43 protein-coding genes, 3 pseudogenes and 1 riboswitch (1 of these 47 running past the window's edge) are annotated in these 57,671 nt (G+C 65.5%); of the genes and pseudogenes, 24 read left to right on the top strand and 22 right to left on the bottom strand.

Translation table 11 applies throughout. The features are described from left to right. Positions 1-895 (top strand): annotated as a pseudogene (locus WCE05_RS04890) (diguanylate cyclase) (its annotated part extends 461 nt beyond the left edge of the window); the annotation flags it as partial. Between the two features lies 1 nt (position 896). Here WCE05_RS04890 and WCE05_RS04885 read toward each other — a convergent pair. The 8 genes from WCE05_RS04885 to WCE05_RS04850 all read right to left on the bottom strand — a co-directional run bounded on the left by WCE05_RS04885 (position 897) and on the right by WCE05_RS04850 (position 10,339). Beyond that, on the bottom strand, positions 897-1,916 hold the full coding sequence (locus tag WCE05_RS04885; RefSeq protein WP_368815524.1) for a carbohydrate kinase: 1,020 nt from the start codon (positions 1,914-1,916) through the stop codon (positions 897-899). A 41-nt stretch (positions 1,917-1,957) separates the two neighbouring features. Then, positions 1,958-3,445 carry a xylulokinase gene (xylB, locus tag WCE05_RS04880; RefSeq protein WP_225788881.1) on the bottom strand — a complete coding sequence of 496 codons (1,488 nt, stop codon included), beginning with the start codon at positions 3,443-3,445 and terminating at the stop codon, positions 1,958-1,960. Positions 3,446-3,462: 17 nt separating this feature from the next. Next, complete coding sequence (locus WCE05_RS04875; RefSeq protein ID WP_225788882.1) at positions 3,463-4,938, bottom strand: mannitol dehydrogenase family protein; 1,476 nt, start codon at positions 4,936-4,938, stop codon at positions 3,463-3,465. A gap of 24 nt (positions 4,939-4,962) precedes the next feature. Continuing rightward, positions 4,963-6,075: an ABC transporter ATP-binding protein gene (locus WCE05_RS04870; protein WP_253168197.1), complete on the bottom strand. Its 1,113-nt coding sequence runs from the start codon at positions 6,073-6,075 to the stop codon at positions 4,963-4,965. Positions 6,076-6,123: 48 nt separating this feature from the next. Beyond that, positions 6,124-6,957, bottom strand: a complete 834-nt coding sequence (locus WCE05_RS04865) for a carbohydrate ABC transporter permease (RefSeq protein WP_225788884.1) — start codon at positions 6,955-6,957, stop codon at positions 6,124-6,126. A 10-nt stretch (positions 6,958-6,967) separates the two neighbouring features. After that, complete coding sequence (locus tag WCE05_RS04860; RefSeq protein ID WP_225788885.1) at positions 6,968-7,891, bottom strand: carbohydrate ABC transporter permease; 924 nt, start codon at positions 7,889-7,891, stop codon at positions 6,968-6,970. Positions 7,892-7,969: 78 nt separating this feature from the next. Then, positions 7,970-9,280 carry a sugar ABC transporter substrate-binding protein gene (locus tag WCE05_RS04855; RefSeq protein WP_225788886.1) on the bottom strand — a complete coding sequence of 437 codons (1,311 nt, stop codon included), beginning with the start codon at positions 9,278-9,280 and terminating at the stop codon, positions 7,970-7,972. A 153-nt stretch (positions 9,281-9,433) separates the two neighbouring features. Beyond that, the gene (locus WCE05_RS04850) at positions 9,434-10,339 is read right to left on the bottom strand and encodes a helix-turn-helix domain-containing protein (protein ID WP_368815523.1); all 906 of its coding nucleotides are present in this window, start codon (positions 10,337-10,339) and stop codon (positions 9,434-9,436) included. A 107-nt stretch (positions 10,340-10,446) separates the two neighbouring features. Between WCE05_RS04850 and WCE05_RS04845 the strand changes: the two genes are divergently transcribed. The 5 genes and pseudogenes from WCE05_RS04845 to WCE05_RS04825 all read left to right on the top strand — a co-directional run bounded on the left by WCE05_RS04845 (position 10,447) and on the right by WCE05_RS04825 (position 13,600). Continuing rightward, complete coding sequence (locus tag WCE05_RS04845; protein WP_253102774.1) at positions 10,447-10,947, top strand: M48 family metallopeptidase; 501 nt, start codon at positions 10,447-10,449, stop codon at positions 10,945-10,947. A gap of 12 nt (positions 10,948-10,959) precedes the next feature. After that, positions 10,960-11,256: a helix-turn-helix domain-containing protein gene (locus tag WCE05_RS04840; RefSeq protein ID WP_225788889.1), complete on the top strand. Its 297-nt coding sequence runs from the start codon at positions 10,960-10,962 to the stop codon at positions 11,254-11,256. Positions 11,257-11,328: 72 nt separating this feature from the next. After that, positions 11,329-11,487 (top strand): annotated as a pseudogene (locus tag WCE05_RS04835) (PAS domain-containing protein); the annotation flags it as partial. An 8-nt stretch (positions 11,488-11,495) separates the two neighbouring features. Further along, positions 11,496-12,473 carry a threonine/serine dehydratase gene (locus tag WCE05_RS04830; protein ID WP_225788890.1) on the top strand — a complete coding sequence of 326 codons (978 nt, stop codon included), beginning with the start codon at positions 11,496-11,498 and terminating at the stop codon, positions 12,471-12,473. A gap of 389 nt (positions 12,474-12,862) precedes the next feature. Beyond that, the gene (locus WCE05_RS04825; RefSeq protein ID WP_368815522.1) at positions 12,863-13,600 is read left to right on the top strand and encodes a substrate-binding periplasmic protein; all 738 of its coding nucleotides are present in this window, start codon (positions 12,863-12,865) and stop codon (positions 13,598-13,600) included. Positions 13,601-13,615: 15 nt separating this feature from the next. Here the strand turns inward: WCE05_RS04825 and yccS are convergent, their stop codons facing one another. From yccS to WCE05_RS04790, 7 genes are all read right to left on the bottom strand, one after another. Further along, complete coding sequence (yccS, locus tag WCE05_RS04820) at positions 13,616-15,799, bottom strand: YccS family putative transporter (protein ID WP_368815521.1); 2,184 nt, start codon at positions 15,797-15,799, stop codon at positions 13,616-13,618. 211 nt (positions 15,800-16,010) lie between these two features. Then, a complete protein-coding gene (locus WCE05_RS04815; protein WP_225788893.1) occupies positions 16,011-17,192 on the bottom strand; it encodes an NAD(P)/FAD-dependent oxidoreductase in 1,182 nt (393 codons plus the stop codon). A gap of 49 nt (positions 17,193-17,241) precedes the next feature. Then, entirely contained in the window at positions 17,242-18,579 is a 1,338-nt protein-coding gene (gene dbpA, locus WCE05_RS04810) for an ATP-dependent RNA helicase DbpA (protein ID WP_253080931.1), read from the bottom strand. Between the two features lie 112 nt (positions 18,580-18,691). Continuing rightward, the gene (gene mdtD / locus WCE05_RS04805; RefSeq protein ID WP_225788895.1) at positions 18,692-20,119 is read right to left on the bottom strand and encodes a multidrug transporter subunit MdtD; all 1,428 of its coding nucleotides are present in this window, start codon (positions 20,117-20,119) and stop codon (positions 18,692-18,694) included. Positions 20,120-20,239: 120 nt separating this feature from the next. Further along, positions 20,240-21,571 carry a TldD/PmbA family protein gene (locus tag WCE05_RS04800; RefSeq protein ID WP_225788896.1) on the bottom strand — a complete coding sequence of 444 codons (1,332 nt, stop codon included), beginning with the start codon at positions 21,569-21,571 and terminating at the stop codon, positions 20,240-20,242. Further along, the gene (locus tag WCE05_RS04795; protein ID WP_225788897.1) at positions 21,571-23,013 is read right to left on the bottom strand and encodes a TldD/PmbA family protein; all 1,443 of its coding nucleotides are present in this window, start codon (positions 23,011-23,013) and stop codon (positions 21,571-21,573) included. The genes WCE05_RS04800 and WCE05_RS04795 overlap by 1 nt, the downstream gene beginning before the upstream one ends. 34 nt (positions 23,014-23,047) lie before the next feature. After that, a complete protein-coding gene (locus WCE05_RS04790; protein WP_368815520.1) occupies positions 23,048-24,850 on the bottom strand; it encodes an acyl-CoA dehydrogenase in 1,803 nt (600 codons plus the stop codon). Positions 24,851-25,087: 237 nt separating this feature from the next. Between WCE05_RS04790 and WCE05_RS04785 the strand changes: the two genes are divergently transcribed. From WCE05_RS04785 to WCE05_RS04775, 3 genes and pseudogenes are all read left to right on the top strand, one after another. Further along, positions 25,088-25,774, top strand: a complete 687-nt coding sequence (locus WCE05_RS04785) for a hypothetical protein (protein ID WP_368815519.1) — start codon at positions 25,088-25,090, stop codon at positions 25,772-25,774. Between the two features lie 537 nt (positions 25,775-26,311). After that, positions 26,312-26,932: a hypothetical protein gene (locus WCE05_RS04780; protein ID WP_225788899.1), complete on the top strand. Its 621-nt coding sequence runs from the start codon at positions 26,312-26,314 to the stop codon at positions 26,930-26,932. Between the two features lie 33 nt (positions 26,933-26,965). Further along, positions 26,966-27,130, top strand: a pseudogene (locus tag WCE05_RS04775) (IS5/IS1182 family transposase); the annotation flags it as partial. Positions 27,131-27,375: 245 nt separating this feature from the next. Here WCE05_RS04775 and putA read toward each other — a convergent pair. Continuing rightward, complete coding sequence (gene putA, locus WCE05_RS04770; protein WP_253167880.1) at positions 27,376-31,329, bottom strand: trifunctional transcriptional regulator/proline dehydrogenase/L-glutamate gamma-semialdehyde dehydrogenase; 3,954 nt, start codon at positions 31,327-31,329, stop codon at positions 27,376-27,378. A gap of 360 nt (positions 31,330-31,689) precedes the next feature. Between putA and putP the strand changes: the two genes are divergently transcribed. The 9 genes from putP (at position 31,690) to WCE05_RS04725 (ending at position 42,458) form a co-directional block, all read left to right on the top strand. Further along, positions 31,690-33,168, top strand: a complete 1,479-nt coding sequence (putP, locus tag WCE05_RS04765; protein WP_225788901.1) for a sodium/proline symporter PutP — start codon at positions 31,690-31,692, stop codon at positions 33,166-33,168. A 126-nt stretch (positions 33,169-33,294) separates the two neighbouring features. Further along, on the top strand, positions 33,295-34,131 hold the full coding sequence (locus tag WCE05_RS04760) for a 23S rRNA (adenine(2030)-N(6))-methyltransferase RlmJ (RefSeq protein WP_253103072.1): 837 nt from the start codon (positions 33,295-33,297) through the stop codon (positions 34,129-34,131). Between the two features lie 175 nt (positions 34,132-34,306). Then, positions 34,307-36,064 carry a carbamoyltransferase gene (locus WCE05_RS04755; RefSeq protein WP_225788903.1) on the top strand — a complete coding sequence of 586 codons (1,758 nt, stop codon included), beginning with the start codon at positions 34,307-34,309 and terminating at the stop codon, positions 36,062-36,064. Then, a complete protein-coding gene (locus tag WCE05_RS04750; protein WP_253167881.1) occupies positions 36,048-37,178 on the top strand; it encodes a glycosyltransferase in 1,131 nt (376 codons plus the stop codon). Before WCE05_RS04755 ends, WCE05_RS04750 begins: the two co-directional genes overlap by 17 nt. Further along, positions 37,178-38,074 (top strand): antimicrobial resistance protein Mig-14, encoded by an 897-nt coding sequence (locus tag WCE05_RS04745; RefSeq protein WP_225788905.1) that lies wholly within the window; start codon positions 37,178-37,180, stop codon positions 38,072-38,074. Before WCE05_RS04750 ends, WCE05_RS04745 begins: the two co-directional genes overlap by 1 nt. Next, positions 38,071-39,474: a PIG-L deacetylase family protein gene (locus WCE05_RS04740; protein ID WP_253081688.1), complete on the top strand. Its 1,404-nt coding sequence runs from the start codon at positions 38,071-38,073 to the stop codon at positions 39,472-39,474. The genes WCE05_RS04745 and WCE05_RS04740 overlap by 4 nt, the downstream gene beginning before the upstream one ends. A gap of 47 nt (positions 39,475-39,521) precedes the next feature. Continuing rightward, positions 39,522-40,478 (top strand): glycosyltransferase, encoded by a 957-nt coding sequence (locus tag WCE05_RS04735; RefSeq protein ID WP_253081689.1) that lies wholly within the window; start codon positions 39,522-39,524, stop codon positions 40,476-40,478. A gap of 66 nt (positions 40,479-40,544) precedes the next feature. After that, positions 40,545-41,318: a glycosyltransferase family 2 protein gene (locus tag WCE05_RS04730; RefSeq protein WP_225788908.1), complete on the top strand. Its 774-nt coding sequence runs from the start codon at positions 40,545-40,547 to the stop codon at positions 41,316-41,318. 48 nt (positions 41,319-41,366) lie between these two features. Further along, positions 41,367-42,458 (top strand): glycosyltransferase, encoded by a 1,092-nt coding sequence (locus WCE05_RS04725; protein ID WP_225788909.1) that lies wholly within the window; start codon positions 41,367-41,369, stop codon positions 42,456-42,458. 3 nt (positions 42,459-42,461) lie between these two features. Here the strand turns inward: WCE05_RS04725 and WCE05_RS04720 are convergent, their stop codons facing one another. After that, positions 42,462-43,067, bottom strand: coding sequence for a toluene tolerance protein (locus WCE05_RS04720; RefSeq protein WP_225788910.1), 606 nt, complete (start codon positions 43,065-43,067; stop codon positions 42,462-42,464). Positions 43,068-43,170: 103 nt separating this feature from the next. Here WCE05_RS04720 and WCE05_RS04715 point away from each other — a divergent pair, with 103 nt between their 5' ends. The 3 genes from WCE05_RS04715 to hldE all read left to right on the top strand — a co-directional run bounded on the left by WCE05_RS04715 (position 43,171) and on the right by hldE (position 47,721). Continuing rightward, entirely contained in the window at positions 43,171-44,346 is a 1,176-nt protein-coding gene (locus WCE05_RS04715) for an O-antigen ligase family protein (RefSeq protein ID WP_368815518.1), read from the top strand. A 15-nt stretch (positions 44,347-44,361) separates the two neighbouring features. Then, positions 44,362-46,170, top strand: coding sequence for a lipid A export permease/ATP-binding protein MsbA (gene msbA / locus WCE05_RS04710; protein ID WP_225788912.1), 1,809 nt, complete (start codon positions 44,362-44,364; stop codon positions 46,168-46,170). 129 nt (positions 46,171-46,299) lie between these two features. Then, entirely contained in the window at positions 46,300-47,721 is a 1,422-nt protein-coding gene (gene hldE, locus WCE05_RS04705; RefSeq protein WP_225788913.1) for a bifunctional D-glycero-beta-D-manno-heptose-7-phosphate kinase/D-glycero-beta-D-manno-heptose 1-phosphate adenylyltransferase HldE, read from the top strand. 174 nt (positions 47,722-47,895) lie between these two features. Here the strand turns inward: hldE and WCE05_RS04700 are convergent, their stop codons facing one another. From WCE05_RS04700 to WCE05_RS04685, 4 genes are all read right to left on the bottom strand, one after another. Continuing rightward, positions 47,896-48,864, bottom strand: a complete 969-nt coding sequence (locus WCE05_RS04700; protein WP_225788914.1) for a metal ABC transporter ATPase — start codon at positions 48,862-48,864, stop codon at positions 47,896-47,898. A gap of 37 nt (positions 48,865-48,901) precedes the next feature. Next, positions 48,902-49,714, bottom strand: a complete 813-nt coding sequence (locus WCE05_RS04695; RefSeq protein ID WP_225788915.1) for an aldo/keto reductase — start codon at positions 49,712-49,714, stop codon at positions 48,902-48,904. Beyond that, complete coding sequence (locus WCE05_RS04690; RefSeq protein ID WP_368815517.1) at positions 49,711-50,886, bottom strand: NAD(P)/FAD-dependent oxidoreductase; 1,176 nt, start codon at positions 50,884-50,886, stop codon at positions 49,711-49,713. The genes WCE05_RS04695 and WCE05_RS04690 overlap by 4 nt, the downstream gene beginning before the upstream one ends. A 120-nt stretch (positions 50,887-51,006) precedes the next feature. Next, the gene (locus tag WCE05_RS04685; RefSeq protein ID WP_225788917.1) at positions 51,007-51,339 is read right to left on the bottom strand and encodes a multidrug efflux SMR transporter; all 333 of its coding nucleotides are present in this window, start codon (positions 51,337-51,339) and stop codon (positions 51,007-51,009) included. Between the two features lie 88 nt (positions 51,340-51,427). Between WCE05_RS04685 and WCE05_RS04680 the strand changes: the two genes are divergently transcribed. Together WCE05_RS04680 and waaA are read left to right on the top strand one after the other, a co-directional pair. Continuing rightward, positions 51,428-52,318, top strand: coding sequence for a LysR family transcriptional regulator (locus WCE05_RS04680; protein ID WP_225788918.1), 891 nt, complete (start codon positions 51,428-51,430; stop codon positions 52,316-52,318). 182 nt (positions 52,319-52,500) lie between these two features. After that, the gene (waaA, locus tag WCE05_RS04675) at positions 52,501-53,772 is read left to right on the top strand and encodes a lipid IV(A) 3-deoxy-D-manno-octulosonic acid transferase (RefSeq protein WP_225788919.1); all 1,272 of its coding nucleotides are present in this window, start codon (positions 52,501-52,503) and stop codon (positions 53,770-53,772) included. 31 nt (positions 53,773-53,803) lie between these two features. Here the strand turns inward: waaA and WCE05_RS04670 are convergent, their stop codons facing one another. Next, positions 53,804-55,240, bottom strand: coding sequence for a TolC family outer membrane protein (locus WCE05_RS04670; protein ID WP_253090951.1), 1,437 nt, complete (start codon positions 55,238-55,240; stop codon positions 53,804-53,806). A gap of 162 nt (positions 55,241-55,402) precedes the next feature. Further along, positions 55,403-55,509, top strand: a riboswitch (TPP riboswitch). A 152-nt stretch (positions 55,510-55,661) separates the two neighbouring features. On the opposite strand from WCE05_RS04670, the gene thiC reads away from it, so the two are divergent. Next, positions 55,662-57,548 carry a phosphomethylpyrimidine synthase ThiC gene (thiC, locus tag WCE05_RS04665; protein WP_225788921.1) on the top strand — a complete coding sequence of 629 codons (1,887 nt, stop codon included), beginning with the start codon at positions 55,662-55,664 and terminating at the stop codon, positions 57,546-57,548. The last annotated feature ends 123 nt before the right edge of the window (positions 57,549-57,671 follow it).

Here is a 57,671-nt window from a genome sequence, read left to right as displayed (position 1 = left end):
CGCCTCGATCCTGGACAACGCCGCCGAGGGCATCCTGGTGGTGGACGAGGCGGGCATCATCGCCTTTGCCAACCCGGCCCTCTCACGGCTGCTGGCCGCCCCGCAGGGAAAGCTGCAAGGCGTTCCCGTGCTGGAACTGGTCCAGCTGCCAGGCGCCAGCCACTGGTGCGATTCGGACTTCCACCACGCCTACCTGGAGCGGCGGATCATGCGCCTGCACGATGCCTGCCTGCGTACCCTCGATGGCCAGTCGATCCCCGTCGCTCTTTCCTGTGCGCCGTTGCCTGCAGAGCAGCGGGCCATGGTGATCACGGTGCTGGACATGTCGGTGGTGCGTACCCTGCACCAGCAACTGGAGTACCAAGCGGTCACCGATCCGCTCACCGGCCTGCTCAACCGCCGTGGTTTCTACCAGGCTGCCGAAGGGGCACTGTTGCGCAACGAGTGCCAGGGCAAGGTTCAGGCCCTGATGTACATGGACCTGGACGGCTTCAAGCGGATCAACGACTCGCTCGGTCACGAGGCTGGCGACCAGGTGCTGCGTTGGGTCGCCGAACAGCTCGAGGATTGCCTGGGCGGCCACGCCATGCTGGCGCGCATGGGCGGCGATGAGTTCATTGCCTTGTTCGGGGACTTGCCCGACCCGGCGTTGGCCGGGCGCTTTGCCGAGCGGCTGCTCGAACGCATGGCCAGCCACCCGCAACTGGACGGGTTTGGCATGAGCCTTGGCGTCAGTATCGGCATCGCCACCTCTGCGGACTGCGGCGTCACTGTCGAAGGGTTGCTGCGTGCTGCCGATGCCGCGATGTACGCGGCCAAGCGCGACGGGCGCCAGCAGTACCGGTTCCATGACCCGCAACTCACTGGTCGGCCCCATTCGCAGTTGATGCTCGACCTCAAGCTCGACCGCCACCTGAGGGGGCGGCCGATGCCTGCCAACGAAGCAGGGGCTGCTCCGGCGCGCTGTCCATGGCGGGGGCGCTAGCCAGCTCATGGGCGAAGGGCAGTTGCGGGCCGGTTCGCGAACAGGTGATGGCGGCCGCGCGGATGGCGAAGGTGAGTATCCCGTCGATCGTTTCCCGTTCCAGGGCCGCCAGCCCCTCGGCGCTGTCCGCACCGAGGCGGGCGAGGTAGGCGAGCACCGCGGCCTGGAAGGTATCGCCCGCACCGACTGTGTCACGCACCTCCCGCGAAGTGTCGGCGGGCCGTGCCCAGGAGCCATGCGCACAATGCACGCTGGCACCGTTGCCCCCGTGGGTGATGAACACCAGCCGGCAGCGCTCGTTGAGCCAGCCACGCGCCACCTCTGCGGGAGAACGGGTCGGGTAGAGCAGGGCCAGGTCTTCCTCGCTGACCTTGATGAGGTGGGCATGGCGGGCGAAGGCTTCGACCTGGTGCCGCCAACGCTGTACATCCGGTTGCGGGTTGAGGCGTACGTTGGGGTCGAGGCTGATGAAGCGTCGGTGGCTTTCGCGTTGCACCAGCGCCAGCAGCGTTTCGGCCACCGGCGTCACCACCAGGGTGTAGGAGCCCACATGCAGGCCGCGCACCCGCTTGTCCAGCGTCGGTAGATGCTCGAGGCGAACCTGCCGGTCGGCACAACCTTCGCCGCGGAACTGGTACTGCACCGCTCCCTTTGCATCCAGGCCCACCATGGCCAGGGTAGTGGGCGCGTCGCTGGAGACCAGGAAGCGGCAGTCCACGTGCTCCTCTTCCAGCACGCGGCGCAGGCGCTCACCCAGGTAGTCACTGGACAACCCACCGAACAGCGCCGCCTCTGCGCCCAGCCGACGCAGGCCGACGGCGACGTTGAACGGCGAGCCGCCAGCGATCGCGGTGAAGCCCAGTTCGCCGCTGCGAGGGGCATTTTCCAGGCTGAAGACATCGAACAAGGCTTCGCCACAGACCAGGTACATGAAGTGCTCTCCGACACGAAAGAGGGGAAAGGGGCCTGCGATCAGCGTCCAGGTAGATGCTCCCGGTAACGTTGGTAGGCCATTTCATAAGCGGCCTGCTGAGCGGGCCGTGGCACCGTGCGGGTGCGCTCGTCGAGGCTCACGCAGCGCTGGCACAAGGCATCCAGGCTGTCGCCATCGCCCTGCTGGCGGCCCAGGCTCCAGGCAGCCTGGATCGCCGCGCCAAGGGTAGCGGCTTCGGTCTGCCGGGGACAGACCACCGGCAGGCCGAGCAGGTCGGCGAGCACCTGGCGCCACAGCGGGCTTTTCGCCGCGCCGCCGACCAGGCGGATCTCTTCGCCTGGCAGGCCGCTGGCGCGCAGCAGGTCCAGGCCAAGGCGCAGGCTGAAGCAGGTGCCCTCCAGCACTGCCCGGCAGAGATTGGCGCGGGTCAGGTTGTTGCTGGTCATGCCGTGCAGGCTGGCGCTGGCGTCGGGCAACGCGGGCACCCGTTCGCCGTCGAAGAACGGCAGCATGAGCAAGCCTTCGGCGCCGATCGGCGCCTGCCCGGCGAGCTGGGCGAAGTGCTCCCGATCCAGTTGCAGCAGCGCCTGCACCAGGCCACAGGCGCTGGTCAGGTTCATCGTGCAGATCAGCGGCAGCCAGCCACCGCTCGAGGCACAGAACGTCGCTACCTCGCCCTGTGTGACCAGCGGATGATCGGCGTGGGCCGCCAGGGTGCCAGAGGTGCCCAGGCTGAGGGTGATCATGCCGGGGTGGATATTGCCGGTGCCGATGGCCCCGAGCATGTTGTCGCCACCACCACTGGCCACCCAGGCCTGGGGGCTGAGGCCGAGCAGCTCGGCGGCCTGCGTGCGCAGCGTGCCGATGCAGTCACCGGGCTCGACCAGTTCGGGCAGCGCTGCCAGCAAGCGCTCGCCCGGTTCGATCAGTTGCAGCACATCGGCTGCCCAGGCCCGGCGGCGCACATCGTAGTAGCCGGTGCCCGACGCATCGCCGGGTTCGCTGCAGGCGCGGCCGGTCAGCCAGTGATTGAGGTAGTCGTGGGGCAGCAGGATATGGGCGGCGCGTTCGAACAGTTCGGGGAAGCGGCGTTTGCTCCACAGCAGCTTGGACACCGTGTAGCCCGGCGCGATCACCAGCCCCAGTCGCTCCAGCGAACCCGGGGCGCCGCCGAGGGCCTCGAGCAGTTCGAGGTTTTCCGGCGTGCTCTGGGTATCGCACCACAGCTTGGCCGGACGCAGCACCTGGCCCTGGGCGTCGAGCAGCACCAGCCCGTGCTGCTGGCCGGACACCGCCAGCCCACGGATTGCCTTGCCGCTCACGCCCGCTTCACGCAAGGCACCGCCCACGGCGGTACGCAGGGCGGCCAGCCAGTCGCCGGGGTCCTGTTCCCGGCGTCCGCCAGTGCCCTGCGGTGGCTGATGCGCGGCGCTGCCCAGGCCGAGCACGTGGCCGCTGCCGGCGTCCAGCACCAAAGCCTTGGTGCCTTGGGTGCCGCAATCGATGCCGAGGAACAGTCCGTCCATGTCGTCGTGCTCCGGGTTCAGTCGCCGAGTACTCGGCGCAGGGTTTCGCTCACGCCGAATTCGCGCAAGCTGTCGTACATCCGCTCGAACGCCGCGACGAAGGCCTTGGAGGCCGGTATCAGCGTGCCGAAGATCGCTTCGTCGCCCAGCACCCTGGCGGCCAGCCCATCGCGTTGCACGGCGCGGGCCTGGCAGTCCGAGGCGCGCGGGTCGGGAATCGCATAGGTCGTGCCGTTCTCGTCCACCCCGCGCAGGTACAGCGCCCAGGCCGCCACCACCAGGGCCACGCGCTCCAGCGGCTGGCCGTCGGCGATCAGGCGATTGGCGGTGGGCACGATGAACTTGGGAAACTTCGACGAGCCGTCCGAGCACACCCGCTCCAGTTGGTCGGCGATGGCGCGGTTGGCGAAGCGCTCGGCCAGGCTGTCCTTGTAGCATTCCAGGTCGATACCAGGCACTGGCGCGAGCTGCGGGGTCACGTCCCGGTCCATGAAGGTGCGCACGTAGCGGCGCAGCAGCGGGTCGGCCAGGGTTTCGTGGACGAAGCGGTAGCCCTGCAGGAAGCCCAGGTAGGTCAGGGCCAGGTGGCTGCCGTTGAGCAGCTTGATCTTCATCTGTTCGTAGGGCGTGACATCGTCGGTGAACTGTACGCCAACCTGTTCCCAGGCCGGGCGCCCGGCGACGAACTTGTCTTCCAGCACCCACTGCACGAAGGGTTCGCAGACCACCGGCCAGGCATCCTCGATGCCATGCCGTTCGGCCAGCGCCACGCGGTGGGCGCTGCTGGTCATCGGCGTGATGCGGTCGACCATGGCGTTGGGGAAACTCACGTTGCCGTCGATCCACTGGGCCAGGTCGGGGTCGAGGTGATGGGCGAAGGCCAGCAGCGCCTTGCGTGTCACCTCGCCGTTGTGCGGGAGGTTGTCGCACGACATCACCGTGAATGCCCCCACCCCGGCTGCACGGCGGCGGCGCAGCGCTTCGCAGAGAAAGCCGAAGACACTGCGCGGTGCCTGCGGATTGGCCAGGTCGTGCTGGATCTGCGGCAGGTCGGCGCGAAACTCGCCGGTGCTGTCGTCCATGCAGTAGCCGCCCTCGGTGATGGTCAGCGAGACGATGCGGATGGCAGGCTCGGCCAGCTTGGCCAGCAGCGCCTCGGCGCCATCTTCGGCCAGCAGCATGCCGTTGATGGCGGCGATCACGCGCACGTCGGTGTCGGCCTGGTCGCCCAGCTCGAACAAGGTGTAGAGGTGGTCCTGCGCGGCCAGGGCATCACGCATGGCGCGATCCTCGCTGCGCAGGCCAACGCCGCAGATGGCCCAGTCGAGGCCCTCGCCACGGTTCATCAGGGCGTCGGTGTAGGCGGCCTGGTGGGCACGGTGGAAGCCGCCGACGCCGATGTGCACGATGCCCTGACGCAAGTGCGCCGGATCATAGGAAGGACAGGCGACCGTGGTCGCCAGCAGGCCGAGGTTGTGCTGGTTGAGTTTCATCTTGAACATCCTTGGAAGGCGGCTTCAGGCCACCTGTTGCAGGCGTTTGTCGAGGGCCTGGCCGTGGCTGTCGAACAGGTGGCAGTGCCCCGGGTCGAAGTTCAGTTCCAGTTGCTCGCCGAAGGCTGGCGCGAAGTCGCCGCGCACGCGCACGGTGAGCATCTCGGCGCAGGCGGTACGCACATGGCAGTAGCTGTCGCTGCCCAGGCGTTCGCTGACATCGGCGGTGACCTGCAGCGAACCCAGGGCGCCGTGCCCGCTGCGGGTGATGTTCAGGTGTTCGGGGCGGATGCCCAGTGTCACCTGGCTGCCGGTCGGCAGCTCGCCCACGCACAAGGGCAGGGCGACGCGTGTGCCGCACTCGAGGGCGACCTCGCATTGGTTGCCTTGGTTGCGGCTCAGGTGCCCGCGCAAGAAGCCCATCTTCGGCGTGCCGAGGAAGCCTGCGACGAACAGGTTGGCCGGGTGGTGGTAGAGCTCCAGGGGCGAGCCGACCTGCTCGATGCGCCCGCCGTTGAGCACCACCACCTTGTCGGCCAGGGTCATCGCCTCGACCTGGTCGTGGGTCACGTAGATCATGGTCGCGGCCAGTTCCTGGTGCAGGCGCGCCAGCTCCAGGCGCATCTGCACCCGCAGCGCCGCGTCGAGGTTCGACAGCGGCTCGTCGAACAGGAAGATCTTCGGGTTACGCACAATCGCCCGGCCGATCGCCACCCGCTGGCGCTGGCCACCGGAGAGCTGGCGTGGCTTGCGTTCGAGCAGTGGCTGCAGCTCGAGGATGCGCGCGGCGTTGTCCACCTTGGCGGCCACGTCGCGCTTGTCCACGCCCGCCAGGTCCAGGGCGAACGACAGGTTCTTGCGCACGGTCATGTGCGGGTAGAGCGCGTAGGTCTGAAACACCATGGCCAGGTCGCGCTTGGCCGGGGCGGTGTCGGTGATGTCGAGGCCATCGAGGGTGATGCTGCCGCTGCTGACCTCCTCAAGGCCGGCGATCAGCCGCAGCAGGGTCGACTTGCCGCAGCCGGACGGGCCGACGAACACGACGAACTCGCGGTCGCGCACGTCCAGGTCGATGCCCTTGATGATGGCGTGCCCATCGAAGCCTTTTTGCAGGTTGCGGATCTTCAGGTCAGCCATGTCGAGTTACCTCCGCGTTGGCCGGGAACATAGGGGAGAACGGGCGATTCATTTCACGGCGCCGAAGGACAGGCCGCGGACCAGTTGCTTCTGGCTGATCCAGCCGAAGATCAGGATCGGTGCGCAGGCCAGGGTGGAAACGGCCGAGAGCTTGGCCCAGAACAGGCCTTCGGGGCTTGAATAGGAGGCGACCAGCGCGGTCAGCGGGGCGGCGGCCGAGGAGGTCAGGTTGAGCGACCAGAAGGCCTCGTTCCAGCACAGGATCAGCGACAGCAGCAGGGTCGAGGCCAGGCCGCCACGGGCGATCGGCAGCAGCACGCGGATGATTTCCTGCCAGGTACCGGCGCCGTCCAGGCGTGCCGCTTCGAGGATGTCGACGGGGATGTCCTTGAAGTAGGTGTACACCATCCAGACCACGATCGGCAGGTTGATCAGGGTGTAGACGATGACCAGCGCCAGGCGCGAGTCGAGCAGGCCGAACTGCTTGGCCAGCAGGTAGATCGGCATCAGCACCCCGACCGGCGGCAGCATCTTGGTCGACAGCATCCAGAGCAGCGTGCGCTTGGTGTGGCGCGTCTCGAAGAAGGCCATGGAGTAGGCGGCGGGCACCGCGATCAGCATGCACAGCAAGGTGGCGGAGAAGGAAATCAGCACCGAGTTCCAGGCATAGGCGAAGTAGTCGCTGCGCTCGTTGATGTGCAGGTAGTTCTCCAGGGTCGGCTGGAAGAGGAACTGCGGCGGCGTGGCGAATGCGTCGAGCTCGGTCTTGAAGCTGGTCAGCAGCATCCAGAAGATCGGGAAGAAGATCACCAGGGCGATGCCCCAGCACAACAGGCCGATCGATGCATCGCGCAGGCGACGGGTTTGCTTGAGTGTCAGCATGGCGGGCTCCTCAGCTGCGCTCGGTGAGGTTCTTGCCGATCATCCGCACCAGCACGATGGCGGCGATGTTGGCGATCAGCACGGCGATCAGGCCACCGGCCGATGCCATACCGACATCGAACTGCAGCAGTGCCTGGTTGTAGATCAGGTAGGCGAGGTTGGTGGACTCGTAGCCGGGGCCGCCGCTGGTGGTGGTGAAGATCTCGGCGAACACCGAGAGCAGGAAGATCGTCTCGATCATCACCACCACGGCGATGGGCCGCGCCAGGTGCGGCAGGGTCAGGTGCCAGAAAATGGCCAGCGGGCCGGCGCCGTCCAGGCGCGCGGCTTCCTTCTGCTCCTGATCGAGGGATTGCATGGCGGTCATCAGGATCAGGATGGCGAACGGCAGCCACTGCCAGGAGACGATCAGGATGATCGACAGCAGTGGATAATGCGCCAGCCAGTCCACCGGCTGGGCGCCGAACAGGCGCCACACGGCGGCGAGAATGCCCGACACCGGATGGAAGATCAGGTTCTTCCACAGCAGCGCGCTGACCGTGGGCATGATGAAGAACGGCGAGATCAGCAGCACCCGCACCACGCCCCGGCCCCAGAATTCACCCGCCTCCAGCAACGCGGCGATGAGCACGCCGAACACCACGCTGATCGCCAGCACGCTCCCGACCAGCGTCAAGGTGTTCAGGGCGCCGGGCAAGAAGCCGGCGTCGGTGACGAAGAAGCTGAAGTTCTCCAGGCCGACGAATGCGTTCTCGCCAGGGTACAGCAGGTTGTAGCGGATCAACGAAAAATACAGGGTCATGCCCAGGGGGACGATCATCCACAACAGCAGCAGCGCCACCGAGGGGCTGACCAGGAACCAGCCAGGGCCGACACGGCGTTTGCCGGGGCGCGTGGCGGCGAGGGTCGGGGTATCGAGGGCCGAAGTGTTCATGGCGACTCCGTGTGCATCGAAAGAGGGCGAGCGGCCAGCCACCGCGCCGGTAGCGGCGCGGCAACGGTCAGGGGCGGGTTACTTGGGATAACCGGCGCGTTTCATCTCGCGGGCGGTGGATTGCTGGGCGGCGGCGAGCACCTGGTCGACCTTCATCTGCCCGGTCAGGGCGGCGGAGAACAGCTTGCCGACCTGCGTGCCGATGGCCTGGAACTCGGGAATGGTCACGAGCTGGATACCGACATAAGGCACCGGCTTGAGGGTGGGGTGGTTCGGGTCGACCCGTTTGAGCGACTCCAGCGTCACCTGGGCGAAGGGCGCGGCCGCCAGATAGGCATCGCTGTAGGTCGAGGCGCGGGTGCCTGGCGGCACGTTGGCCACGCCTTCCCTGTCGGCCACCAGCTTGCCGTATGCCTCGGAGGTGGCCCAGGTGCTGAAGGTCTTCGCCGCCTCCTTGGCCTTGGAACTGCTGGGAATCGCCAGCGCCCACGCATACAGCCAGGAGGCACCCTTGTCGGTCACTTCCTTCGGCGCGAAGGTGAAGCCGACCTGGTCGGCGACCTTGCTCTGGCGCTTGTCGGTGACGAACGAGCCGGCAACGCTGGCATCGACCCAGATCGCGCACTTGCCGCTGTTGAACAGCGCCAGGTTTTCGTTGAAGCCGTTGCTGGAGGCGCCGGGCGGGCCGTACTGCTTCAGGGTGTCGACGTAGAAGTTCAGGGCGTTCTTCCACTGCGCGCCGCTGAACTGCGGTTGCCACTGCTCGTCGAACCAGCGCGCGCCGAAGGCGTTGGCCACGGTGCCGACCAGGGCCATGTTCTCGCCCCAGCCGGCCTTGCCGCGCAGGCAGATGCCGTACTGGTCCTGGTCGGGGGCGTTCAGCTTGGCGGCGAACCCGGCGAGCTGGGTCCAGGTCGGCTGCTCGGGCATGTCCAGCCCGGCCTGCTGGAACAGGTCCTTGCGGTAGTAGGTGATCGAGGCTTCGGCGTAGAAGGGCAGCGCGTACAAGGTGCCTTGCACCGACAGGCCGTCGCGCACCGAGGGGAACACGTCGTCCAAGTCGTAGTCGGCGGGCAGGTTCGTCATCGGCTCCAGCCAGCCCTTGGCACCCCACAGCGCGGCTTCGTACATGCCGATGGTCAGCACGTCGAACTGCCCACCCTGGGTGGCGATATCGGTGGTCAAGCGCTGGCGCAACACGTTCTCTTCGAGCACCACCCACTTGAGCCTGATGTCTGGATGCTGCTCCTCGAACACCTTGGACAGCCGCTGCATGCGGATCATGTCGTTGTTGTTGACCGTGGCGATGGTCAGGGTTTCGGCGGCCTGGGCGAACAGCGGCAGGCTCAGGCAGGCGGCGGCCACACAGGCCTTGATCGAGTCGTTCATCTGTGAACTCCCCTCCCGGACCGGGGGCGGTGCGGGAGACATTATTGTTTTTGTGTCGCTCGCCGCCGATTACACCGCCATGCAGCGGAGCCGACAAAGCCTCGACTGCACTTTGGCTGATACTTTTTTGCACTGGGCGGCACGGGGATTCGTTCAGAGCCGGTTCTGCTCGGTCAGCCGCTGGGTCACCAGGCTGCGGTAGTCGGAAGGGGTCATGCCTTTGAGCTGCTGGAAGCGCCGGTTGAAGTTCGACAGGTTGCTAAAGCCCGACTCGAAGCACACTTCGGTCACCGGCAGGTCGCTCTTGGCCAGCAGTTCGCAGGACTTGCTGACCCGCAGGCGGTTGACGAACTCGACGAAGCCGCGCCCTGCGGCCTGCTTGAAGAAGCGCGAGAAGTAGGTGGGCGTCATTCCCAGGTGTTCGGCGACCTCGCTCTGGGTGAGGTCCTGGGCGTAGTGCTGGAAGATGTAGTCCACGGCCCGGTTGATGCGCTCGACGTGGTGTTCGTCGGCCAGCTGCGAGGAGGTGACGGTGGACAGCAGTTGGTAGTCTTTGCAGGCCGCGAGCTGTTCCATGAGGATAAAAAAGTATCCCAGGCGCGTCATGCCACGGTTGTCGGCGATGCGTTGCAGCAACTGCCGGCTTTCGGCGATCAGCGCAGGGTCGCGGAACTCGATGCCGTAGCGCGCCCTGGCCAGCAGTGGCGTGAGCTGGTTCAGCTCGGAGAACACGCTGCTGCCGTCCTCGAGCACCTCGTCGGTGAAATTGACCAGCATGTCGCGCTTGCTCACCACTTCGTCGGGGGCGACCTGGCTGATCCAGTTATGCGGCAGGTTCGGGCCTGTGAGGAACAGCGTGTCGGGGGCGAAGTTGCCGATATAGTCGCCGATGAATACCTTGCCGGAGCTGGCGACGATCAGGTGCAGCTCGTATTCCTTGTGGAAGTGCCAGCGCACCAGCGGGCTGGGAAAACCGTGCTGACGGTAGATCAGCGAGTGGCCTTCGTGGTCGTCCATCAGTTCGTAGGACGGGTCGGTGACTTTGCTGACTTTTGGCATGGCGGTGGCGTCGACCGGGGGCGAGTGAACATCCTAGCCAAAAAATGCCGGTCAGTGCGGGCTGCATATTCGCTAGAATCCCTCATCGCCCCAGCAGACACGACGCCATGACCGCCCTACGCTACCTGCAAGCCTATCCCCCGCATCTGCAGGAACAGGTACGCCAGATGATCGCCAGCGACCGCCTGGGCGACTATCTGCAGCAGCGTTATCCCGACCGTCATGACGTGCAGAGCGACAAGGCGCTGTACGCCTATGCCCAGGACCTGCGCCAGGAGTACCTGCGCACCGCACCGGGCCTGGACAAGGTACTCTATGACAACCGCCTGGACCTGACCCACCGTGCCCTGGGCCTGAACACCGCGGTGTCGCGGGTCCAGGGTGGCAAGCTCAAGGCCAAGAAGGAAATCCGCATCGCCTCGTTGTTCAAGGAGGCGGCGCCGCAGTTCCTGCGCATGATCGTGGTGCATGAGCTGGCGCACCTGAAGGAGCGGGATCACAACAAGGCGTTCTACCAGCTCTGCCAGTACATGGAACCGGATTACCATCAACTGGAGTTCGACCTGCGCGTCTACCTGACCTACCGGGAGCTGCCGGGCATTACCTGAGGAACGAGCAGCATGGATGTAAGCAAGACCAAGAGCAGTTTCTACCGCCGCCTGTACGTGGCCTGGCTGATCGACAGCCAGACCGCCACCAGCGTGCCGGCGCTGATGGAGGCCACCGGCATGCCCAGGCGCACCGCCCAGGACACCATCGCTGCCCTGGCCGACCTGGACATCATCTGCGAGTTCGAGCAGCAGGTGGGGGCGCGCAATCATGCCGGGCACTACCGCATCCTCGACTGGGGGGCGATCGACAAGCAGTGGATCATCCAGCACCTGCGCAGCATCCGTGAGGTGCTGGGGTACCCCTGAGCAGCAGCGCCGCTTTCCACGGCTTTTCCCGGTGGATTAGCATTGGCAACCCTTCGCTCCAGGAAACCCCAGATGCCAGCACGACGGCAGGCCACCCGCTTCAGCAACTACGCCGCCATGGCCGACGGCATCGCCACCTTGCTGTTCCCCCATGCCGAGGTGGTGGTCCACGACCTCTCGACGCAGACGGTGGTGCACATCGCCAACAACCTCTCCAAGCGCAAGCTGGGGGCATTGCAATGACCGTCGACGACGCCTACCTCGATGCGCTGTACCAGGCGATCACCGAGGCGCACCGTGAAGTGCGCCCACAAGTGGCCGTGACGCCGCTCGAGCACAGCGCCCGACTTTCGGCCATGAGCGGGTGCGAGGTCTTCCTCAAGTGCGAACACCTGCAGCACACCGGCTCCTTCAAGTTTCGCGGCGCCAGCAACAAGCTGCGGCTGCTGGACGCCTCGCAGCGGCGCCTGGGCGTGATCACCGCGTCATCGGGCAACCATGGGCAGGGGCTTGCCCTGGCGGGTCGCACGCTGGGCGTGCCGGTGACGGTCTACACCACCCGCGACGCCTCCCCCTACAAGCTCGAGGCCATGCGTGCGCTGGGCGCGCAGGTGGTGAGCCTGGACATGGACCCGCTGGGCGTGGAGCTGGAGGCGGGCAGGCAAGCACGCTTGCAGGGCAAGCCCTTCGTCTCGCCCTACAACGACCGCGACATCATCGCTGGGCAGGGCACCATCGGCATGGAACTGTTCGAGCAGGCGCCTGACCTTGCGGCGGTCTTCGTCGCGGTCGGGGGTGGCGGCATGATCTGCGGCATTGGCGCCGCCCTGCGGCGTCTTGCACCGTCGGTGGAAGTGATCGGCTGCTGGCCGGCCAACGCCCCGACCCTCCAGCGCTCGCTGGAGCAAGGGCGGATCATCGAGATGGAGGAGGCGCCGACGATCTCCGACGGTACCGCCGGCGGCGTCGAGCCCGACAGCATCACCTTCCCCCTCTGCCAGCAACTGCTGGACCGCACCGTGCTGGTCAGCGAACAGCAGATCAGGGCGGCCATGCGTGACGTTGCCGCCAGCGAACGCTGGATCATCGAGGGCGCGGCAGGTGTCGCCCTGGCGGGCATGCAGCATTTGGCGCAGGCCTATCGGGGCAGGAAGGTGGCGGTGGTGTTGTGTGGGCGCAACATCGTGCTGGACAAGTACCTTGAGGCGATCGCATGAAGGCCTGGTCAGGCCGGTAATGCTGTGCGCTTAAGCAATGGGGCCGCCTTGCGGCCCTTCGCGGGCAAGCCCGCTCCCACAAGTACGCTGCAAACCTCAAGGAATGCACGATCCTGTGGGAGCGGGCTTGCCCGCGAAGGGCTGCAAGGCAGCCCCAATCGATGTCACATCAGACTTAAGTGAACAGCATTATGGTCAGGCCGGCGGTTTTTCCTCGTGTGCCTGAGCATCGCGGCAAGCCGGTATTTTCCCTGAAATCGGCTAAATTAGAGGCTAATTGACATTATTGTCGGCTGCCGATGGCGTCCACCGTTGTGTAATCTGCAAAACCTGTAGTCGTGAGGATCGCCTTCAAAGGCGTGGGTCTTCAACTGCGAAAGGACTTGAGCATGCGGCCACTGCTTCACGTTCTGGGTTTGCTGGGCATGCTGTTGGCGACCTGCGCCTCGGGTTACGAGAGGCTGCGCCTGGTGGCCGACAACTGGCCGCCTTTCACGGACAGTACGATGCCCGGTGGTGGCCTGGCCACCCATATCGTCACCACGGCGCTGACCCGTGCCGGCTATGCCTGCGACGTCGAGGAGGTACCCTGGGCCAGGGCCCTGCTGGGTATCGGCGAGGGCCGCTACGATGTGCTGGTCAATGCCTGGTACAACGACTCGCGGACCCTTGTCGGCCAGTTCTCCCAGCCCTACCTGAGCAACCGCATCCGCCTGCTCAGGCAGCAGGATGCGGCCTTCAGCTACAAGCAGCTGTCCGACCTCTACCCCTACGCCATTGCCGTGGTGCGCGACTATGCCTACTCGCCTGAGTTCGACAGCGATAGCCGTCTGCGCAAGGTGCCGGTGCGCGACTTCTCGTCCGCGGTGCGCATGCTGGCGGCAGGGCGGGTCGACCTGGCGGTGGAGGACGAGTACGTGGCGCGCTACCACCTGCAGCGTGAGGCACCGGCGGTGCATGATGCGGTTGCGTTCGTCGAGCCTGCGTTGGGCGAGAACAGCCTGCATATCCTGGTCAGCCTCAAGTATCCCGGGCATGCGCAGGTCGTCGAACGCTTCGAGCGGGCCATCGCAGCGATGAAAGCTGACGGCAGTTACGCCCGGTTATTGCACGAGCATGGTTTCTGATCAGGCGTGACGGCTTCAGGCCGGCGCGCTTTCCTTGATCAGGTATGCCGCCAGGGTCCGCAGCGGGCCGAGCTGGCGGCAGATCAGGGCCAATTGGGTCTGCACCAGGCGTTGGTGTTCATCCAGGTCTTCGGGCATCTGCTCCAGGGTCGCGGCCAGGGCTTCCTCGGCATCGCTGTGGATGGCGACCGGCAAACGTGCGGCGAGGCCATTGGCGATCTCGTCGAGGCTGTTGGCCAGGCCCTGGCCGGCACCGTCGATCAACTGCTCCTGGACGTCCGCCGGCAGTGCCGTGTCGCGGTGCGCGCCAAGCCCGGAGAGGTAGCTGAGCAGGGTGTGCGACAGCACCAGGAAGCGAAAGCCAACGTCCGCTTCCTTGCGAAAGTGCCCCGGCTCCATGAGCATGTTGGCCAGGGTGGTGGACAGTGCTGCATCGGCGTTGTGGGCATTGCGCCGGGCCAGGCGGTAGGCCAGGTCGTCACGCTTGCCATGGGCGTACTGCTGCATGATCTGGCGCAGGTAGACGCTGGCGCAGGCCAGGGTATTGGCCAGCACCTTGTTCAAGCGCCGGCCCTGCCAGTCGGGCAAGAACAGGAACACCGCGAGGATGGCGATCAGGCTGCCGACCAGGGTATCGAACAGGCGCGGCAGGAACAGGCCGTAGCCGTCGCCGATCTGGTTGAAGCAGAACAGCACCATCAGGGTGATCGCCGCGGTGGCCAGGGTGTAGCGGGTGGTGCGGTTGACGAAGAACACCACCCCGGCGACCACGGCGAACATCGACTGGATGACCGGGTTGGGGAACAGGTCGAACAGCGCCCAGCCGACGGTCAGGCCGATCGCCGTGCCGAAGATCCGCTGCACCAACTTGCGCCGTGTCGCGCCATAACTGGGCTGGCAGACGAACAGGGTGGTGAGGATGATCCAGTAGCCCTGGGTCGGGTGGATCAGGTGCACCATGCCGTAGCCGACCGACAGCGCCAGAGGCAGACGCAGGGCATGGCGGAACAGCAGCGAGGTCGGGGTCAGCTGGGTACGCAGGCGGCTCCAGACATCCTTGAGGCTGCGTGGCGAACGGTCGAGCAGACTGCTGTCGCTGGCGTCGGCCAGGCTGTCCGGGTTGCTGGCGGCGCCGAGCAGGCGGTCTAGGGTGGCCAGGTTCGCCGCCAGTGCCCGCAGCGAGCGCAGCAGGCCACGCCAGGCCGGGTTGCTCTGGATGCGCAGGTGCTCCAGGGAGGCGTCGAGGTCCTCCAGGGCTTCGGTGAAACCGGTGTCGTAGACGAACGGCTGGCGCAGGCGGATCGACTGGGCCAGCTGCTGGCAGGCCGAGCCCTGCTGGCGCAGCAGGCGCTGGCAGCGGAACATCACGTCGCTGTGGAAGAACGCCTCGGCCAGGGCGTTGTAGGGGTAGTGCGAGGCGCTGACCCGCTCATGGATATCCTGGGCCAGGAAGTACAGCTTCAGGTAACGGCTGACCTTGGCGTTCGGCTGGCTGTTGCCGACCCGGTGCAGGATGATTTCCTTGGCCGCGTTCAGGGCTGCGACGACCTTGCCGTTCTGCTGGGCCAACTCCAGGCGCCGAGCTTCCACGTCGAGGTTGCGGATCGGTTCGAACAGGTTGGCCTTGAGCTTGAGGTAGCGGCCCAGTTCGAGGAACAGCTTGGCCAGGCTCTGCTGCACCGGTTGGTTGGAGAACAGCGCCTGCCACAGCACCGAAAGCAGGCCATACCAGGCCGCGCCGGCCACCAGCAGCATCGGCTCGTGCCAGAAGTCGCTGACCTGGCCGCCGCGCTGGTCCACGCCGATCATGGTGTACACCGAGAGGATCAGTGTCGCCGAGGCGATGGTGCCATAGCGCTCGCCCAGGGCGCCGAGCATGGTCAGGGCGAAGGCCGCCAGGGCCAGGGCGCCGGCGAATATCCAGGGGTAGGGGAACAGCAGCTCGACCGACAGCGCGGCGATGGCGAAGCACACCAGGGTGACGGCCAGGGCGCTGAGGCGGCCTTGCCAGCTGTCGTCGGTCTCGGCCAGGGCGCTGGCGATGATGCCGAGGAACAGCGGGATCAGCAGGCCCATCTCGTTCTGGTACCAGCACAGGGCCAGGCTGCCGGTGAGGGCGACCGTCACCCGGATGCTGTAGCTGAACTTGTCTTGGCCCCACAGGCGACGCAATGAATGGCGGAACGAGCTCGATGACATGATGGCCTTGGCGGTGATCGATGAAGTCGCTTTCGAGGCCGTGCAGCTGGGGCCGCCCATCGCCGGCAAACCGGCGCCCACAGGTTGTGCAACACCGCGGACCTTGTGGGAGCCGGCTTGCCGGCGATGGGCTGCGAAGCAGCCCCATGCAATGCCGGCTCTGCCGCACGGACCAGCAAGAAGCGTTCCGTGCTGCTGAATGGATTCTACTCTACACGAACTGCGCCGCAGCGTTGGCCGATGCCCAGGCCCACTGGAAATTGAAACCGCCCAGGTGGCCGGTGACATCGAGCACCTCGCCGATGAAGTACAGCCCCGGGCTCTTGAGCGACTCCATGGTCTTGGAGGACACCTCGCGGGTATCCACCCCACCGAGGGTGACCTCGGCGGTGCGGTAGCCCTCGGTCCCTGCCGGAACCACTTGCCAGGCCGCCAGCTTCTCGGCGATCTGTGCCAGTTCCGCCGGGGTGTACTGCTTCATCGGCCTGGACTCGAACCACTGCTCGGCCAGCAGGTTGGCCAGCTTGCGGGTGAACACCTCGCCCAGCACGGTCTTGAGCTCGGCATTGGCGCGCTCGGCTTGCTGCTGTTGCAGCCACTGCAGGGCGTCGCGGTCCGGCAGCAGGTTGATCTGCACCGTATCGCCGGCTTCCCAGAACGACGAGACCTGCAGGATGGCCGGGCCGCTCAGGCCACGGTGGGTGAACAGCAGGTTTTCGCGGAAGCTGGCGCCATTGCAACTGGCGGTGCAGTCCAGCGAGGTGCCCGACAGTTCCGTGCACAGTGCCTTGAGCTGGGGCTCGGTGATGGTGAACGGCACCAGGCCGGCGCGGGTCGGCAGGGTGTGGTGACCGAACTGGCGGGCGACCTGGTAGCCGAAGCCGGTGGCGCCGAGGGTGGGAATCGACAGGCCGCCGGTGGCGATCACCAGGGACTGGCAGGCGAACGGGCCGGCGCTGGTGTCCAGGAGGTAGCCCTCGTCGGTCTTCTCGATCCGCTCGATGCTCGTGTGCATGCGCAGCTCGGCGCCGGCCTCGTCGCACTCGGCCAGGAGCATGTCGAGGATGTCGCTGGCCTTGTTGTCGCAGAACAGCTGGCCAAGCTTTTTCTCGTGGTAGGGCACGCGGTACTTGGCCACCAGCTCGAGAAAATCCCACTGGGTGTAGCGAGCCAGGGCCGACTTGCAGAAGTGCGGGTTCTGCGAGAGGAAGTTGGCCGGCTCGGTGTACAGGTTGGTGAAGTTGCAGCGCCCGCCGCCGGACATGAGGATCTTCTTGCCCGGTTTGTTGGCGTGGTCGAGCAGCAGCACCCGCCGGCCGCGACGGGCGGCGAGCTGGGCGCACATCAGGCCGGCGGCGCCGGCGCCGATGATGATCACGTCGGTGGTGTGCACGGTGTTACCTCTTCAAGAACCAGGGCCCCACGGCAGCCCAGGAAGAATCTCAGACGATGCGGACCTTCAGGGAGCGCCCCTTGATCTTGCCGCTGTTGAGCCGCTGCATGGCTTGCCTGGCCACGTCGCGCTCCACCGCCACGAAGGCCTGGAAATCGAAGATGGCGATCTTGCCCACCTGCTTGCCAGGGATGCCGGCGTCACCGGTCAGTGCGCCGAGAATGTCGCCCGGGCGCAGCTTGTCCTTGCGCCCCGCAGCGATGCACAGGGTGCTCATGGGGGGCAGCAGCGGCTCGCCGCCCTTGTTCTTCAGGCTGTCCAGCTGGTCCCAGCGCAGCGGGGCCTTCTGCAGCGTTTCGATGGCCTGGGCACGATGGCCTTCGGCCGGGGCCACCAGGCTGATCGCGATGCCCTTCTCGCCCGCACGGCCGGTACGGCCGACGCGGTGCACGTGGATTTCTGCATCACGGGCCAGCTCGACGTTGATCACCATGTCCAGGCCGTCGATATCCAGGCCACGGGCGGCCACGTCAGTGGCCACCAGCACCGAGCTGCTGCGGTTGGCGAACATCGTCAGGACCTGGTCGCGGTCGCGTTGCTCCAGGTCACCGTGCAGGGCCTGGGCGGCGATGCCCTTGGCCTTGAGGTGGGCGACCAGGTCTTCGCACTGCTGCTTGGTGAAGCAGAAGGCGACGCAGGACTGTGGCCGGTAGTGGCCGAGCACGCGGGTCACCGCCTCCAGGCGCTGCTGCGGGTCGATCTCGATGAAGCGCTGCTCGATCTGGTTGTCGGCGTGCAGGCTCTGGACCTTGACCTGTTGTGGCTGGCGCATGAAGTCGGCGGCCAGTTGCTCGATGCCAGCCGGGTAGGTGGCGGAGAACAGCAGGGTCTGGCGCCGTGCCGGGGTGCGGCCGATGATGCTGGCGATGGCGTCGAAGAAGCCCATGTCGAGCATGCGGTCGGCCTCGTCGAGGACCAGGGTGTTGAGCCCGTCGAGCACCAGGGTGCCTTTGTCCAGGTGCTGCTGCACGCGCCCTGGCGTGCCGACGATGATGTGCGCACCGTGTTCCAGGGAGGCGATCTGCGGGCCCAGGGACACGCCGCCGCAGAGGGTGAGGACCTTGATGTTGTCCTCGGCGCGGGCCAGCCGGCGTAGCTCCTTGGCCACCTGGTCGGCCAGCTCGCGGGTCGGGCACAGGACCAGCGCCTGGCAACCGAAGTAGCGCGGGTTGATCGGGTTGAGCAGGCCGATGCCGAAGGCGGCGGTCTTGCCGCTGCCGGTCTTGGCCTGGGCGATCAGGTCCTGGCCCTTGAGGATGACCGGCAGGCCCTGGGCCTGGATCGGGGTCATCGAGGTGTAGCCGAGGGCGTCCAGGTTGGCCAGCATGGCGGCGGACAGCGGCAAGGTGGCAAAGGCGGTGGAGTCGGTGGTCACGAGGCGGGCCTGCGGTGCGAAGCGAAAAATGCCGCACAGTCTACCAGCCTCGTGGCCATTCGCCCTACGGTTCCCTCTGCGCTTCCAGACGACGGGCACGCCTCCCGTCCGTCGGCGACAGCTGCAGGAAGATCGCCGCCGCCAGCATGGCCATCAGGCCGATGGTCAGGAAGGTCAGTTGGAAGGCGCCCAGGGTGCTTTCCACGCCCTCGGTGCTGCCAGCCGCGCTGAAACCGCCGAGCAAGGCGCCGGCACAGGCCACGCCCAGGCTCAGCGACAGCTGCGCGACCACCGACAGCAGGCTGTTGCCGCTGCTGGCGTGGGCGTCGTCCAGGTCGATCAGGGTGACGGTGTTCATGGCGGTGAACTGCATGGAGTTCACCGCGCCGAGCAGGGCCAGTTGCACCAGCAGCAGGGCGTAGGGCGTCTGTTCGTCCACCAGCCCGAGGCTGGCCAGCAGCACGCCGAGCAGCAGGGTATTGCCGGTGAGGATGATGCGATAGCCGAAGCGCTCGATCAGCGGCCGGGCGATGGACTTGGCGACCATCGCCGCGGCGGCCAGGGGGATCATGCTCATGCCGGCCTGGGCGGGCGAATAACCCAGGGCCACCTGCAGCAGCAACGGCACCAGGAAGGGCAGGGCGCCGCTGCCCAGGCGGGCGAACAGGTTGCCGAGGATGCCGATGGCGAAGGTGCGCACGCGGAACAGGCTGGGCGAGAACAGCGGCTCCGGGTCGCGCCCGGCGCGCAGCCAGTAGGCGGCCAGGCAGGCCATGCCAGCGAACAGCAGAAGCATCACCCGCAGGTGCGGCAGGTGCAGTTCGCCCAGGCCTTCCATGGCGATGGTGATCAGCACCATCGCCGCGCCGAACAGCAGGAAGCCGGGGCCGTCGAAGCGGGTGCGCTCGGCACCGCGCAGGTCGGGAATGAACTTCCACACCGCATAGCAGCCCAGGGCCCCGACCGGCAGGTTGAGCAGGAAGATCCAGTGCCAACTGAGGATTTCCACCAGCCAGCCGCCCAGGGTCGGCCCGAGCAGTGGGCCGAGCAGGCCCGGGATGGTGATGAAGCTCATGATCCGCACCAGTTCCGAGCGCGGATAGGCGCGCAGCACTACCAACCGCCCGACCGGCAGCATCAGGGCACCGCCCAGCCCCTGGACGACCCGGGCGGCGATGAGAAAGGCTAGGCTGTTGGCCATGGCGCAGAGCAATGAGCCGAAGCTGAACAGCACGATGGCGCTGAAGAAGATACGCCGGGTGCCGAAACGGTCGGCGATCCAGCCCGAGGCGGGGATCAGCAGGGCCACGGTGAGCATGTAGGCGATGATCACCCCCTGCATGCGTAGCGGGTCCTCGGCCAGGTCGCGGGCCATGGCGGGCAGCGCAGTGTTGAGGATGGTGCCGTCCAGCGACTGCATGAAGAAGGCGATGGCCACCACCCAGGGGATCCAACGGGCGGTGACGGGGTCCAGCGGGGGGCGTTCGGGCATGGGAACCTCAATGTTCAGCATTGCCTGCACCGCCCCGATCGCCGGCAAGCCCCCGCAAGGTTCGTGGCGCTGCAAAACCTGTGGGAGCCGGCTTGCCGGCGATAGGGGCGGTTCGATCAATCACAAGGTCAGGGTCAGGGCTTTGACCAGCGCCCCCGGCAAATGACTCGATCCGGTACTGCGCTGCCCATAGGTACTGGTCGACAAGATGAGCTCGCGTTCGCAGGTCAGGTCTTCCAGCTGGCTACCCAGCAGGCTGTACAGGCTGTCGTCGAAACGCATGGTGCTGACCGGGCCCTGGATCTCGCCGTTCTCCACCCAGAAGGTGGCGAAGCGGGTCAGGCCGGTCATGCGCGCGGCTGGCAGGTCCGAGTAGTTCAGGTACCAGAGGTTGCTGATGTACAGGCCGGTGCCCAGGCGTTCGAGGATCTGGTCATTGGCCAGGTTGCCTGGTGCCAGGCTGAGCGCGCAGGGTGACTCGTAGCTGTCGGCACCATTGGCGGCCAGCGCGAACTCGGCGGCACTGCGCGCGCTGACCAGTCGCTGCAGCGCCCGGCCTTGGTGGATCAGCGGCACGTCCAGGCGCGGCGAGCCTTCATCGGAAAACGCCGGGCTCAACGAGCCGCTGACCTGCTCGTCGAAGCTGACCAGCGGGCTCAGGCTCGCATCGCCGTTGTACAGGCGCTGCAAGGCGCTGTTGCCGGTGGCCAGGGCCTGTGCGCAGAAGCCGCCCCAGCACAGCATGCCGGTGATTTCGTCCATGGCGGCAGGCGCCAGGTAGGCGCGGTAGCCGCCTGGCGCGAGGGTGATGGCCGGGCGACCGAGCAAGCCCAGTTGTTCCCGCGCTTGGCGCAGGCGCGCGGTGAACGCCTCGGGGTTCCACGCTTGGCCGGCATAGTTGGCCTTCACCGCCTGGCCATTGTCATGGAACAGGCTCCAGTCGAAATTGAAGCTGTTGGCCTGGTGCCAGCCGAAGGCCCCGAAGGAGCTGGCAAAGCCCCGGCAGATCGGGCCGGCGGCATAGATGCCGACCAGGTCCAGGTCGCCGGCTTCACGGTCGAGCAGCGTCAGCACCTCGTCCAGGGCGGGCAACGCTCGGTCCTGCAGGCTGTGGCTGTGCCAGGCGTTCTCGTCCAGGCTCAGGTAAGGGTCGATGGCCAGCAGCGGCAGGGTCTGGCGCAGTTGCTCGAGAGCATCGTCCAGGCGCTGGCGATCCAGCTGTGCATCGCCGCTCAAGGTGACCTGCTGTTCTGCCTGGCGCCCATCGCGGATCAGCCGCAGTTGCGCGCTGGCCTGGCTGACCTCGCCGGCCTGGCGCACCTTGGCATGGTTGAAACGCACGAATTGCGACTGTTCGGCGCTGTAGCCGAGGGTGAATTGCTCTTCGGGGCGCAGCGCATCGCGCACGGCGCTGACCAGCGCTTCGAAGCGTTGTTGGGGCGTGGCGCTCATCAGGCGTCTCCTCCGAATACGTCGATCTGGCGGAACACGCAAGCCGGCGAGGCGTGGCCGACCCGTACCACCTGGTTGGGTTCGCCCTTCCCGCAATTGGGCGTGCCCAGGACCTGGAAGGTGCTGCGGTCGCCGACCGCCGCGAGGTTGCGCCAGAACTGCGCGGAAATGCCACGGTAGTTGGGGTTCTTGACGATGTCCTTGAGTTCGCCGTGCTCGATCAACTGGCCCCACTCGCAACCGAACTGGAACTTGTTGCGCGCATCGTCGATGGACCAGGAGCGGTTGGTGCGCATGAGGATGCCATGCTCGATACCGGCGACCAGCTGCTGCAGCGACTGGTCGCCGGGCTCGATGTTGAGGTTGGCCATGCGGTCGATCGGCGCACGGTTCCAGCCGCAGGCGCGGCTGTTGGCCACGCCGTCGAGGCCAGAGCGGAACTGCGAGAGGGCGCCACCCAGCGGGCGTAGCAACAGGCCGTTGCGGATCAGGAACTGCTTGCTGGCCTGGCTGCCGTCATCGTCGTAGCTGTAGCTGGCCAACTCTTCGCCGATGGTCGGGTCGAAGGTCACGTTGAGCAGCGGCGAGCCGTACTGCAGGTGGCCGAAGTCGCTGGCCTTGACGAAGCTGGTGCCGGCGTAGTTGCGCTCGTCGCCGAGGATGCGGTCCATCTCCAGCGGGTGGCCGATGGACTCGTGGATCTGCAGCATCATCTGGTCGGGCATCAGCAGCAGGTCGCGCGGGCCACTGGGGGTGTTGGGCGCCAGCAGCAGTTGCAGCGCCTCGTCGGCGACACGGCGGCCGGCGCCGACCAGGCCGCAGCGTTCGATGATCTCGAAGCCGCCCTGCTGGCCGAAGTTGTCGCGGCCCAGGCTGCGGCACTGGCTGTCCTGGCCGTCGCTGGCGGTGACGCTCAGGCCCGGGAACAGGAAACGCTGGGCGTGCCGCAACTCGGCGCCGGCCGAGTTGAGGTAGGTCTGCTCGACCAGGCTCATGCCGAGGCTGGCCTGCCAGTCCACCAGGCGGCTGTCCTTGGGCACGCTGGCCGATTCGGCGGCGAGCAGGCCGAGGCAATCGGCAAGGGTGGGAACGGGTTGGTCGAGGTTGGGTGAGAGATGATCGTGACGCGCGCAGGTCACCGGTTGCTCGCGCAGGTCGAGCAGGCTATGCGCGGCGATCTGCCGGGCCAGTGCCTCGGCGTGTTCCAAGGCGCGCTGCAGGCCCGCCTGGGACAGGTCGGCGGTGGCGGCATAGGCTTCCACACCCTTGACCCGTACGGTGAGCATGGCGCCCTCGTCCTGGCTGAAGAACGGCGGCTCGGCGACATTGCGCCGTACCGACAGGGCCTGGTGCGATTGCTTCACGTGGCGCAGGGAAAACATCTCGGCCGTGCTGCGCAGTGCGCTGAAGCGCTGGCGCAGCAGGGCGCTGGAATCGAACATGCGGAAAAACCTCCGTGTGCGCGGTGGCTCCCCCTCAGAACCACCCCTCTTGCATGCCCTGGCAGGTGTCGTCGCGGGCCTCGAGCAATGCCAGCTCATTATGGCAGCCTGGTACCTCCCAGGTCAGGAAATAACGTGCGGCCTGCAGCTTGCCGAGGTAGAAGTCGCGGTCCGCGGCATTGCCCTGGAGCAGGCCGAGTTCGGCGTGGATCGCCTGTTCCAGCCAGCGCCAGCCGATCACGCAGTGGCCGAACGCCTTGAGGTACAGGGCGGAATTGGCCAGGGCGGTGGTGACCTTGCCCTGGGCCAGGTCGCCGAGCAGGGCCAGCGTCACGCCTTGCAGGCGGTTGACCAGGTGCTCCAGCGGCTGGCGCATGGCGTCCAGGCTTGGATGGTGGCTGGCACGCTCGGCGGTGCTGGCGATCAGGCGGATCAGTCGCTTGAGGCCGGCACCGTTGTCCTGTGCCAGTTTGCGGCCCAGCAGGTCGAGCGACTGGATACCCTCGGTGCCTTCGTGGATCGGGTTCAGGCGGTTGTCGCGGTAATACTGCTCGACGGGGTATTCGCGGGTATAGCCGTGACCACCAAGGACCTGGATGGCCAGTTCGTTGGCCTTGAGGCAGAAGGCCGAGGGCCAGGACTTGACGATCGGCGTCAGCAGGTCGAGCAGAGCCTGTGCCTGCTGGCGGGCGCTTTCGTCGCTGGCCGTCTGGGTGTCGTCGAACAGGCGCGCGGCGTACAGGCCCAGGTCGAAGGCGCCTTCCACGTAGGCCTTCTGTGCCAGCAGCATGCGTTTCACGTCACTGTGGCCAATGATCGGCACGGCAGGGCTGCGCGGGTCCTTGTTGTCCGGCAGCCGGCCCTGTGGTCGCTGGCGGGCGTACTCCAGGGAATAGAGGTAGCCAGCGTAGCCCAGCATCACCGCGCCCATGCCGACGCCGATGCGCGCCTCGTTCATCATCTGGAACATGCACGCCAGGCCCTGGTGCGGCTGGCCGACCAGGTAGCCGACGCACTGGCCGTCGTCGCCGAAGTTCAACGCCGTGGAGGTGGTGCCGCGCCAGCCCATCTTGTGGAACAACCCGGCCAGCGACACATCGTTGCGCTGGCCACGGCTGCCGTCCGGGTTGACCAGGTACTTGGGCACGATGAACAACGAAATGCCCTTCACGCCGGGAGGTGCATCCGGCAGCTTGGCCAGGACCATGTGCACGATGTTTTCCGACAATTCGTGGTCGCCACCGGAGATGAAGATCTTGTTGCCCTTGATCCGGTAGGTGCCGTCGCCGGCGGCTTCGGCACGGGTACGGATATCGGCCAGCGACGAGCCTGCGTGCGGCTCGGTCAGGGCCATGGTGCCGAAGTAGCGGCCCTCGATCATGGGCTGTAGGAACAGGCGTTTCTGCTCGTCGCTGCCGAAGCTCTCGATCAGGTTGGCCGCGCCCATGGTCAGGAACGGGTAGGCCGTGGTACCGGCGTTGGCCGCCTGGAAGTGGGCGAAGCAGGCTTGCGAAACCAGGCTGGGCAACTGCATGCCGCCGACCTCGAAGTCGCGATTGGCGTTGAGAAAACCCGCTGCGAGGAAGGCATCGACGGCAGGCTTCACCTCGGGGATCAGCTCGGCCCGGCCATCCACGTAGCGCGGCTCGTTCTCATCGGCCTTGCGATTGTGCGGGGCGAAGTACTTCTCGGCGATGGTGCGGGCGGTGGCGAGCGCCGCGTCGAAGGTCTCGCGGCTGTGCTCGGCGAAGCGCGTGCGTTGGGTCAGGGCTTCGGCGTCGAGGACTTCGTAGAGTTCGAAAGCGAGGTTGCGGGAACTGAGCAGGGTCTCGGGCATATGGGGAGGTCCTGAGGCGGGATACTGCGAGTCTAGGTGGAGGATGGGATGGAGGACAGGTTAATAGGTTTGAGTGATATGGGATTAGAAGGTAAGGATGCGCTGTCGCGTGTTTGCATAGGTTGCAAGTTGAGTTGTTAGAAAAAGGAAATTTCCCACAAGATTTTAGGATGCGCTGTTGAGACACCACTGAGCTGATTAGGGTAGATGTTGGGCTTTTGATCAGGAGGTTGGGTGATGGAAAGGCTTTCTCATTGGGGTGAAGTTTGGAAGGAGGATTTGTGTAGCGTCGAAGATCCTTTTCTGGCGGTTATAAATGTTCGCAGGAATTTACGAAGCAGGGGATATGTGCGGGAAATAGAAGGGGTGACAGGGCTTTTGAGGTCCTGCGGTCTTTATACTTCTCGAAGTCTGACCGGGGATGAAGTTGAAATGGCGCTTCGGCCAGTTGGGACGGGTGAATGGATGCTGTTGAAGAAAGAGCCATTTCTCTCCATTGATCCTGATAGGTATTGGTTTGCAAGGATGTGTAGGTCAAAGTCTGAGCGTGAGCGTCTTGTATCTGCTGGTTTTGTTGATAGTGGTCCCGGCAAGTGGAAAATAGTGGGCATTAGAATAAACAAGGGGGCATCGAGTGCGGCCTTTATTGCAAATTTTCTGGCGTCGCGAGGAGATGAGGGGCGAGTGTTCTTATCCTCGGGGAAGGACTACGCTAACACAACGAGAACTGTAACTCAGAAGTGGGTGGCTTTGGACAGCCAGGAGCGCGATTTTGCTCCGTCATCTGCAATTCATAGATACGGAGTGCTGCGGAAAACTATACAAGTTTATGTGGAGGCTGATGACCACTGGGATATTTCAGGGGCTTCGTGGCACTGGCGTCCGGTCATTGCAAATGAAGTTTATGAATTTAAAGGCGAGTGAGATGAAACGTGCCGATGATCAAGCTAAGGCGGTTGGTGCAATTGTTTTGGAGTTGTATGGACGCTTTTTATGTATGTTTCGTGGTGGTTGCTAGTCTCAGGCGAGGTGTAATACCATTTTTGAGTGACTTTGATGCGGCACTAACAACTATGGGGGATTGGGGAGGCGGGCTTGAGGTTTTAATATGGATGGGAGTGTTTGTGCAGCTCTCCGTTGTTGCTAGTGGCATATTGCTTTATCAAGGTCGAACGTCTGGGGTTTACTTGGCCGCTGCGCAAATGCCATTTCGTATCTTGTTCGTAGTTCCCTCTGTTTCCGTGATTCTGTTATTGCCAGGTATCAGTACCTGGCTCTGGCTGAGTCTCCTGGTTGCTTCCGAGGGGGTTAAAGGCTGGAGTCTTTGGTGGCTTTGGCGAAGCCGTAATGCCTAGCAACTGAAGTGAGAATGCTCGGGAACGCATTATCCAATGCTCTGTGCACACAAATTGTAGAGATATTTCCTACGGGGACGATCGAAAATGGATTGCTGCGCCTGAAATGATGATCGTCTTGAATGAGTGCTTTGAGTTTTTCAAGGGGATCTTTCTAATGGGTGATCTGGCTAGTGCCGGTCTCGATGTAGATAACGTCAAGACTGATGGCGCGCCATTCTTCGTGGTGTCGCCCGTGAAGCTGGGTGTGATGACATTCTTCACATTTGGCCTCTATTGGTGGTACTGCTTCTACCAAAGCTGGAGATTGCACAAGGTGCGTACAGGGGAGCGGGTGATCCCAATCTTGCGCTCGGCTTTCGGTATTTTCTTTATTTACCCCTTGTTGAGTCGAGCGAACGATTTTATACGTGAGTCGGGAGGGAGTTATCCCTGGTCAATCCTGCGGCTAACGTTGACCTACTATGCGTTGTCAATCATGACGGCTGTTGCCGGTTTTTTTCTGGATGGTCACCTGGCTACCGTCTTGGCCGTAGAGCTTATCCTTCAAATTGCTTGGATCTCTATTATGGTGGCCATGCAGAAAGGTATAAATTTCAGCGCGGGTGATGCGTCAGGTGAGTCGAATAGCCGTTTCACACTGGCCAATTGGCTCTGGATGATTCCCGGTTGCGTAATGGAGCTGGTCAAACTGTACGCTCTCTTCATGACTCCACTCATGGCTTGAAGCATGGCTACATGGCGCTCTTGATGCCAGTGTAGACGCAGTACCTACAAGCATTTGATAAAACGCAGTGCGCTTTACAAGGCCAGGCGCAATATTGAAAAGTCAGAAGCCCAGGTATGTGCGAAGGTCAAGCACCCGTTCCGGGAGATCAAGCGCCAGTTCGGTTATGTGAAGACCCGCTTTCGTGGCTTGGCCAAAAAAGGAGAGCCTAAGCTCAATGCCGGTCAGTTAAGACTTTCAGTTGTCATTTGGGGCCGCTTCGCGCCCCATCGCCGGCAAGCCGGCTCCCACACTGTTCGTGCAAACCGCATCATGTGTGTCGCCGCGGTCCCTGTGGGAGCCGGCTTGCCGGCGATGGGCTGCAAGGTAGCCCCAAAAATGACAAAGCGCCGCTTAACTGACTGACATTGAGCCTAAGCTCTCCTTCTTCCATTCAACGACCGTCAGCCAATGGTCATCAAGCTGGCGTTACCCCCCGCCGCAGCGGTGTTCACACTCACCGCCCGCTCGATCACCAAACGCTCCAGCGCAATCTGGTGATCGCCGCTGGACAGCCCATGCACACCCACGATCGCCCCGGCACGCTTGGCCACCTGCTCGCAGACGCGGCGCAGTTGGTCGGAGTCGCCGTGGTGGATGACCGCGTCGAACGCGACTTCATCCTTGTTCCAATCCGCCACCAGCTTGACCTTCGCTTGCAGCTCCTTCGGCAGGCGGGCGCGCAGGGCCTTGCCTGGCTCGCCATCGACCCACACCGCCGAGCTACCGACGGCCAGTACGGCTGCCAGTTGGGCCAGCAGATCGGCTTCGTTGTCGGCCAGGCACAGCACGTGCTCGCGCGGCAGCACGGTGTAGGTGTTGCGCTCGCCGGTCGGGCCGGGCAGCACGCGGGTGATGCCACTCTGGGACTGCTCGGCGAACTGCTCGCACAGCTCGGCCAGGCCCGTCAGCTGGCTGCTGTCGGCCCAGGTTTTGAAGGTGTGCAGCGGCTTGATCAACTGGTCGCGCAGGGCGCCGTCGATCTTGCTGTCACCGTCGGTACGCTGGAAGTGACGGGCGATGGCGTCGGCCGGGCGGGTCGACAGCAGGCGGTACAGGTACAGCGGGCCGCCGGCTTTCGGGCCGGTGCCAGACAGGCCTTCGCCACCGAACGGCTGCACGCCGACCACCGCACCGACGATGTTGCGGTTGACGTACATGTTGCCGGCGTTGACGTTGTCCACCACCTTGGCGATGGTCTCGTCGATGCGGGTGTGCACGCCCAGGGTCAGGCCGTAGCCGGAGGCGTTGATCTGCTCGATCAACTGGTCGAGGTTACGACGGTTGTAGCGCACCACATGCAGCACCGGGCCGAAGATCTCGCGCTTGAGCTCGTCGAAGCTTTCCAGTTCGATCAGGGTCGGCATGACGAAGGTGCCGCGCTTGCATTCCTCGGCATCGGCGATGGCCACCTGGTAGACCGAGCGGCCTTTCTCGCGCATGCCCTGGATGTGTTTCTCGATGCCGGCCTTGGCCTCGGCGTCGATCACCGGGCCGATGTCCACCGGCAGGCGCTCCGGATTGCCCAGGCGGTTCTGCGCCATGGCGCCCTTGAGCATCTCGATCACGCGGTCGGCGGAGTCTTCCTGCAGGCACAGCACGCGCAGCGCCGAACAGCGCTGGCCGGCGCTGTCGAAGGCCGAGGACACCACGTCGATCACCACCTGCTCGGTCAGGGCCGAGGAGTCGACGATCATGGCGTTCTGGCCGCCGGTCTCGGCGATCAGTGGGATCGGGCGGCCCTGGGCATCCAGGCGGCCTGCGATGTTGCGTTGCAGCAGGCGCGCCACCTCGGTGGAGCCGGTGAACATCACGCCCTTGACCCGCTCGTCGCCGACCAGGCCGGCGCCGACGGTCTCGCCACGGCCTGGCAGCAGCTGCAGCACGCCTTGCGGAATGCCGGCTTCCAGCAGCAGGCGCACGGCCTGGGCGGCGACCAGCGGGGTCTGCTCGGCAGGCTTGGCCAGGACCGGGTTGCCGGCGGCCAGGGCAGCGGCTACCTGGCCGGTGAAGATCGCCAGGGGGAAGTTCCACGGGCTGATGCACACCACCGGGCCCAGCGGGCGGTGGGCGTCATTGCTGAAGTCGTTGCGTGCCTGCACCGCGTAGTAGCGCAAGAAGTCCACCGCCTCGCGTACTTCGGCGATGGCGTTGGCGAAGGTCTTGCCGGCCTCGCGGATGAGCAGGCCCATCAGCGGCTGGATCTCGGCTTCCATCAGGTCGGCGGTGCGCTCGAGGATCGCAGCACGCTCGGCCGGCGGGGTGGCCTGCCAGATCGGCGCGGCATTGAGGGCGCACTGGATGGCGTTGTCGACGTCGGCGACGGTGGCTTCCTGCACATGGCCCACCACGTCGCGGTGGTCGGCCGGGTTGAGCACCGGCGCGGCAGCCTGCTCGCTGGCGGCGCAGGCCAGCAGCGGGGTGGCTTTCCAGTCGTTGTGCGCGGTGGCCAGCATGGCGCAGGACAGCGACGCCAGGCGGTGTTCGTTGGCCATGTCGATGCCGGCCGAGTTGGCCCGCTCGCTGCCGTAGAGGTCACGCGGCAGGGGGATGCGCGGGTGCGGCAGGCCGATGGCGCCTTCCTGGGTGGCCATGCGCTCGATGCTGACGACCGGGTCGGCGACCAGTTCCTGGATGGAGATCGAGTGGTCGGCGATGCGGTTGACGAACGAGGTGTTGGCGCCGTTTTCCAGCAGGCGGCGCACCAGGTAGGCCAGCAGGGTCTCATGGGTGCCGACCGGCGCGTAGACGCGGCACGGGCGGTTCAGCTTGCCTTCGGAAACCTTGCCCACCACCTGCTCGTACAGGGGCTCGCCCATGCCGTGCAGGCACTGGAACTCGTATTGGCCCGGGTAATAGTTCTGACCGGCAATGTGGTAGATGGCCGACAGGGTGTGGGCGTTGTGCGTGGCGAACTGCGGGTAGATGGCATCCGGTACCGACAGCAGCTTGCGTGCGCAGGCGATGTAGGACACGTCGGTGTACACCTTGCGGGTGTACACCGGGTAGCCTTCCAGGCCTTCGACCTGGGCGCGCTTGATCTCGCTGTCCCAGTAGGCGCCCTTGACCAGGCGGATCATCAGGCGGTGGCGGCTGCGCTTGGCCAGGTCGATGACGTAGTCGATCACGTACGGGCAGCGCTTCTGGTAGGCCTGGATGACGAAGCCGATACCGTTCCAGCCGGCCAGCGCAGGCTCGAAGCACAGGCGCTCGAGCAGGTCCAGGGACAGCTCCAGGCGGTCGGCTTCCTCGGCATCGATGTTCAGGCCGATGTCGTACTGCTTGGCCAGCAGGGTCAGCGACAGCAGGCGTGGGTACAGCTCTTCCATCACACGCTCGTACTGGGCGCGGCTGTAGCGCGGGTGCAGGGCCGACAGCTTGATGGAGATGCCCGGGCCTTCATAGATGCCACGGCCGTGGGACGCCTTGCCGATCGAGTGGATCGCCTGCTCGTAGGAAGCCAGGTACTTCTGTGCGTCGTGCTCGGTCAGTGCGGCTTCGCCGAGCATGTCGTAGGAATAGCGGAAACCCTTGGACTCGAAGCGGCTGGCATTGGCCAGGGCCTCGGCGATGGTCTCGCCGGTGACGAACTGCTCGCCCATCAGACGCATGGCCATGTCGACGCCCTTGCGGATCATCGGTTCGCCGCTCTTGCCGATGATGCGGGTGAGCGAGGAGGTCAGGCCGGATTCGTTGTGGGTGGAAACCAGCTTGCCGGTCAGCAGCAGGCCCCAGGTGGCGGCGTTGACGAACAGCGACGGGCTGTTGCCCAGGTGCGGTTGCCAGTTGCCGGTGCTGATCTTGTCGCGGATCAGGGCATCGCGGGTGCCCTTGTCGGGAATGCGCAGCAGGGCTTCGGCCAGGCACATCAGGGCCACGCCCTCCTGGGACGACAGGGAGAACTCCTGCAGCAGGCCCTGGACGATGCCGGCACGGCCGCTGGCGCTCTTCTGGTTGCGCAGCTTCTCGGCGATGCCGGAGGCCAGCTTGTTGGTGGCCTCGGCCTGGGCGGCCGACAGGCGGGCCTGCTCCAGCAGCATCGGCACCATTTCCTGTTCCGGGCGGCGGTAGGCGGCGGTGATGGCCGAGCGCAGCACCGACTGCGGCAGGATGCTCTCGGCGAACTCGAGGAAGCACTGGTGGCTGTGGTCGGGCTGGATTTCCCCGGCATCGTCGGCCGGGTGACCGGCCTGGCCGTTGAGTTCGGTCAGGGTGGCGCCACCCTCGAGCTTCTCCAGGTAGCTGAAGATCGCTTGCTTGATCAGCCAGTGCGGTGTGCGGTCGATGGACTGCGCAGCGGCTTTGAGTCGCTCACGGGTCGGGTCGTCGAGTTTGACCCCAAGGGTGGTCGTCGCCATTTCTTATTCCTCGATATTGCCACGGGTGTGGCCTAAGCTGTCGGCAAGATTAGCTGTAGGATAATTCGGGTGCAACCGGGTGCAACCCGTTTTTTTGGAGGAAAAGGTGCAACTCGTCCGGTGGTATTTCCCACATGGCGAAAAAGGTCGTTGTCGGTGCGTTTTCTTATGAAAAACGTGCCGCATGCTCCGAAAAGGAGCAAAAAAGGCACTTTTTCTGAAAAGGTGCGTCCAGGTGCAACTTGACATTGAAAAATGGTTGCACCCTGTTCGTGTTGTTGCATAGGATGCGCCGCCTGGGTGCAACCACCTTTACCGAGGCGGTTCGCAAGAGATAAAAACAAACGCCAGGGCACAACCATGGGCAATCCACTCACGATCACCTTCGTGGTCTACATCGCGGCAATGGTGCTGATCGGCTTCGTGGCCTATCGCTCCACCAAGAACCTCTCCGACTACATCCTCGGCGGCCGTAGCCTCGGCAGCGTGGTCACCGCGCTCTCCGCCGGCGCTTCCGACATGAGCGGCTGGCTGCTGATGGGCCTGCCGGGCGCCATCTACCTGTCGGGCCTCTCGGAGGCCTGGATCGCCATCGGCCTGACCATCGGCGCCTACCTGAACTGGCTGTTCGTGGCCGGCCGCCTGCGCGTGCAGACCGAGTACAACGGCGACGCCCTGACCCTGCCGGACTACTTCACCAGCCGTTTCGAAGACAAGAGCGGCCTGCTGCGGGTGATCTCGGCCGTCGTCATCCTGGTGTTCTTCACCATCTACTGCGCTTCCGGCATCGTCGCCGGCGCCCGCCTGTTCGAAAGCACCTTCGGCATGTCGTACGAGACCGCCCTGTGGGCCGGTGCCGCGGCGACCATCGCCTACACCTTCGTCGGTGGCTTCCTGGCGGTGAGCTGGACCGACACCGTGCAGGCCTCGCTGATGATCTTCGCGCTGATCCTCACCCCGATCATCGTGCTGATCTCCACTGGCGGCTTCGACACCACGTTCCTCGCCATCGAGGCGCAGAACCCGGCCAACTTCGACATGTTCCGCGGCGCCACCTTCATCGGCATCATCTCGCTGCTGGGCTGGGGCCTGGGCTACTTCGGCCAGCCGCACATCCTGGCGCGCTTCATGGCCGCCGAGTCGGTCAAGTCGATCGCCAACGCCCGCCGCATCTCCATGACCTGGATGATTCTGTGCCTGGCCGGCACCTGCGCCGTGGGCTTCTTCGGTATCGCCTACTTCTCGGCCAACCCTGGCCTGGCCGGCCCGGTCACCGAGAACCACGAGCGTGTGTTCATCGAGCTGGCGAAGATCCTGTTCAACCCATGGATCGCCGGTGTACTGCTGTCGGCCATCCTGGCGGCGGTGATGAGTACCCTGAGCTGCCAGCTGCTGGTGTGCTCCAGTGCCCTGACCGAAGACTTCTACAAGGCCTTCCTGCGCAAGAACGCTTCCCAGGTCGAGCTGGTCTGGGTCGGCCGCCTGATGGTCCTGGCCGTGGCCCTGATCGCCATCGCCCTGGCCGCCAACCCCGAGAACCGCGTGCTGGGCCTGGTGGCCTACGCCTGGGCCGGCTTCGGCGCCGCCTTCGGTCCGGTGGTGCTGATCTCTGTGCTGTGGAAGGGCATGACCCGCAACGGCGCCCTGGCCGGTATCCTGGTCGGTGCCGTGACCGTGATCGTGTGGAAGAACTATGTCGGCCTGGGTCTGTACGAAATCATCCCGGGCTTCCTGCTGGCGACCCTCGCCATCGTCGTGGTGAGCAAGCTGGGGCGTCCTTCGGCCAGCATGGTCTCGAGCTTCGAGAAGGCCGACGAGGCCTACCATATCGGCAAGTGATGTTTCGCTGACGCCTGCCTGAAGCGGCCCGCGCCTCGCCGAGACGCGGGCCGCTGTCGTTTCGGCGGGCGCGACCTGACGGCGTCGGCGCGACAAGGTAAACTTGCCGGCTTCGCAGGAGTTGCCATGAACTATCGTCACGCCTTCCACGCCGGCAACCATGCCGACGTCTTCAAGCACATCGTGCTGACCCGCCTCATCGCCCTGATGTCGCGCAAGGAGCAGCCGTTCGCCTACCTCGATACCCATGCCGGCCTGGGGCTGTACGACCTGCAGGGCGACCAGGCGACGCGCACCGGCGAATACCTCGAAGGTATCGCCCGGCTGTGGAACCGCGACGACCTGCCGGCCATCACCGCCGACTACCTGCGCATCGTCAAGCGCCTGAACGCCGACGGTGAGCTGCGCTACTACCCTGGCTCGCCAGAGCTGGCCCGGCGCTTGATGCGCCAGCAGGACCGCGCCCTGCTCAACGAGAAGCACCCCGAGGACGGGCCGCTGCTCAAGGAGAACATGAAGAAGGACCCACGGGTCGTCGTTCACCTGGGCGAGGGCTGGCACGTGCCGCGGGCCCTGCTGCCGGTGCAGGAGAAGCGCGCGATCATGCTGGTCGACCCACCATTCGAGCAGCCCGACGAGCTCAAGCGCTGCACCGTGGCGATGAAGGAGGCGATCGGGCGCATGCGCCAGACCGTCGCCGCGATCTGGTACCCGATCAAGGACCAGCGCTCGCTGACCCGCTTCTACCAGGACCTGACCAGCACCGGTGCGCCCAAGCTGCTGCGCGCAGAGCTGTACGTGCACCACCAGGACAGCCCGCAGGGGCTCAATGGCTCGGGCCTGGCCATCGCCAACCCGCCTTGGGGGCTGGAAGAGGAACTGCGCGAGTTGCTGCCTTGGCTGGCCAAGGAGCTGGCGCAGACGGCGGGTAGCTGGCGGATGGACTGGTTGATCGCGGAGTAGCCTGTAGACCTCTTTGGGGCGCGAAGCGGCCCCGGCATTGGTGCAGGCCCGCAATCGAAGGCGCAGCCCTCGCAGAGGCATCCGCACACAGCGCTTTGCGTTATAATCCCGCTCTTTAGTCGCCGTCCGCCCGCGAGCCGGCGGCGCATTTCTACCGAATGAAGAGGCTAGACCCTTGGCATTGACGATTCTTGGCCTGTCCGGCGCCCTTAGCCATGACCCTTCCGCGGCCCTGTACATCGACGGCAAGCTGGTTGCCGCCGCCGAAGAAGAGCGCTTCGTGCGTGACAAGCATGCGAAGAACCGCATGCCCTACGAGTCGGCGAAGTTCTGCCTGGAGCAGGCCGGCATCAAGCCGTCCGACGTCGACGTGGTGGCCATTCCGTTCGCCCCGATCAGCCTGTTCGGCAAGGCCCGTTGGCACTACGCCAAGCGCTACTGGTACGCCCCTGACCGCGCACTCGATGCGATCCTGATGGGCAATCGCCGCTACAAGCGCTACCGCAAGAAGATCGTCTGGTGTCTGGAGCAACTGGGCTTCGATCCGAAAAAGATCAAGATCGAGCCGGTCGAGCACCACCTGGCCCACGCTTCCAGCGCCTATCACTGCTCGGGCTTCCAGGAAAAGACCGCGATCCTCGGCATCGACGGCAAGGGCGAGTACGCCACCACCTTCTTCGGCTACGGTGAAAACGGCCGTATCCACAAGATCAAGGAATTCTACGACCCGGACTCGCTCGGTGGCCTGTACGGCGCGATCACCGAGTTCCTCGGCTTCGAGATGCTCGACGGCGAGTTCAAGGTCATGGGCATGGCCCCGTACGGCGATGCCAGCAAGTACGACTTCTCCCGCCTGGCCAGCTTCGAGAACGGCGAACTGGTGATCAACACCGAATACGCCAACGTCATCGGCCTGCGTCGCTATAAAGAGAAGGGCAAGGGCTTCTACTTCTCGCCCAAGCTCATCGAATGGCTTGGCCCCAAGCGCGAGGGCGACATCGCCGACGAGCCGTACATCCACTATGCGGCGAGCATGCAGGCGCTGTTCGAGAAGCTGGCCCTGCAGATGATCGACCATTACCTGGGCGATATCCTCAAGCAGACCGGCAAGCTGGCCTTCGCCGGCGGCTGTGCGCTGAACGTCAAGCTGAACCAGAAGATCATCGCCCGCCCGGACGTCAAGGAGCTGTTCGTCCAGCCTGCCTCCGGTGACGCCGGTACCGCGGTCGGTGCGGCGGCCTATGTGTCCCATGCCCGTGGCGTGCCGGTCGAGAAGATGGAGCACGTCTACCTCGGTCCTTCGTATTCCAACGAAGACGTGATCGCCGCCTGCGCCCGCCACCCAAGCGCGCCGAAGTGGCGCAAGATCGACGACATGCCCCAGCGCATCGCCAAGATCATGGTCGATGGCAACCCGGTGGCCTGGTTCCAGGGCCGCATGGAGTTCGGCCCGCGTGCCCTGGGCGGCCGCTCGATCATCGGTTGCCCGAGCGTGCCGGGCGTGGCCGACCGGATCAACGAGCAGATCAAGTTCCGCGAGCGCTGGAGACCATTCTGCCCGTCGATGCTCGACACCGTCGCACCGCAGATGATCAAGGTCGACCATCCGGCACCGTTCATGACGTTCACCTTCGAAGTCGCCGAGGAGTGGAAGACCCGTGTCCCGGAAGTGGTCCACGAGGACGGCACGTCGCGCGCCCAGGTGCTCAAGCGGGAGTACAACCCGCGCTACTACGACATGATGAAGGCCCTCGAAGACCTGACCGGCAACGGCGTGTCGCTGAACACCTCGCTCAACCGTCGTGGCGAACCCATGATCTGCTCGCCGACCGATGCCTTGAACATGTTCTTCGGCTCGGACCTGCAGTACCTGATCATGGAAGACATCCTGGTGGTCAAGGATGGCGCGGCGCCTTATGACCAACCGCTCTGAACAGCGCATCCTGCAGTTCTGCCATGGCTATGACGGGCCTTTCCTCGATTGCGCCCGTCAATACGCCAGTCTGTTCCAGGGCACGGGCTACCGGGTCACCACGGTCTTTCTCACTGGCAAGGCCGACCCACGGGTAGCCGCCGGCTGCGCGTCCGACGAGGTCTTGTTCCTGGCGTTCAGTTCCAAGGCTGTACGCGGGCTGAAGCTGGGTGCCATCCAGGCGCTGCGCAAGATCGCTGCCGAGCGCAACTTCAGCTTCTGCATCGCCCACCGCTTCAAGCCCATCTACGTGACGCTGCTGGCCACCGGCCTGCCGGTGATCGGCGTGCACCATGCCTTCGGCGACTACGCACGCGGCGGGCGGCGGCTGTTCGCCAACCTCTTTCGCAAACGCCTGAGCCTGCTCGGGGTCTCGGACGCGGTGCGCGACGACATGCGTCGCTGCCTGCCCACGTGGCCCGCCGAGCGTATCCAGACCTTGTACAACCGCATCGACGTCGAGGCCCTGCAGGCTGCCCTCGTGCCGCGTGACGAGGCGCGCCGTGCGTTGGGCCTCGACCCGCAGGCCTGGATCGTCGGCAACGTCGGTCGCCTGCACCCTGACAAGGACCAGGCCACCCTGCTGCGTGGCTTCGCCGAGGCGCTGCCGGGCCTGCCGGCCAGCGCCCGCCTGGTGCTGCTGGGCCAAGGCCGCCTGGAAGACAAACTCAAGGCCCAGGCCGCGGCACTGGGGATCGCCGGGCAGGTGGACTTCCTCGGCCAGGTGGCCGATGCCCGCCGTTATTTCCAGGCGTTCGATGTGTTCGCCCTGAGCTCCGACCACGAGCCGTTCGGCATGGTCCTGCTGGAGGCCATGGTTGCTGGAGTCCCGCTGCTGGCCACGGCCTGCGGTGGTGCCCGCGAGGTGGTCGAGGGCGTGGGCGTGCTGTTCCCCTTGGGCGATGCCGGGCAGTTGGCCCAGGGCCTGCAGCACCTGGCAGGGCTGGACGAGGCACAGCGCCAGGCGTGCGCCGAGCACATGCTGCAACGCCTGCGCGAGCGCTTCAGCGACCAGGCCGTGCGCGAGGCATTCTGGCAGCTTGCGCAGGTGCGCGCGTTGGTGGCGCAGGCGTGATGCTCAATCATATCCAGGCCTTTCGCGAACGCGGCTGGCAGGCCATCGACCCAGCAGACTATGCCGCCGCCTGGCAGCGTTTCGGCGGCAGCGTGGCGACGCACCCCCTGGTGGTCGAGCAACTGGCCGACCTGGCGCAAATCCCGGTGCGCTACCTGGGCTGGCGACAGGATGGCGAGCTCAAGGCCGCCATTCCTACCTGGGGACGCCACCTGGCGCTGTCCAAGGACGTGCTCAAGCGCATGGGCAAGAAGGGGCTGTTCGACCTGGGCAATGCGGAGATCATCCTGCCGGCCGCCGCCGACGCCGGTGCGCCGCTGCGGCACGCCGGGCGCTACCTGTCCGAGCTGAACCAGGGGCGTTTCACCGGCCTCAAGGCGCAGCCCGAGCAGTTGGCCATGGCCCGCCCCCACGAAGACCTGTCGAAGAAGTTCCGCTACAACCAGCGTCGCGAGCTGCGCCTGCTGGAAGAGGCGGGCGGCCAGGTGCGACCGATCGGCGACTTCAGCGCCGCGCAGCTCGCCGCCATGTACTGCGACCTGTTCCAGCGACGCTGGGGCTTTCCGGCCACTGGCGCTGCGCGCATGGCTGAGGTGCTGGAGCGTTTGCGCGAGCTGATGATCGGTTCGGTGCTGTTGCTCGAAGGCGCACCCATCGCCATCCAGCTGGTGTACCGGGTCGAGGCGCCGGAATGGATCAGCGTCGAGTACGTCAATGGCGGCGTCGACCCTGAAACCAAGGCCTTCAGCCCCGGCAGCGTACTGAGCTTCCTCAATACCCAGGCCGCCTGGGAGGATGCCCGCGCCCGCAACAAGCCGCTGCGGTTCTCGTTCGGTCGTGCCGACCGCGAGTACAAGGACCGCTGGTGCAACCCTGTGCCGGTGTTCCAGGCATGAGCCGCAAGCAGGCGCTGCTCAGGCGCCACCGGCGCAACAAGCGCTTCGGCCTGCTGGCGGGCCTGGTCCTGCTGGTCGTGCTCGGGGTCGCCACGTACTGGTGGCTGCCGCTGGTACTGCTGCCGCTGATCTGGGTGGCCCACGAGGCCTGGTTCGCCGATCACCTGTTCTATTCCCCGGCCGAGGACTACGAGTACCGCTTCGGCGAGCAGACCCGCGAGGCGTCCGCGACCCTGCGCGATGGCCTGCTCGAGGTAGATGCCGTGCTGGATGGGGACGAGACGCTGGTCCTCGAGGTCCGGGTGAAGAGCACCTGGCTGGGCCGCCTGCTCGATCCGCAGGTCGAACTGCTTGCAGAGGGGCAGGGTGACCGGCAGACGTTCGAACGCGGGGTCGAGGGTGTGCGCTTTCTCAACCTGACCGGCCTGGCGGCCCCCCTGATGGCGGGCACCCTGCGGCTGCGGGGACGGCACTGCCGGCTGGTGGGGGCGCCACGGTTGTGGATTGCACCGGGTGTCGAGCTGCGCCAACGCCGAGTCATGGTCATCGCCCCCCATGCCGACGATGCCGAGCTGGCCGCCTACGGGTTGTACAGCCAGGCCGACGAAGCCTGGGTGGTGACCTTGACCGCCGGTGAAATCGAAGCCGAGCATTACCAGCGGATGGGCATGGCCAAGGCCGAGGCTGCACGGCTGAAAGGGCGCCTGCGGGCCTGGGACAGCATCGCCGTGCCACGCTGGGCGGGCGTGCCCGAGTCGCGCTGCGTGCAACTGGGTTACTTCTGCCTGCAACTGCCGGCCATGCAGGCGGCGCCCGACCAGCCCGTGGACTCGCGTGAGGCTGACATGGCCGATATTCGCCCATTCCGCCGTTTCAATCCGTTTGCGCTGCCAGCCGATGCCGACGGTGCGCCGACCTGGAACAACCTGTTGGCCGACCTACGCGTCCTGCTGGAGCGGGCCAGGCCGCAGGTACTGGTCATGCCCCATCCGCAGCTCGACCCGCACCCCGACCACCTGTGTGCCCGGGCGGCGGTGCTCGAGGCCTTGCAGGGCTTGGCCTGGCAACCGGAAACCGTACTCTGCTACGCCAACCACCTGCATGACAACGACCGCTGGCCCATGGGCGACAGCGGCGATGGCGTGGCGTTGCCGCCGCAACTGCATGCCGACCAGGCCTGGGCCCCCTGCAGCCTGGTCCTGGACGTGCCGACCCAGCGCGACAAGGCCATGGCCTTGGGCATGATGCACGACCTGCAGCCGCCCGCACCGTTCAAGCGTCGCGTGCGCCGGGCCTTGCAGCGCTGGTTGGCAGGGCGCCGCCCATCGCCGTACGGGGAGAACGAGTTCTTCCGCAAGGCGGTGCGCCGGCACGAATTGTTCTGGCGCCGAGACTCCTGAGTGCCACCTATGATTGAGCGTCTGACGCAAAGAGCCCAAGGAAAGCCATGAAAGTCCTATTTCTGGTGCAGAAAGAACAGCGGGCAATCCTCGACCGGCTGTACGATGGCGTCGCGGCGAACTGCGATTGCGACCTGCGCTGGCTGAGCAGCGAGGACCAGCGCAACCTGCGCCGTTATTTCCGGCGCGAGGTGGATGTCTCGCGCTACGACCGCATCGTCTTCTTCCTGCGCTTCAAGCAGGAGATGCGCCAGGCCGGCTTCATCCGCACGGTGCCGAACCTGGTGATCCTCGAGCATGACGCCTACCAGAACTACATCCCTTGCAAATACACCGGCAAGTTCAGCGCGCATTACCGCAAGCTGCCCTGGGCGCGGGTGATCAGTTCCGGCTACCGTGTCAGCGAGCGCCTGCGCGAGGAGGGCTTCGACGCGGTGTTCGTGCCCAAGGGCTACGATGAGCAACTGCTCAGCGACCAGGGGCGTGAACGCGATATCGAACTGGCGTTCGTCGGCAGTACCAAGAGCGTGGCCTACAGTGGGCGCAAGGCGTTGCTGGACGAACTGGGGCGGGTGGAGAACCTGGTGGTGACCCGCACCAACTCGGGTGAGGACTACTGCAACACCCTCAACCGCATCCGCTTCTTCGTCAGTGCCGATGTCGGCATGGGCGAATACATGATCAAGAACTTCGAAGCGATGGCGTGCGGCTGTGTCTTGCTGGCGTTCGACCAGGGCGAGGAGGAGAATCGCGCCCTGGGCTTGCAGGACATGCACAACGTGGTGCTGTACGACAGCATCCCTGTATTGCAGGAGAAGCTCCGGCTTTTACGGGCAGACCCTGCGTTGACCGAGCGAATCGCCGCGAATGGACGCGAGCTGGCGGTTTCGCGTTTCAGCTTTGCCCAGGTTGGGCGTAGCATCGTCGAACACATGACCCCTCCATTGAGGCCACACCCGCCGCTGACGGGATGGCAGCGCCTGCGCCTGAGGCTTGGGCTGTGAGTGACGAATCGCAGGTCCCGGGGGTTGGGCATCAACAATTCAAGACCGTAAGGTGGAGGGAGCCCCGTGCGCTTCTCGGAAAACAGTGACATTACCCTGGTGGTGACCAGTTGCGGGCGCTTCGACCTGCTCAAGGAAACCCTGGAGAGTTTCGACCGCTACAACACGGCGCCCATACGCGAAGTCTTCATTACCGAGGACTCCGGCGACGATGCCGTGCACGACGCGGTGCCCGCGCACTGGAAGGATCACTGCACGGTGTTCGTCAACCGGCCGAAGCTGGGCCAACTGGCCTCGATCGACCTGGCCTATGGCCGGGTCAAGACGCCCTACATCTTTCACTGCGAGGATGACTGGCGGTTCTACCGGCAGGGCTTCGTCGAGGACTCACGGGCCATCCTGGAAGCGAGCCCGGACGTGCTGCAGGTCTGGTTGCGCAGCCATGCCCATGACCTGGCGATCCACAGCCCCTACATCCACCTCGGCGATCGCCAGGTGATCGCCGGCGTACCCTGCTACCCGCTGCTCTCGGACAAGGCCGAGTGGCAAGCCTTCTCGCTCAATCCAGGCCTGCGCAGGCTGAGCGATTACCAGCGTTGTGCGCCTTTCGCTGATTATGCCGGTGAAAAAGCGCTGTCGCGGCGCTACGCTGAATTGAACCTGACCGCCATCACCCTGGAGGGTGACGCGGTGCTGCACACGGGCTTTGGTAGCCACGTGACCGTCCCCGAGGAGGTCCAGCGCAAGGCCAAGCGACGACAGCGCGACCGGGTCAGGCTGGCAGCGGTATTGGTGGCAGGGGTCTTGATTGGTACGGGAATCGGTTTTCTTGTTCACTGAATCTGCTGGCCTGGCAGATAGCCTGCCAGGTGCAAGGGAGCTATTCCGATGAACATCGTCAACGTGATGTGGTCGGGCGGAGCTCCGTATATCTCCGTGCATGAGGTCCACCGGCAAATGCTCAAGCACGCCGGTGACGATGCCCGCATCAGCAACTGGTTGCTGCTTGGCGATGGCCTGTGCTGCGGCCTCGGCACCACGCGTGAGTGGCACATGCCACAGCGCGCGCTCAAGGGACGGTACTTCTGGCGGCTGTTGCGGCCGTGGCTGCGCCTGCGTCTGCGCAAGGCATTGGAGCAGGCCGAGGCCGACGTGCTGTTGCTCGATGGCCTGGGCGTCGCCCGTCTGGTACTGCCGTTGTTGCGCCATCTGCCGAATGTACGGGCGACGGTGCTGTTCCATGGCTCGACCCGCCTGCGCCGCCGGGATATCCGTTTGCTGTGTGACGTGGGTGTCGAGCGCCTGAGCGTCGCCGCGGTGTCCCGCACGCTCGCCCGGGAGCTGGAACAGACCCTTGGGTGTCCAGTGCAGACCCTGCGTATCGCGCTCGACCCCCGGGCGTTCGCCGACGGGTTGCTCGATCAGGCGTCGGCCCGGCGCTCCCTGGCCTTGCCCGCAAACCCTGGTCGCCTGTTCGGTGCGGTGGGGCGGTTGGTCGAGAGCAAGGGTTTCGAGATGCTGATCGAAGCATTCGCCAAGGCGCGGGCGCAGCAACCGGACATCCAGTTGGCGATTCTCGGCGAGGGTGAACTGAAAGCGCACCTGGTGGCACGCAGCGAGGCGCTGGGGCTGGGGGGGAGCGTGTGGTTCTGCGGCTACCGCCCGGACATGTCGCAGTTGTACCGGGCCTTCGACTGGCTGCTCGTGCCCTCACGGTCAGAGGGCCTGGGGCTCGTGCTACAGGAAGCCGTGCTGGCCGACGTGCCGGTGTTGTGCAGCGACCTGCCGGTATTTCGCGAGCAATTGGGCGAGGCGGGCTATTACCTGCCGATCGGCGACGAAGCCGCCTGGACTGCGGCGATCGAGCGCTGCGTCACGCTCGACGCCAGCGACACGGCCGGCCAGCAACGCCAGGCCCTGGCGCCGGAGCTGGCCTGGCAGGCATTTCGCCAGGGTTCGGCCAACTTGCTGCGCCGCTGAGGTTCAGCGCCCGAGCAGGGCCGCCTGGAAGTCGGCGAGGGGGAAGCGGTCGGCGAGTTTCTCCCGCTCGATATAGCTGGCCAGGTGCTGCACGTTACGCCGTACCATGCGCGCCGACAGCGGTGGGCGCAGGAAACGCATGTCCGCCACGTCGATCAGGCCCAAGCGCTGCTCGGGGGTGACGACCACGTTGCCCAGGTGCAGCGAGCGAAAGTAGATCCCTGAACGGTGCAAGCGGCGGACCAGTTCGATCAACTGGGGCAGGTACTCGTCCCAGCTGAAACCCTCTTGGCGCGACAACTGCAGCAGCGTCTCGCCCGGCAGCGGGCGGTAGAGCACGGCCGTGCGCCCAGGCATTGGCAGCTTGTACTGGCTGATCACCTCGAGCGTTGGAATGCCCAGCTGGGCCAGGCGCCTGGCGTTGTCGACGAAGCGCTGCGAGTACGGGCGTAGCAGCGCAGATGAAATCAGGCGCTTGCGACGAAAAACCTTCAGGATATTTCCATCGCCGAGCAGGTAGACTTTAGCGCCATAGCTATCTGCCTCTAGAACCTTGGCGCCGAGTGTCAGCTGATCGAAGTCGACTTGGGAGAGCCGGGAGCATTGCATGGATAGGGCCTTGTCGTCTTGCAAGCGAAAATGACCGGCCATAATGCCGAATTTGAAGCTGTAGCACCATGATGGTGTCTTGTTGATCTACCGGGGGGAATGGATGTCGTATCAGAATCGCTGGGCCCAGGCCTGGTTTGGGCTCGGCTTTGTCTGGTTTTTGGGAGGGATTGCCCTGGCGCCCAGCAACAAGCTCTACCAGCAGGGGCTCATCCTCTTTCTCTGGTTGCCGACGCTGCTGTTGGCCTGGCCTGCGCGCCGCGTGCTGGTGGAGGCCTGGCGCCGTCAGCCCGCCCTGTGGATCGGGGTCGCGTTGCTGGTTGGCTGGAGCGCCGTGAGCCTGGCCTGGTCGGCCTCCGAGCAGCCCGGGCGGGACGCCAAGAGGCTGCTGTACATCCTGCTGTTTCTCCTCGCCTTTCCTCTCCTGGCCCAGGCTGGCCTGGCGCGCTGCCAGGCCCTGCTACGCATGGGGGGCGCCCTGCTGGCGGTGGCCGCGCTGGCGTCGATCGTTCATTACTATGGCCTGCAGCCAAATCGACTGACCGCTCGCCTGGAGGGGATCGGCGAGATCTCCCACCCTATCCTGGGCGCCTATGTCATTGCCGCCGCGATCTTCTGGACGCTTTACGACGTACCCCGACAGCGTGGCCTGCAAGTCGCCTGGGCCGTGGCGCTGGCCTGCCTGGGCGCGTTCGTGGTGTTCAGCCAGAGTCGCGGGGCGGCCCTGGCGCTGGTCATGACCGTGGTCCTGGCGCCGCTGTGGTTCCGTGACCGCAAGAGTGGCCTGTATGCCGTTCTGGCTCTGGTCGCCACCGTCGTTGCTTTCGGCGTGATGCACGAGCTGATCCTGCGCCGTGGGGCGTCCTTCCGTCCAGAGCTGTTCCAGTCGGCGTTGCAGATGATCGCCGAGCACCCCTGGACCGGCTTGGGGCTGGGCGAGGTCTATCGGGTCGAGGCGTTCGGCAAGTCCTTCGACCATACCCACAACATGTTCACCCACGTTGCCGTGGAGCTTGGCCTGCCAGGCCTGCTGCTATGGACAGCGGTATGGCTGTTCACCCTAGGCGAGATCGTGCGGGTCCGCCATACGGCGTTCGGCAAGGCCCTGCTGGCGTTCTGGGTGTTCGCCACCCTGGCCATGCAGTTCGACGCCGCGAGCCTGACCGACACGCCGCGTGCCGAGTGGTTCATCAGCTGGCTGCCGGTGGGGCTGGCGATGTTGTTGCCCTGGGTGCGTGCCGAGGATCGAGCCTGTGGTAAAATTTCCGGTTCAACCTGAACAGCGAGTTCGATGATGGCCGAAACACCGCGAACCGCGGAGCATGCCTCCAGCCTGAAGATCTACTTCCGGCTGCTGGGCTACGTGAAACCCTACATTGGCATCTTCCTGCTGAGCATCGTAGGTTTCGTGATCTTCGCCTCGACCCAGCCGATGCTGGCCGGGATCCTCAAGTACTTCGTCGATGGGCTGAGCAATCCGCAAGCGGTGCTGTTCCCCGACGTGCCCTACCTGCGCGACCTGCAGCTGCTGCAGGCGGTGCCGCTGCTGATCATCCTGATCGCCGCCTGGCAGGGGCTGGGCTCGTTCCTGGGCAACTATTTCCTGGCCAAGGTATCCCTGTGCCTGGTGCACGACCTGCGGGTGGAGCTGTTCAACAAGCTGCTGGTACTGCCCAACCGCTATTTCGACAACCACAATTCCGGGCACCTGATCTCGCGGATCACCTTCAACGTGACCATGGTCACCGGCGCTGCCACCGATGCGATCAAGGTGGTGATCCGCGAGGGCCTGACCGTGGTCTTCCTGTTCGCCTACCTGTTGTGGATGAACTGGAAGCTGACCCTGGTGATGGTCGCCATCCTGCCGATCATCGCCCTGATGGTGAGCACCGCCAGCAAGAAGTTCCGCAAGCAGAGCAAGAAGATCCAGGTGGCCATGGGCGACGTGACCCACGTTGCCTCCGAGACCATCCAGGGTTACCGCGTGGTGCGCAGCTTCGGTGGCGAGGCCTACGAGGAGCGGCGCTTCCAGCAGGCCAGCCAGGGCAATACCGACAAGCAGCTGCGCATGACCAAGACCGGCGCGCTGTACACGCCGTTGCTGCAACTGGTGATCTACAGCGCCATGGCGGCGCTGATGTTCCTGGTGCTGTTCCTGCGGGGCGATGCCTCTGCGGGCGACCTGGTCGCCTACATCACGGCGGCGGGCCTGTTGCCCAAGCCGATTCGCCAGTTGTCAGAAGTCAGCTCGACCATCCAGAAAGGCCTGGCCGGTGCCGAGAGCATCTTCGAGCAACTGGACGAGCAGCCGGAGGTGGATGCCGGCACCGTGGAGATGGAGCGGGTCGAAGGTCGCCTGGAGGTGCGCAACCTCAGCTTCACCTACCCGGGCACCGAGCGCGAGGTGCTGAGCGACATCAGCTTTACCGCCGAGCCTGGGCAGATGATCGCCCTGGTCGGTCGCTCCGGCAGCGGCAAGTCGACCCTGGCCGGGCTGATTCCACGCTTCTATCACCATGACAAGGGGCAGATCCTGCTCGATGGCGTGGAGATCGAGAACTACCGCCTGCGCAACCTGCGCCGCCACGTGGCCCAGGTGACCCAGCACGTGACCCTGTTCAACGACACGGTCGCCAACAACATCGCCTATGGCGACCTGGCCGGTGCGCCGCGCGAGGCCATCGAGGCCGCGGCTGCCGATGCCTACGCCAAGGAGTTCGTCGACCAGTTGCCCCAGGGCTTCGACACCCAGGTCGGCGAGAACGGCGTACTGCTGTCCGGCGGCCAGCGCCAGCGCCTGGCGATCGCCCGTGCCCTGTTGAAGAATGCGCCGTTGTTGATCCTCGACGAGGCCACCTCGGCCCTGGATACCGAGTCCGAGCGCCACATCCAGGCCGCGCTCGACCATGTGATGGAAGGCCGCACCACCCTGGTGATCGCCCATCGCCTGTCGACCATCGAGAAGGCCGACCAGATCCTGGTCATGGATCAGGGCCGGCTGGTGGAGCGCGGCACCCACGCCGAGTTGCTCCAGGCAAATGGCCATTATGCCCGCCTGCATGCCATGGGCCTGGATCAGCCGGAAAAGGCCGATATCACCTGAAGCCTACTGAATCGGGGCCTGGCCGGCCTCGATTGTCACTGGAATTATCGCGAGCGCAGGTGGCCATAAAGCCGTCGCTTGCCCTGTGCTAATATCCTGCCCCTGTTCATTTTTCCATTTGGGTTGCCCATGAAGTTGTCCATGCCGCGTTTCGATCAAGCCCCGGTACTGGTGGTCGGCGATGTCATGCTCGACCGCTACTGGCATGGCGGTACCTCGCGGATTTCTCCCGAAGCGCCGGTGCCGGTGGTCAAGGTCGAGCAGATCGAGGATCGCCCCGGCGGCGCGGCCAACGTCGCACTGAACATCGCCGCGCTCGGTGCGCCGGCCGCGCTGGTCGGCGTGACCGGCCAGGACGAGGCCGCCGACAGCCTGTCCAACAGCTTGCAGGCCGCGGGCGTGCGTTCGATCTTCCAGCGCATCGCCCACCAGCCGACCATCGTCAAGCTGCGGGTCATGAGCCGCCACCAGCAATTGCTGCGCATCGATTTCGAAGAACCCTTCGCCACCGACCCACTGTCGCTGGGGGAGGAAGTCGACGACCTGCTCGAGGGCGTCAAGGTGCTGGTGCTGTCGGACTACGGCAAGGGCGCGCTGAAGAACCACCAGAGCCTGATCCAGGCGGCGCGGGCCAAGGGCATCCCGGTGCTGGCCGACCCCAAGGGCAAGGACTTCTCCATCTACCGGGGCGCCAGCCTGATCACGCCGAACCTGAGCGAGTTCGAGACCATCGTCGGGCGCTGCGTCGACGAGGCCGACCTGGTCGCCAAGGGGCTGCAACTGCTGCACGACCTGGAGCTCGGCGCCTTGCTGGTGACCCGTGGCGAGCATGGCATGACCCTGCTGCGCACCGGCCATCCGGCGCTGCACTTGCCGGCACGTGCCCGCGAGGTGTTCGATGTCACCGGTGCCGGCGATACCGTGATCTCCACCCTGGCGGCGGCCATCGCCGCCGGCGAGGACCTGCCCCACGCGGTCGCCCTGGCCAACCTGGCTGCCGGCATCGTGGTCGGCAAGCTCGGTACTGCAGCTATCAGCGCCCCCGAACTGCGTCGGGCGATCCAGCGCGAGGAGGGCTCCGAGCGCGGCGTGTTGACTCTCGACCAGCTGTTGCTGGCCATCGACGATGCGCGGGCGCACAACGAGACGATCGTCTTCACCAACGGCTGCTTCGACATTCTCCATGCCGGCCACGTGACCTACCTGGAGCAGGCACGTGCCCAGGGCGACCGCCTGATCGTGGCGGTCAACGACGACGCTTCGGTCAGCCGCCTGAAGGGGCCGGGCCGGCCGATCAACAGCGTCGATCGGCGCATGGCCGTGCTCGCCGGCCTGGGTGCGGTGGACTGGGTCATCAGCTTCCCCGAGGGGACGCCCGAGAACCTGCTGCGCCAGGTCAAGCCGGATGTGCTGGTCAAGGGCGGCGACTATGGCATCGACCAAGTGGTCGGCGCCGATATCGTCAAGGCCTATGGCGGGACGGTGAAGGTGCTGGGGCTGGTGGAAAACAGCTCGACCACGGCGATCGTCGAGAAGATCCGCAAGCACTGAGAGTGCCGGGGCCGCAATGCGGCCCATCGCCGGCAAGCCGGCTCCCACAAGGGCCTGCGTAAACCGCAGATAGCGCAGCGCATGATCTCCCACAGATAGAGCGCAGGGCTTGAATCCAGCGGGAAACCTGTGGGAGCCGGCTTGCCGGCGATGGGCTGCGCAGCAGCCCCATGATCACTTGTGCAAGGTGGTCCGTGCCCGGGCCAGCAACTCCCGCGCTTTCTCACCGAAGCGCTCCAGGTGCGATGCCGGCTCCCGCTTCGGCTCCACCAACCCCTGCCGTTTCACCCAGTCCTTCCAGCGCACCCGCTCATCCTGCACCACCCAACCCTCCTGTCGGGCGAAGCTCTCGGCCAGGTATAGGCCGCGGGTGCTGGCGGGCACCAGTTCGTCCTTCTTCAAGGTATAGAGCTCGGCCAGCGGCCGACCGTCCTTCAGCGGCATCAGGTACAGGTCCGGGCGCTTGCGGTTGAGCCGGGCCACCAGGTGCTCACCCTCCAGCCGCTCGTCGACATGGAACAGGCTCAGCGACTTGGCTTCCCTGGGCACCTGCAGGCGCAGGTCGTAGATCAGTTGCAGCGATGCCGTGGGCAGGTGCACGTAGGCCCGTGGCCGCTCCAGCAGCATCAGGTTGGCGCAATGCACCGGCCGTGCGGCACCGGACTCGGGTGTAAGGACGAAGGGCAGGGCCTCGCGGTAGTGCAGGGCGGTGGCGTAGGGCGCCGGCAGCCAGGTGTCGTTGAAACGCCCGCCGAGCCAGCCTTCGGGGGTTTCCAGCAGGCATTCCTCCGCCACTTCCTGGATGGCGGTGTGCAGCGGCAGGTTGAGTTCCTGGGCGGGCACGTAGCCTGAGATCAGCTTCAAGACCACATCGCCACGGTCCTGCCGGCGCTGGCGTACCAGCACCCAGTAGTCGCGGTGCTGCCAGTGCAGGGTCAGGCGCACCGAGACGCCGAGGTTGGCCAGTTCCACCACGAAACGCTCGGTGTCGGCCAACTGGATGGCCTTGCGCCGTTGCTGGACCTGGGCGAAGTTCAACGGCATGCCGATGCTCTGGTAGGTCAGGCCGTCGGGGGTGGCTTCTACATGCAGCGGCAAGGTCTTGAAGTTGCTCGGGTTCTTGCGGATCAGCATGCGCGGCACGAGGCTCCTCCTTGCGTTGGGCGCCCTGGTGGTTGGCTCAAGACTGGCCCAGGATGCGGGCGACGGTGGCCACGTTATGGGCCAGGTGCAACGGATTGATGGTGCCGACGATAGCACTGCTCACGCCAGGGTGGGAGAACAGCAGCTCGAAGCTGGCCTGCACCGGATCGACCCCAGGCGCCAGGCAAACGTGCCCGCTGGCCAGGGCCTTTTTCACCAGGATGGCCTTGCCGTGCTCGGCAGCGTAGTCCAGTACCGGGCGTTCTGCCTGCTCGTTGAGGTTGTAGGTGACCATGGCGCAGTCGCCTTGTTCCAGGGCCTTGAGGCCGCCGGCCACGGTCTTGCCGGAGAGGCCGTAGCCGAGGATCTTGCCCTCCTGCTTGAGGGCGGCAAGGGTCTGGTAGACCTCCTGCTGCTCGAGTATCGCCAGGTCGTTGCCATCGGAGTGCACCAGCACCAGGTCGATGCGATCGGTTTCCAGGCGGCGCAGGCTGCGTTCCACCGAAAGTCGGGTGTGGGCGGCGCTGAAATCGAAATGCGACTGGCCATTCTCGAACTCTTCGCCCACCTTGCTGACGATCACCCACTCATCGCGCTGGCCACGCAGCAGCGGGCCCAGGCGTTCTTCGCTGCGGCCATAGGCCGGCGCGGTGTCGATCAGGTTGATGCCCAGCTCACGGGCCTGGGCCAGCAGCAGGCGGGCTTCGTCGTCGCCGGGGATGGTGAAGCCGGTGGGGTACTTGACGCCCTGGTCGCGGCCAAGCTTGACCGTGCCCAGGCCCAGGGGCGACACGGTCAGGCCGGTGCTGCCCAACGGGCGGTGGAAGTCGTGCAGGGTCGGCAGGCTCATGGCAGCAGTTGCTCCCAGGCAGGCACGCCCAGCGCGGGGCGGGGCAGGTCGGCAAGGTTCGGTTGCGCGCTTGGGCGGATGCCATCACGCTCCAGGCTCGCCAGCACACGGTCGCAGAAGTCGGGCGCCAGGGCCAGCTTGGTTGGCCAGCCCACCAGCAGGCGTTGTTGCTCGGCCAGGAAGGCATTGTCCGGGCGCACCAGGCCGGACTGCGCCGGCTCGGCGCGGTCGACCCGCAGGGTGGCCCAGCGCACCTGGCGCTGGTCGACCCAGGGCAGCAGGTTGGCGATTTCCTTTTGCGCCGCGGCGATCTGCGCCGCCGGCTCGCGGGCCACGCCGTCGGCTTCGGCCAGGTCGCCACCGAGGTACCAGACCCACTGGCCGTCTGCGGCCGGGTGGGTGGTGATGGTGACCCGCGGCTTCGGCCCGCCGCCCAGGCAGTGGGCATAGAGCGGCTTGAGGTTCGGCCCCTTGGCCATGACCATGTGCAGGGGACGGCGCTGCATGGCCGGCTGCTCCAGGCCCAGGGCCTGGAGCAGTGCCTCGGTGCCGGCACCGGCGCTGAGCACGATGCGCTGGGCGCGGATCTCGCGATCGTCCACGCGCAGGCCGAGCAGTTCGCCGCCCTCGCGCAGCGGCTCGATGCGCTCGCCGGCCAGCAGGCTGTCACCGGCCAGCTCGGCCAGGTTAGCGAGCAGGCTGGGTACATCGATGACCAGCTCGGCCAGGCGGTAGACCTTGCCCTTGAAGGCGCGGTCTTGCAGGGCGGGGGGCAGTTGCTCGCCCTTGACCTGGTCGACCCGGCCGCGCACGGCCTTGCTGGCGAAGAAACTGGTGAGGTTGCCTGCCAGGGTGCCAGGGGACCAGAGGTAGTGGGCATCGGACAACAGGCGGGTGTTGCCCAGGTCAAGCTCGCCGCTGCCGGCCAGGGCCTCGCGCCAGCGCCGCGGCATGTCGGCGATGGCCTCCGAGGCACCGGTCAGGGCGCCGTGCAGCGCGTACTTGGTGCCACCATGGATGATGCCCTGGGACTTGATGGTCTGTTCGCCGCCAAGGCTGGCGCGCTCCACCAGCACCGTCGAATAGCCCAGGCGCCGCAGGCGGGCGTTGAGCCAGAGGCCAGCGACCCCAGCGCCGACGATCAGCACGTCAGTGGAAATGGCGGTTGGCATGCGGGCACCTCGAGGATTGGGACAGCTGGCAAGTATACAGGCTGTGAAGGCAGGCTTCCCAATGCCGGGCTCAGGGCTTGCAGTTGCCATTTGGGGCTGCAAAGCAGCCCCGGATACGGATCAGTGCCCTGCGGTCCGGGAGAATACCTGGATCACCACCACGCCGCCGACGATCATGGCCATGCCGAGCATGGCCGGGAAGTCCAGCTTCTGCCCATAGATCACCAGTGCCACCGCGCTGATCAGCACGATGCCCAGGCCCGACCAGATCGCATAGGCGATGCCTACCGGAATGCTGCGCACTACCAGGGTCAGCATCCAGAACGCCACGGCATAGCCGCAGACCATCAGCAGCAGCGGCAGCGGCGTGCTCAAGCCCTTGACCGCCTTCATGGAAGCGGTGGCGATGACTTCGGCGCAAATGGCGATGGCCAGGTAGGTGTAGGCGTTCATGGTGCAGGTCCTCCGTTGCTGGGCTGGCATTCTAGACGCTCCATGGATGCGGTAAAGTCATTACCTATCTGTTATGGAGATAGCTTGCATGGCCGAGCATTGGAACCTGGAGCAACTGCGCCTGTTCGTGCGGGTTGCCGAGCTGCGTTCGTTTTCCGCTGTCGCCCGCGAGCAGCGCAAGGCCCAGTCGGCGATCAGCAATGCCATCGCCCTGCTGGAAACCGACCTGGGCGTGGTCCTGTTCGAGCGCAGCAGCGGCCGCCAGCCGCGCCTGACCGAGCGGGGCGCCGCATTGCTGGAGGACGCCCGGGAACTGTTGCGCCAGTGCGAGCGCCTGGACGGTCGCGCGCTGGCCCTGATGCGTGGCCAGGAGGCCCAGTTACGGGTCGCCCAGGACGAGGCCATGCCGTATCAGCCGGTCATCGACAGCCTGGACGAGCTGGCCAGCCACTACCCGTTTCTCGAAGTGCAACTGGCCAGCGGGGCCCAGGGCGACGTGGCGCGCAAGCTGGTGGAGCGCCGCGCCGACCTGGGGCTGTTCTTCCATCACGAGCAGATCCCGGCCTCGCTGGAGCGGCGTGCCCTGGGCAGCGTCGAGATGATCACGGTCTGTGCCGTGGACCATCCCCTGGCCCGCCAGGGCCGGGTCTCGCGCCAGCAACTGGCGCGTCACCGGCAGTTGCTGATCACCCCGCAGCAAAGCGGCTACCCAGGCGGAGAGGCGATCAGCCCGCAGGTGTGGCGCGCGGACAGCTTCTACGCCATGGCCGAGTTGCTCATGCGCGGCCTGGGTTGGGCCTGGTTGCCGCGGCATGTGGTGCAATACCCAACCTACCAGGCGCAGATGGTCGAGCTGGACAGCGAATGGCGGCCACCGGCGCTGGTGGCCGAACTGGCCTGGCGCCGCGACCAGCCACTGGGGCCGGCGGCACAGTGGCTGGCCGAGCGCTTTGCCGTGCACCTACGGGCAATCGGCTAGGGGACCATGCGCTGTCGCACACAGAACATACGGTTGACGGAGGCTCTTGTGGGAACGGGCTTGTCGGGGCGCCGAACCGCTGCGAATAGGCCTGCCTTGACACCCTGGATTCCCTGTCCATCACCTGAACGAATGACCTGGACACAGGCCTTTTCATCCCGTTCCTAGTAAACTGCGCCGCCATGAACAGAACTCTTTATACCTTGCTGTTTCACCTGGGCCTGCCGCTGGTCGCGCTGCGCCTGTTCCTGCGTGCACGCAAGGCGCCGGCCTACGGCCAGCGGATCGCCGAGCGTTTCGCCTGCAAGCTACCGCCCATGCGCCAAGGCGGCATCTGGGTGCATGCGGTGTCGGTGGGCGAGAGCATCGCCGCAGCGCCCATGGTCCGTGCCTTGCTCAAGGCCTATCCGGACCTGCCGATCACCCTCACCTGCATGACCCCGACCGGTTCGCAGCGGATCCGCGCGATGTTCGAAGGCGAACCGCGCATCCAGCACTGCTATTTGCCCTACGACCTGCCATGGGCGGCCGGGCGCTTCCTCGATCATGTCCGGCCACGGTTGGGCATCATCATGGAGACCGAGCTGTGGCCCAACCATATTCACCAGTGCGCCAGGCGTGGCATCCCGGTGGCCCTGGCCAACGCGCGGTTGTCGGAGCGTTCCGCCCGAGGCTACGGGCGTTTCGCCGGCCTGACCCGGCCGATGCTCGCCGAGATGAACCTGATCGCCGTGCAGACCGAGGTCGAGGCCGAACGCTTCCGCAGCCTGGGCGCTCGCCCCGCGTGCGTGCAGGTGACCGGCTCGATCAAGTTCGACCTGAAGATCGATGAGCAACTGCTGCCGCGCGCGCGCCAGTTGCGTGAGCAATGGGGCGCCGAGCAGCGCCCGGTCTGGATCGCCGCCAGCACCCACGAGGGCGAGGATGCCTTGGTGCTCCAGGCCCATCGGCAATTGTTGCAGGCCCATGGCGATGCGCTGCTGATCCTGGTGCCGCGCCATCCCGAGCGGTTCGAGGCGGTGCATGCGCTGTGCCGCGAGCAGTTCGCCACGGTGCGCCGCTCCAGCGGTGCACCCGTCGACGGGCAGACCCGCGTGTTGCTCGGCGACACCATGGGCGAGCTGCTGTTCCTCTATGCCCTGGCCGACATCGCCTTCGTCGGCGGCAGCCTGGTACCCACTGGCGGGCACAACCCGCTGGAGCCGGCCGCGCTGTCACTGCCGGTGATCACCGGGCCGCACGTGTTCAACTTCCTCGAGATCAGCGCGATGCTGCGCGAGGCAGGAGCGTTGCAGGAAGTGGACGATGCCGAGGGCCTGGCCACGGCCGTGCGCCGCCTGGTCGAGTTGCCCCAGGATGCCCGGCGCATGGGTGAGGCGGGCAACCAGGTGATGCGTGCCAACCAAGGGGCATTGCAGCGCTTGCTGGATGGGTTGGCTCGCCTTTTGGGGTGACGGAGCCGCTTCTACAGGCCAAGGGTTGTGTTCACGGTCGGCGTTCGAAGTTCTTCGCCGCCGCCTCTGCCAGGTCCGGTGGTAGGAAGTCCCGGTCCGGGTTGTAGTCGGCCTTCAGGTAGCGCCCCAGGTCCTGCAGGTCTTGCGGGCTGAGGGTGCCGGCGGCCTGCTTGAGGCGCAGGTTGTCGAGGATGTAGTCGTAGCGGCTGTTGTTGTAGTCGCGTACCGAGGTGTAAAGCTGGCGCTGGGCATCGAGCACGTCGACGATGTTGCGGGTGCCGACCTGGTAACCGATCTCGGTGGCTTCCAGGGCGCTCTGGTTGGAAATGATCGACTGCTTGCGCGCCTGCACCTGTTCCACATCGGTGTTCACCGCCCGATGCAGGTTACGGGTATTTTCCACCACCTGGCGGCGCAGGCTCTCACGCTGTTGCTCGGTCTGGTTCAGGCGCTGGTAGGCCTCGCGTACCTGGGAACTGGTCAGGCCACCGCTGTAGATCGGGATGTTCAGCTGCAGGCCGATGCTGGTCTGCTCCACGTCGCCGCTGTAGCGCACGCCCGGTTGGGGGGCGGGGTTGGTGAAACCCAGGTTGTCGTTGTCGCCCCGCTGGTAGCGTGCCACCGCGTCCAGGGTCGGGGCGTGACCGGCCTTGCGCTGGCGCAGGGTTTGCTCGGCGGCGCTGACGGCATGGTTGGTCGCCAGCAGGTTGAGGTTCTGGCGTGCGGCGGTCTCGACCCAGGCCTTGGCGTCATTGGGTGTCGGCACTTGCACCGGCAGGCTGTGGACCACGCCCTGGATCGACGAATACTGGCGGTTGGTCAGGGTGATCAGGGCCTCGAAGGCGTCCTGCACCTGGCGCTCGGCGATGATCCGGTTGGCCCGGGCGGTGTCGTAGCTGGCCTGGGACTGCAGCACGTCGGTCTTGTCGGAAAGCCCGACGTCGAAGCGCTCGTTGGACTGGTCCAGCTGGCGCTTGAAGGCCGCCTCCTCGGCCTTGGTCGAGGCCAGGTTGTCCTGGGCGCGCAGCACTGCGAAGTAGTTCTCGGCCGTCTGCAGGATCAGGTTCTGTTCGGTGGCCGACAGCTCCAGCGCGGCCTGTTCGTTGACCGCCTCGGCCGCTTGCAGCTGGAACCAGCGGTCGGCACGGAAGATCGGTTGCGCCAGGGTGGCGCTCCAGGCATTGCCGCTGCGGTTGGAGGTGATCGACGGTTCGTCGAGCTTGGTGCGGGTACTCATCATCTCGGCACCGGCCGACAGGTTCGGCAGCAGGCCGGCCCGGGCCTGGGGCACCACTTCGCGGCGGGCGCCGTAGTCGGCGCGGGCGGCGGCCAGGTCGGCGTTGTTGTCGACCGCTTCCCGGTAGACGCTGATCAGGTCGGTCTTCACCGTCGTGGGCACGTCCGCTGCCCAGGCCACCGTGTTGGACGCACAAGACACGGCGATCGCCAGTGAGAGTTTGCGCAGCATAGGGGCAATCCTTGTACGAAATTGAATTACTGAACTGTTGAGTATCGGGCGATGGACCAGTGTAGTGCCGCGCGCAGCCGGCAACAATCCGCCTGTTGCGCCTTTCATCATTCCCCCTGCTGACACGCTTGGCTTTGCCGACCACTTGAGTCTAGACTGCGCATGTTCTTGTCGGGGTGCCTTGAATCAAAGGCTGAGATCGGAGAGGTCCGGGTCCCGTTGAACCTGATCAGGTTAGCGCCTGCGTAGGGAACAAGATTGCTCGCTTTCCCGGCGAGACTCTTGTGCCAGGTCCGGGATCGTCGAGCTCGCGCTCGAGGCCCCCCGTGCATCCGGCACCGCACCCGTGGAGGGTGCATCCACGCCATTCAGGTTCTCCCCCGACATTCCACCCGCTAGGAAGCTGTCTGGAGAGCCTGTGATGAGCAAACAAGAAAAAACGATCCACCTCAGCGAGTCGGCGCAAGTCGACCAGCAGTCCGTGCAACCCTTCCCCCGTTCGCGCAAGGTCTATGTCGAGGGCTCTCGTCCCGACATCCGCGTGCCCATGCGCGAGATCAGCCTGCACGATACCCCCACCGACTTCGGCGGCGAGCAGAACGCCCCGGTGCTGGTGTACGACACTTCCGGCCCCTACACCGACCCCAGCGTCATCATCGACGTGCGCAAGGGCCTGGGCGATGTGCGCTCGGCCTGGATCGAGGCCCGTGGCGACACCCTGCGCCTGGACGGCCTGAGCTCGAACTTCGGCCAGCAGCGCCTGAGCGACCCGGAGCTGACCCGACTGCGCTTCGCCCATGTGCGCAACCCACGCCGCGCCAAGGCCGGCGCCAACGTCACGCAGATGCACTATGCGCGCAAGGGCATCATCACCGACGAGATGGAATACGTCGCCATCCGCGAGAACATGAAGCTGCAGGAGGCCCGCGAAGCCGGCCTGCTGGCCCAGCAGCACGCTGGCCACAGCTTCGGCGCGGCGATCCCCAAGGAAATCACCCCTGAGTTCGTGCGCCAGGAGATCGCCCGTGGTCGCGCGATCATTCCAGCCAACATCAACCACACCGAACTCGAGCCGATGATCATCGGCCGCAACTTCCTGGTGAAGATCAACGGCAACATCGGCAACAGCGCCCTGGGCTCGTCCATCGAGGAAGAGGTGGCCAAGCTGACCTGGGGTATCCGCTGGGGTTCGGACACGGTCATGGACCTGTCCACCGGCAAGCACATCCACGAGACCCGCGAGTGGATCATCCGCAACTCGCCGGTGCCGATCGGTACCGTGCCGATCTACCAGGCCCTGGAGAAGGTCGGCGGCATCGCCGAGGACCTGACCTGGGAGCTGTTCCGCGACACCCTGATCGAACAGGCCGAGCAAGGCGTGGACTACTTCACCATCCACGCAGGCGTCTTGCTGCGCTATGTGCCGCTGACCGCCAAGCGGGTCACCGGCATCGTCAGCCGCGGTGGCTCGATCATGGCCAAGTGGTGCCTGGCCCATCACCAGGAGAACTTCCTCTACACCCACTTCGACGAAATCTGCGAGATCATGAAGGCCTACGACGTCAGCTTCTCGCTGGGCGACGGCCTGCGTCCGGGTTCGATCGCCGACGCCAACGACGCTGCCCAGTTCGGCGAGCTGGAAACCCTCGGCGAGCTGACCAAGACCGCCTGGAAGCATGACGTGCAGACCATGATCGAAGGCCCCGGCCACGTGCCGATGCAACTGATCAAGGAGAACATGGACAAGCAGCTGGAGTGTTGCGACGAGGCGCCGTTCTACACCCTCGGCCCCCTGACCACCGACATCGCCCCAGGCTACGACCACATCACCTCCGGTATCGGTGCGGCGATGATCGGCTGGTTCGGTTGCGCCATGCTCTGCTACGTGACGCCCAAGGAGCACCTGGGCTTGCCGAACAAGGACGATGTCAAGACCGGCATCATCACCTACAAGATCGCCGCGCACGCCGCCGACCTGGCCAAGGGGCACCCCGGGGCGCAGATCCGTGACAATGCCTTGTCCAAGGCGCGTTTCGAATTCCGTTGGGAAGACCAGTTCAACCTGGGCCTGGACCCGGACACCGCGCGTGCCTTCCACGATGAGACGCTGCCCAAGGAGTCGGCCAAGGTCGCCCACTTCTGCTCGATGTGCGGACCGAAGTTCTGCTCCATGAAGATCACCCAGGAAGTGCGCGAGTACGCCGCTAACCAGCGCATCGACGCGGTGGACGTGTCGGTCGAGGAGGGCATGCGCGAGCAGGCCGAGCGGTTTCGCCAGGAAGGCAGCCAGCTGTATCACAAGGTGTGATGGCAGCGACTGACTGATCGTTGGGGGCCGCCGTGGGGGGCCATAGCGCCGCGGCGCCGCGGCAGGGGGCCCAGGCGGCCCCACGGGGGAACGTTTGTCACGGTGGGGGCCTTTGAATGTTGA

The sequence above is a fragment of the Pseudomonas sp. I2 genome (genome assembly GCF_040984075.1).
In the GTDB taxonomy this organism is placed as follows: Bacteria; Pseudomonadota; Gammaproteobacteria; order Pseudomonadales; family Pseudomonadaceae; genus Aquipseudomonas; species Aquipseudomonas guariconensis_B.
Note: the sequence above shows the minus strand (reverse complement) of the source record. Positions and strands in the feature narration are given on the sequence as shown.

Excerpts from the sequence above, each read along its gene's own strand:
- WCE05_RS04885 (WP_368815524.1), bottom strand. The coding sequence starts at position 1,916 with ATGTACCTGGTCTGTGGCGAAGCCTTGTTCGATGTCTTCAGCCTGGAA.
- xylB (WP_225788881.1), bottom strand. The coding sequence starts at position 3,445 with ATGGACGGACTGTTCCTCGGCATCGATTGCGGCACCCAAGGCACCAAG.
- WCE05_RS04875 (WP_225788882.1), bottom strand. The coding sequence starts at position 4,938 with ATGAAACTCAACCAGCACAACCTCGGCCTGCTGGCGACCACGGTCGCC.
- WCE05_RS04870 (WP_253168197.1), bottom strand. The coding sequence starts at position 6,075 with ATGGCTGACCTGAAGATCCGCAACCTGCAAAAAGGCTTCGATGGGCAC.
- WCE05_RS04865 (WP_225788884.1), bottom strand. The coding sequence starts at position 6,957 with ATGCTGACACTCAAGCAAACCCGTCGCCTGCGCGATGCATCGATCGGC.
- WCE05_RS04860 (WP_225788885.1), bottom strand. The coding sequence starts at position 7,891 with ATGAACACTTCGGCCCTCGATACCCCGACCCTCGCCGCCACGCGCCCC.
- WCE05_RS04855 (WP_225788886.1), bottom strand. The coding sequence starts at position 9,280 with ATGAACGACTCGATCAAGGCCTGTGTGGCCGCCGCCTGCCTGAGCCTG.
- WCE05_RS04850 (WP_368815523.1), bottom strand. The coding sequence starts at position 10,339 with ATGCCAAAAGTCAGCAAAGTCACCGACCCGTCCTACGAACTGATGGAC.
- WCE05_RS04845 (WP_253102774.1), top strand. The coding sequence starts at position 10,447 with ATGACCGCCCTACGCTACCTGCAAGCCTATCCCCCGCATCTGCAGGAA.
- WCE05_RS04840 (WP_225788889.1), top strand. The coding sequence starts at position 10,960 with ATGGATGTAAGCAAGACCAAGAGCAGTTTCTACCGCCGCCTGTACGTG.
- WCE05_RS04830 (WP_225788890.1), top strand. The coding sequence starts at position 11,496 with ATGACCGTCGACGACGCCTACCTCGATGCGCTGTACCAGGCGATCACC.
- WCE05_RS04825 (WP_368815522.1), top strand. The coding sequence starts at position 12,863 with ATGCGGCCACTGCTTCACGTTCTGGGTTTGCTGGGCATGCTGTTGGCG.
- yccS (WP_368815521.1), bottom strand. The coding sequence starts at position 15,799 with ATGTCATCGAGCTCGTTCCGCCATTCATTGCGTCGCCTGTGGGGCCAA.
- dbpA (WP_253080931.1), bottom strand. The coding sequence starts at position 18,579 with ATGCTGGCCAACCTGGACGCCCTCGGCTACACCTCGATGACCCCGATC.
- mdtD (WP_225788895.1), bottom strand. The coding sequence starts at position 20,119 with ATGCCCGAACGCCCCCCGCTGGACCCCGTCACCGCCCGTTGGATCCCC.
- WCE05_RS04800 (WP_225788896.1), bottom strand. The coding sequence starts at position 21,571 with ATGAGCGCCACGCCCCAACAACGCTTCGAAGCGCTGGTCAGCGCCGTG.
- WCE05_RS04795 (WP_225788897.1), bottom strand. The coding sequence starts at position 23,013 with ATGTTCGATTCCAGCGCCCTGCTGCGCCAGCGCTTCAGCGCACTGCGC.
- WCE05_RS04790 (WP_368815520.1), bottom strand. The coding sequence starts at position 24,850 with ATGCCCGAGACCCTGCTCAGTTCCCGCAACCTCGCTTTCGAACTCTAC.
- WCE05_RS04785 (WP_368815519.1), top strand. The coding sequence starts at position 25,088 with ATGGAAAGGCTTTCTCATTGGGGTGAAGTTTGGAAGGAGGATTTGTGT.
- WCE05_RS04780 (WP_225788899.1), top strand. The coding sequence starts at position 26,312 with ATGATGATCGTCTTGAATGAGTGCTTTGAGTTTTTCAAGGGGATCTTT.
- putA (WP_253167880.1), bottom strand. The coding sequence starts at position 31,329 with ATGGCGACGACCACCCTTGGGGTCAAACTCGACGACCCGACCCGTGAG.
- putP (WP_225788901.1), top strand. The coding sequence starts at position 31,690 with ATGGGCAATCCACTCACGATCACCTTCGTGGTCTACATCGCGGCAATG.
- WCE05_RS04760 (WP_253103072.1), top strand. The coding sequence starts at position 33,295 with ATGAACTATCGTCACGCCTTCCACGCCGGCAACCATGCCGACGTCTTC.
- WCE05_RS04750 (WP_253167881.1), top strand. The coding sequence starts at position 36,048 with ATGACCAACCGCTCTGAACAGCGCATCCTGCAGTTCTGCCATGGCTAT.
- WCE05_RS04745 (WP_225788905.1), top strand. The coding sequence starts at position 37,178 with ATGCTCAATCATATCCAGGCCTTTCGCGAACGCGGCTGGCAGGCCATC.
- WCE05_RS04740 (WP_253081688.1), top strand. The coding sequence starts at position 38,071 with ATGAGCCGCAAGCAGGCGCTGCTCAGGCGCCACCGGCGCAACAAGCGC.
- WCE05_RS04735 (WP_253081689.1), top strand. The coding sequence starts at position 39,522 with ATGAAAGTCCTATTTCTGGTGCAGAAAGAACAGCGGGCAATCCTCGAC.
- WCE05_RS04725 (WP_225788909.1), top strand. The coding sequence starts at position 41,367 with ATGAACATCGTCAACGTGATGTGGTCGGGCGGAGCTCCGTATATCTCC.
- WCE05_RS04720 (WP_225788910.1), bottom strand. The coding sequence starts at position 43,067 with ATGCAATGCTCCCGGCTCTCCCAAGTCGACTTCGATCAGCTGACACTC.
- WCE05_RS04715 (WP_368815518.1), top strand. The coding sequence starts at position 43,171 with ATGTCGTATCAGAATCGCTGGGCCCAGGCCTGGTTTGGGCTCGGCTTT.
- msbA (WP_225788912.1), top strand. The coding sequence starts at position 44,362 with ATGGCCGAAACACCGCGAACCGCGGAGCATGCCTCCAGCCTGAAGATC.
- hldE (WP_225788913.1), top strand. The coding sequence starts at position 46,300 with ATGAAGTTGTCCATGCCGCGTTTCGATCAAGCCCCGGTACTGGTGGTC.
- WCE05_RS04695 (WP_225788915.1), bottom strand. The coding sequence starts at position 49,714 with ATGAGCCTGCCGACCCTGCACGACTTCCACCGCCCGTTGGGCAGCACC.
- WCE05_RS04690 (WP_368815517.1), bottom strand. The coding sequence starts at position 50,886 with ATGCCAACCGCCATTTCCACTGACGTGCTGATCGTCGGCGCTGGGGTC.
- WCE05_RS04685 (WP_225788917.1), bottom strand. The coding sequence starts at position 51,339 with ATGAACGCCTACACCTACCTGGCCATCGCCATTTGCGCCGAAGTCATC.
- WCE05_RS04680 (WP_225788918.1), top strand. The coding sequence starts at position 51,428 with ATGGCCGAGCATTGGAACCTGGAGCAACTGCGCCTGTTCGTGCGGGTT.
- waaA (WP_225788919.1), top strand. The coding sequence starts at position 52,501 with ATGAACAGAACTCTTTATACCTTGCTGTTTCACCTGGGCCTGCCGCTG.
- WCE05_RS04670 (WP_253090951.1), bottom strand. The coding sequence starts at position 55,240 with ATGCTGCGCAAACTCTCACTGGCGATCGCCGTGTCTTGTGCGTCCAAC.
- thiC (WP_225788921.1), top strand. The coding sequence starts at position 55,662 with ATGAGCAAACAAGAAAAAACGATCCACCTCAGCGAGTCGGCGCAAGTC.